The organism is Streptomyces sp. NPDC005402, assembly GCF_040606575.1.
In the GTDB taxonomy this organism is placed as follows: Bacteria; Actinomycetota; Actinomycetes; order Streptomycetales; family Streptomycetaceae; genus Streptomyces.
Map to the genome: position 1 here is coordinate 1 of NZ_JBEXFB010000036.1, position 57,671 is coordinate 57,671.

48 protein-coding genes and 9 pseudogenes (1 of these 57 running past the window's edge) are annotated in these 57,671 nt (G+C 67.2%); 21 read left to right on the forward strand and 36 right to left on the reverse strand.

What is annotated here, in order from left to right; all coding sequences use genetic code 11:
- Positions 1 to 119: 119 nt before the first annotated feature.
- Positions 120 to 1,358 carry an IS701 family transposase gene (locus ABZT02_RS41380; protein ID WP_356027681.1) on the reverse strand — a complete coding sequence of 413 codons (1,239 nt, stop codon included), beginning with the start codon at positions 1,356 to 1,358 and terminating at the stop codon, positions 120 to 122.
- Between the two features lie 214 nt (positions 1,359 to 1,572).
- Positions 1,573 to 1,986, reverse strand: coding sequence for a hypothetical protein (locus ABZT02_RS41385; RefSeq protein ID WP_356027559.1), 414 nt, complete (start codon positions 1,984 to 1,986; stop codon positions 1,573 to 1,575).
- Positions 1,987 to 3,203: 1,217 nt separating this feature from the next.
- Between ABZT02_RS41385 and ABZT02_RS41390 the strand changes: the two genes are divergently transcribed.
- Positions 3,204 to 4,760 (forward strand): pentapeptide repeat-containing protein, encoded by a 1,557-nt coding sequence (locus ABZT02_RS41390; protein ID WP_356027561.1) that lies wholly within the window; start codon positions 3,204 to 3,206, stop codon positions 4,758 to 4,760.
- 112 nt (positions 4,761 to 4,872) lie between these two features.
- Here the strand turns inward: ABZT02_RS41390 and ABZT02_RS41395 are convergent, their stop codons facing one another.
- The 6 genes and pseudogenes from ABZT02_RS41395 to ABZT02_RS41420 form a co-directional block, all read right to left on the reverse strand.
- Positions 4,873 to 5,586 (reverse strand): TIGR02391 family protein, encoded by a 714-nt coding sequence (locus ABZT02_RS41395; protein WP_356027563.1) that lies wholly within the window; start codon positions 5,584 to 5,586, stop codon positions 4,873 to 4,875.
- A 115-nt stretch (positions 5,587 to 5,701) separates the two neighbouring features.
- Positions 5,702 to 6,258, reverse strand: a pseudogene (locus ABZT02_RS41400) (XRE family transcriptional regulator).
- Between the two features lie 12 nt (positions 6,259 to 6,270).
- A pseudogene (locus ABZT02_RS41405) lies at positions 6,271 to 6,549 on the reverse strand (transcriptional regulator); the annotation flags it as partial.
- A gap of 656 nt (positions 6,550 to 7,205) precedes the next feature.
- Positions 7,206 to 7,850, reverse strand: a complete 645-nt coding sequence (locus ABZT02_RS41410) for a hypothetical protein (RefSeq protein WP_356027566.1) — start codon at positions 7,848 to 7,850, stop codon at positions 7,206 to 7,208.
- A gap of 639 nt (positions 7,851 to 8,489) precedes the next feature.
- On the reverse strand, positions 8,490 to 8,675 hold the full coding sequence (locus ABZT02_RS41415) for a hypothetical protein (protein WP_356027569.1): 186 nt from the start codon (positions 8,673 to 8,675) through the stop codon (positions 8,490 to 8,492).
- Positions 8,672 to 8,965 (reverse strand): hypothetical protein, encoded by a 294-nt coding sequence (locus ABZT02_RS41420; RefSeq protein WP_356027571.1) that lies wholly within the window; start codon positions 8,963 to 8,965, stop codon positions 8,672 to 8,674. The genes ABZT02_RS41415 and ABZT02_RS41420 overlap by 4 nt, the downstream gene beginning before the upstream one ends.
- 233 nt (positions 8,966 to 9,198) lie before the next feature.
- Between ABZT02_RS41420 and ABZT02_RS41425 the strand changes: the two genes are divergently transcribed.
- The gene (locus ABZT02_RS41425; protein WP_356027573.1) at positions 9,199 to 9,453 is read left to right on the forward strand and encodes an ATP-binding protein; all 255 of its coding nucleotides are present in this window, start codon (positions 9,199 to 9,201) and stop codon (positions 9,451 to 9,453) included.
- A gap of 12 nt (positions 9,454 to 9,465) precedes the next feature.
- Here ABZT02_RS41425 and ABZT02_RS41430 read toward each other — a convergent pair.
- The 3 genes and pseudogenes from ABZT02_RS41430 to ABZT02_RS41440 all read right to left on the reverse strand — a co-directional run bounded on the left by ABZT02_RS41430 (position 9,466) and on the right by ABZT02_RS41440 (position 11,401).
- Positions 9,466 to 9,952, reverse strand: a pseudogene (locus ABZT02_RS41430) (hypothetical protein).
- 258 nt (positions 9,953 to 10,210) lie between these two features.
- Positions 10,211 to 10,933: a hypothetical protein gene (locus ABZT02_RS41435; RefSeq protein WP_356027576.1), complete on the reverse strand. Its 723-nt coding sequence runs from the start codon at positions 10,931 to 10,933 to the stop codon at positions 10,211 to 10,213.
- 3 nt (positions 10,934 to 10,936) lie between these two features.
- Positions 10,937 to 11,401, reverse strand: coding sequence for a hypothetical protein (locus tag ABZT02_RS41440; protein WP_356027578.1), 465 nt, complete (start codon positions 11,399 to 11,401; stop codon positions 10,937 to 10,939).
- 26 nt (positions 11,402 to 11,427) lie between these two features.
- Here ABZT02_RS41440 and ABZT02_RS41445 point away from each other — a divergent pair, with 26 nt between their 5' ends.
- Positions 11,428 to 11,580, forward strand: coding sequence for a hypothetical protein (locus ABZT02_RS41445; RefSeq protein ID WP_356027581.1), 153 nt, complete (start codon positions 11,428 to 11,430; stop codon positions 11,578 to 11,580).
- Positions 11,574 to 11,954: a hypothetical protein gene (locus ABZT02_RS41450; protein ID WP_356027583.1), complete on the forward strand. Its 381-nt coding sequence runs from the start codon at positions 11,574 to 11,576 to the stop codon at positions 11,952 to 11,954. Before ABZT02_RS41445 ends, ABZT02_RS41450 begins: the two co-directional genes overlap by 7 nt.
- A 441-nt stretch (positions 11,955 to 12,395) precedes the next feature.
- On the opposite strand, the gene ABZT02_RS41455 is transcribed toward ABZT02_RS41450, so the two are convergent.
- On the reverse strand, positions 12,396 to 12,608 hold the full coding sequence (locus tag ABZT02_RS41455) for a hypothetical protein (protein ID WP_356027586.1): 213 nt from the start codon (positions 12,606 to 12,608) through the stop codon (positions 12,396 to 12,398).
- A 21-nt stretch (positions 12,609 to 12,629) separates the two neighbouring features.
- On the opposite strand from ABZT02_RS41455, the gene ABZT02_RS41460 reads away from it, so the two are divergent.
- Positions 12,630 to 13,274, forward strand: coding sequence for a hypothetical protein (locus ABZT02_RS41460; protein WP_356027589.1), 645 nt, complete (start codon positions 12,630 to 12,632; stop codon positions 13,272 to 13,274).
- 303 nt (positions 13,275 to 13,577) lie between these two features.
- Positions 13,578 to 14,300 (forward strand): annotated as a pseudogene (locus ABZT02_RS41465) (site-specific integrase); the annotation flags it as partial.
- A gap of 141 nt (positions 14,301 to 14,441) precedes the next feature.
- On the opposite strand, the gene ABZT02_RS41470 reads toward ABZT02_RS41465, so the two are convergent.
- The 5 genes from ABZT02_RS41470 to ABZT02_RS41490 all read right to left on the reverse strand — a co-directional run bounded on the left by ABZT02_RS41470 (position 14,442) and on the right by ABZT02_RS41490 (position 26,291).
- Positions 14,442 to 14,765 (reverse strand): hypothetical protein, encoded by a 324-nt coding sequence (locus tag ABZT02_RS41470; RefSeq protein WP_356027591.1) that lies wholly within the window; start codon positions 14,763 to 14,765, stop codon positions 14,442 to 14,444.
- 16 nt (positions 14,766 to 14,781) lie between these two features.
- Positions 14,782 to 21,279: a polymorphic toxin-type HINT domain-containing protein gene (locus tag ABZT02_RS41475; protein ID WP_356027594.1), complete on the reverse strand. Its 6,498-nt coding sequence runs from the start codon at positions 21,277 to 21,279 to the stop codon at positions 14,782 to 14,784.
- A gap of 510 nt (positions 21,280 to 21,789) precedes the next feature.
- The gene (locus ABZT02_RS41480; protein ID WP_356027596.1) at positions 21,790 to 22,782 is read right to left on the reverse strand and encodes a LamG-like jellyroll fold domain-containing protein; all 993 of its coding nucleotides are present in this window, start codon (positions 22,780 to 22,782) and stop codon (positions 21,790 to 21,792) included.
- Positions 22,694 to 25,495: a hypothetical protein gene (locus ABZT02_RS41485; protein WP_356027598.1), complete on the reverse strand. Its 2,802-nt coding sequence runs from the start codon at positions 25,493 to 25,495 to the stop codon at positions 22,694 to 22,696. Before ABZT02_RS41485 ends, ABZT02_RS41480 begins: the two co-directional genes overlap by 89 nt.
- Before the next feature lie 592 nt (positions 25,496 to 26,087).
- A complete protein-coding gene (locus tag ABZT02_RS41490; protein WP_356027601.1) occupies positions 26,088 to 26,291 on the reverse strand; it encodes a hypothetical protein in 204 nt (67 codons plus the stop codon).
- Between the two features lie 234 nt (positions 26,292 to 26,525).
- On the opposite strand from ABZT02_RS41490, the gene ABZT02_RS41495 reads away from it, so the two are divergent.
- The 3 genes from ABZT02_RS41495 (at position 26,526) to ABZT02_RS41505 (ending at position 29,249) form a co-directional block, all read left to right on the forward strand.
- Entirely contained in the window at positions 26,526 to 27,104 is a 579-nt protein-coding gene (locus ABZT02_RS41495; RefSeq protein WP_356027604.1) for a hypothetical protein, read from the forward strand.
- 359 nt (positions 27,105 to 27,463) lie between these two features.
- Positions 27,464 to 27,850, forward strand: coding sequence for a hypothetical protein (locus ABZT02_RS41500; RefSeq protein ID WP_356027606.1), 387 nt, complete (start codon positions 27,464 to 27,466; stop codon positions 27,848 to 27,850).
- A gap of 187 nt (positions 27,851 to 28,037) precedes the next feature.
- The gene (locus ABZT02_RS41505) at positions 28,038 to 29,249 is read left to right on the forward strand and encodes an IS701 family transposase (protein ID WP_356027683.1); all 1,212 of its coding nucleotides are present in this window, start codon (positions 28,038 to 28,040) and stop codon (positions 29,247 to 29,249) included.
- Between the two features lie 205 nt (positions 29,250 to 29,454).
- On the opposite strand, the pseudogene ABZT02_RS41510 reads toward ABZT02_RS41505, so the two are convergent.
- Positions 29,455 to 30,072, reverse strand: a pseudogene (locus ABZT02_RS41510) (transposase family protein); the annotation flags it as partial.
- A 237-nt stretch (positions 30,073 to 30,309) separates the two neighbouring features.
- On the opposite strand from ABZT02_RS41510, the gene ABZT02_RS41515 reads away from it, so the two are divergent.
- A complete protein-coding gene (locus ABZT02_RS41515; protein ID WP_356027608.1) occupies positions 30,310 to 30,924 on the forward strand; it encodes a hypothetical protein in 615 nt (204 codons plus the stop codon).
- 58 nt (positions 30,925 to 30,982) lie between these two features.
- On the opposite strand, the gene ABZT02_RS41520 is transcribed toward ABZT02_RS41515, so the two are convergent.
- Complete coding sequence (locus ABZT02_RS41520) at positions 30,983 to 32,338, reverse strand: NucA/NucB deoxyribonuclease domain-containing protein (RefSeq protein WP_356027611.1); 1,356 nt, start codon at positions 32,336 to 32,338, stop codon at positions 30,983 to 30,985.
- 637 nt (positions 32,339 to 32,975) lie between these two features.
- Between ABZT02_RS41520 and ABZT02_RS41525 the strand changes: the two are divergent.
- A pseudogene (locus tag ABZT02_RS41525) lies at positions 32,976 to 33,461 on the forward strand (IS5 family transposase); the annotation flags it as partial.
- 31 nt (positions 33,462 to 33,492) lie between these two features.
- Here ABZT02_RS41525 and ABZT02_RS41530 read toward each other — a convergent pair.
- Complete coding sequence (locus ABZT02_RS41530) at positions 33,493 to 35,133, reverse strand: caspase family protein (RefSeq protein WP_356027613.1); 1,641 nt, start codon at positions 35,131 to 35,133, stop codon at positions 33,493 to 33,495.
- Between the two features lie 62 nt (positions 35,134 to 35,195).
- Between ABZT02_RS41530 and ABZT02_RS41535 the strand changes: the two genes are divergently transcribed.
- Positions 35,196 to 35,603, forward strand: coding sequence for a hypothetical protein (locus ABZT02_RS41535; RefSeq protein ID WP_356027616.1), 408 nt, complete (start codon positions 35,196 to 35,198; stop codon positions 35,601 to 35,603).
- Positions 35,604 to 35,888: 285 nt separating this feature from the next.
- On the opposite strand, the gene ABZT02_RS41540 is transcribed toward ABZT02_RS41535, so the two are convergent.
- Entirely contained in the window at positions 35,889 to 36,992 is a 1,104-nt protein-coding gene (locus tag ABZT02_RS41540) for an SAM-dependent methyltransferase (RefSeq protein ID WP_356027619.1), read from the reverse strand.
- A 192-nt stretch (positions 36,993 to 37,184) separates the two neighbouring features.
- On the opposite strand from ABZT02_RS41540, the gene ABZT02_RS41545 reads away from it, so the two are divergent.
- Entirely contained in the window at positions 37,185 to 37,490 is a 306-nt protein-coding gene (locus tag ABZT02_RS41545) for a dTMP kinase (protein ID WP_356027621.1), read from the forward strand.
- Between the two features lie 528 nt (positions 37,491 to 38,018).
- On the opposite strand, the gene ABZT02_RS41550 is transcribed toward ABZT02_RS41545, so the two are convergent.
- Positions 38,019 to 38,213 carry a hypothetical protein gene (locus ABZT02_RS41550; RefSeq protein ID WP_356027623.1) on the reverse strand — a complete coding sequence of 65 codons (195 nt, stop codon included), beginning with the start codon at positions 38,211 to 38,213 and terminating at the stop codon, positions 38,019 to 38,021.
- Positions 38,214 to 39,185: 972 nt separating this feature from the next.
- Here ABZT02_RS41550 and ABZT02_RS41555 point away from each other — a divergent pair.
- The 6 genes and pseudogenes from ABZT02_RS41555 (at position 39,186) to ABZT02_RS41580 (ending at position 43,503) form a co-directional block, all read left to right on the forward strand.
- Complete coding sequence (locus ABZT02_RS41555; protein ID WP_356027625.1) at positions 39,186 to 39,890, forward strand: carbohydrate ABC transporter permease; 705 nt, start codon at positions 39,186 to 39,188, stop codon at positions 39,888 to 39,890.
- 82 nt (positions 39,891 to 39,972) lie between these two features.
- Positions 39,973 to 41,007, forward strand: a pseudogene (locus tag ABZT02_RS41560) (glycoside hydrolase family 3 N-terminal domain-containing protein); the annotation flags it as partial.
- A 386-nt stretch (positions 41,008 to 41,393) separates the two neighbouring features.
- Complete coding sequence (locus tag ABZT02_RS41565; protein ID WP_356027686.1) at positions 41,394 to 41,975, forward strand: glycoside hydrolase family 3 C-terminal domain-containing protein; 582 nt, start codon at positions 41,394 to 41,396, stop codon at positions 41,973 to 41,975.
- Positions 41,873 to 42,430 (forward strand): annotated as a pseudogene (locus tag ABZT02_RS41570) (transposase); the annotation flags it as partial. The gene ABZT02_RS41565 and the pseudogene ABZT02_RS41570, both read left to right, overlap by 103 nt.
- Positions 42,431 to 42,581: 151 nt before the next feature.
- Entirely contained in the window at positions 42,582 to 43,103 is a 522-nt protein-coding gene (locus ABZT02_RS41575; RefSeq protein ID WP_356027627.1) for a hypothetical protein, read from the forward strand.
- Positions 43,075 to 43,503 carry an ester cyclase gene (locus ABZT02_RS41580; RefSeq protein WP_356027630.1) on the forward strand — a complete coding sequence of 143 codons (429 nt, stop codon included), beginning with the start codon at positions 43,075 to 43,077 and terminating at the stop codon, positions 43,501 to 43,503. Before ABZT02_RS41575 ends, ABZT02_RS41580 begins: the two co-directional genes overlap by 29 nt.
- 82 nt (positions 43,504 to 43,585) lie before the next feature.
- Here ABZT02_RS41580 and ABZT02_RS41585 read toward each other — a convergent pair whose 3' ends face one another.
- From ABZT02_RS41585 to ABZT02_RS41620, 8 genes and pseudogenes are all read right to left on the reverse strand, one after another.
- On the reverse strand, positions 43,586 to 44,026 hold the full coding sequence (locus ABZT02_RS41585) for a hypothetical protein (protein ID WP_356027632.1): 441 nt from the start codon (positions 44,024 to 44,026) through the stop codon (positions 43,586 to 43,588).
- 77 nt (positions 44,027 to 44,103) lie between these two features.
- Positions 44,104 to 44,328, reverse strand: a complete 225-nt coding sequence (locus ABZT02_RS41590) for a transposase (RefSeq protein ID WP_356027635.1) — start codon at positions 44,326 to 44,328, stop codon at positions 44,104 to 44,106.
- Between the two features lie 255 nt (positions 44,329 to 44,583).
- On the reverse strand, positions 44,584 to 45,081 hold the full coding sequence (locus ABZT02_RS41595; protein WP_356027638.1) for a hypothetical protein: 498 nt from the start codon (positions 45,079 to 45,081) through the stop codon (positions 44,584 to 44,586).
- Positions 45,082 to 45,092: 11 nt separating this feature from the next.
- A complete protein-coding gene (locus ABZT02_RS41600) occupies positions 45,093 to 46,310 on the reverse strand; it encodes an RHS repeat-associated core domain-containing protein (RefSeq protein ID WP_356027641.1) in 1,218 nt (405 codons plus the stop codon).
- Positions 46,307 to 46,750, reverse strand: a complete 444-nt coding sequence (locus ABZT02_RS41605; protein ID WP_356027643.1) for a hypothetical protein — start codon at positions 46,748 to 46,750, stop codon at positions 46,307 to 46,309. The genes ABZT02_RS41600 and ABZT02_RS41605 overlap by 4 nt, the downstream gene beginning before the upstream one ends.
- A 290-nt stretch (positions 46,751 to 47,040) precedes the next feature.
- Positions 47,041 to 47,512 (reverse strand): annotated as a pseudogene (locus ABZT02_RS41610) (transposase); the annotation flags it as partial.
- Between the two features lie 202 nt (positions 47,513 to 47,714).
- Positions 47,715 to 48,410 (reverse strand): hypothetical protein, encoded by a 696-nt coding sequence (locus tag ABZT02_RS41615; RefSeq protein WP_356027646.1) that lies wholly within the window; start codon positions 48,408 to 48,410, stop codon positions 47,715 to 47,717.
- Between the two features lie 11 nt (positions 48,411 to 48,421).
- Positions 48,422 to 51,706: a CHAT domain-containing protein gene (locus tag ABZT02_RS41620; protein ID WP_356027648.1), complete on the reverse strand. Its 3,285-nt coding sequence runs from the start codon at positions 51,704 to 51,706 to the stop codon at positions 48,422 to 48,424.
- A 433-nt stretch (positions 51,707 to 52,139) separates the two neighbouring features.
- Here ABZT02_RS41620 and ABZT02_RS41625 point away from each other — a divergent pair, with 433 nt between their 5' ends.
- Positions 52,140 to 52,310, forward strand: coding sequence for a hypothetical protein (locus tag ABZT02_RS41625; RefSeq protein ID WP_356027651.1), 171 nt, complete (start codon positions 52,140 to 52,142; stop codon positions 52,308 to 52,310).
- A 9-nt stretch (positions 52,311 to 52,319) separates the two neighbouring features.
- Here the strand turns inward: ABZT02_RS41625 and ABZT02_RS41630 are convergent, their stop codons facing one another.
- Positions 52,320 to 52,667: a hypothetical protein gene (locus tag ABZT02_RS41630; RefSeq protein ID WP_356027653.1), complete on the reverse strand. Its 348-nt coding sequence runs from the start codon at positions 52,665 to 52,667 to the stop codon at positions 52,320 to 52,322.
- Between the two features lie 44 nt (positions 52,668 to 52,711).
- On the opposite strand from ABZT02_RS41630, the gene ABZT02_RS41635 reads away from it, so the two are divergent.
- Positions 52,712 to 53,080 carry a hypothetical protein gene (locus ABZT02_RS41635; RefSeq protein WP_356027656.1) on the forward strand — a complete coding sequence of 123 codons (369 nt, stop codon included), beginning with the start codon at positions 52,712 to 52,714 and terminating at the stop codon, positions 53,078 to 53,080.
- Between the two features lie 30 nt (positions 53,081 to 53,110).
- Here ABZT02_RS41635 and ABZT02_RS41640 read toward each other — a convergent pair whose 3' ends face one another.
- The 5 genes from ABZT02_RS41640 to ABZT02_RS41660 all read right to left on the reverse strand — a co-directional run.
- On the reverse strand, positions 53,111 to 54,136 hold the full coding sequence (locus ABZT02_RS41640) for a hypothetical protein (RefSeq protein ID WP_356027658.1): 1,026 nt from the start codon (positions 54,134 to 54,136) through the stop codon (positions 53,111 to 53,113).
- Between the two features lie 23 nt (positions 54,137 to 54,159).
- The gene (locus tag ABZT02_RS41645; RefSeq protein WP_356027661.1) at positions 54,160 to 55,722 is read right to left on the reverse strand and encodes a DNA/RNA non-specific endonuclease; all 1,563 of its coding nucleotides are present in this window, start codon (positions 55,720 to 55,722) and stop codon (positions 54,160 to 54,162) included.
- 266 nt (positions 55,723 to 55,988) lie between these two features.
- Positions 55,989 to 56,672, reverse strand: coding sequence for a sensor domain-containing protein (locus ABZT02_RS41650; RefSeq protein ID WP_356027663.1), 684 nt, complete (start codon positions 56,670 to 56,672; stop codon positions 55,989 to 55,991).
- A 413-nt stretch (positions 56,673 to 57,085) separates the two neighbouring features.
- Positions 57,086 to 57,658, reverse strand: coding sequence for a hypothetical protein (locus ABZT02_RS41655; RefSeq protein WP_356027666.1), 573 nt, complete (start codon positions 57,656 to 57,658; stop codon positions 57,086 to 57,088).
- Positions 57,658 to 57,671 carry the final stretch of a hypothetical protein gene (locus tag ABZT02_RS41660; protein ID WP_356027668.1) on the reverse strand. 205 nt of this gene lie beyond the right edge of the window, so 14 of the gene's 219 nt are visible here — the last part of the coding sequence; its start codon lies beyond the right edge, outside the window; it ends in the stop codon at positions 57,658 to 57,660. Before ABZT02_RS41660 ends, ABZT02_RS41655 begins: the two co-directional genes overlap by 1 nt.

A 57,671-nucleotide genomic window follows, 5' to 3' on the forward strand; every position in this document is an offset into this window, starting at 1 on the left:
CAACGCCGCCCGTAATCGGTTCACTTCATGCGTGTCCACACTTTCAACATGCTCTTGATCAGCACAAACGTATAGACCTAACGAAGCACTACTAGTACTCCAGCTGTAGATCGTGATCTTCATGTCTGTGATGCGGCTTGTCGCCGGAGGTGGCTGGTTCGTGATCGCTCCTGATGGCGGCGCCTCCAGTCGGACCAGCTCAGTCGGTGAGCCATGCCGTGCAGCGGCTGGACAGCGACCGTGATGAACAGGCGTTGGATCTCGTTGCAGGACAGCGGAATCAGCCCGTACGGGGCGAGGTTGTGGTCGTGTTCGTCGGCACGGACGACCGCGAGGAAGGCGTGGGCGAGCATGGCGAGGGTGACCCAGCGGGCCCAGGAAGGGTAGCGGCGAACCTGGTGCTCATCGAGTCCCGCCAGCCCCTTCTCGGCCTGGAAGGTCTCCTCCACCTGCCACCTGGAGCTGGCGACCCTGACCAGGGCTGCCAGGGGCGTCGGTTCGGCGGAATGACAGCGATAGTAGGCGAGTTCGCCGGTGGTGCGGTTGCGGCGGATCAGGAGCTGGCGCCTGCCCGGCGCCGCCTCGGCGAGATCGATGACGGCCCAGTCGTAGAACCGCTGTCCCTTCGCGCCGCGCCCGGCCGAGAGCTTCTGCCAGGCCCGCGTCGGCACCTTCGCAGCCAGGGTATCGGCGCGGAACGCGCCCGCACGGGTGGTCATTTCAGCCGAACAGGCCACCGCGAGGACATAGCCGATGCCGCGTTCCTCCAGAGCCGAGCGCAGTTTCGGGTTGCCGCCGTAGACCTCATCACCCGTGACCCAGCCCACGCGGTGTCCGGCGCCCCAGAACCGTTCGATCATCGTGCGGGCCAGTTCCGGCTTGGTCGCGAAGGCGGTGTCCTCGCCGAGCCCCGCTGCCCGGCAGCGGTCCGGGTCGCACGTCCAGGAGCGCGGAATGTACAGCTCCCGGTCCACCGCCGCGTGCCCCCGGGCGCCAGCGTAGACAAGGTAGACGGCCACCTGGGAGTTCTCGATCCGTCCAGCCGTGCCGGTGTACTGGCGCTGGACCCCCACGGTATGGGTGCCCTTCTTCATGTCGCCGGTCTCGTCGACGACCAGCACCGCGGCCTCGTCGTGGAGGTGCTCGACGACATATTCGCGTACGTCATCGCGGACGGCATCGGCATCCCAGACTGCCCGGCACAGCAGATGCTGCATGCCGTGCGGGCTGGCCTCCCCGGCCCACTCGGCGATCGTCCAGCAGTTCTTGCGCGGCAGGTCCGACAGCAGACCCAGCACGAACCGCCCGGCACGCAGGCGGGGTTCGTACCGGGTGAATCGGCCCGCGATCCGGCCCATGGCCACCTCGAACGCCTCCCGCCATCGAGCGGGATCTATGCTGTGACCTGCGGCCACCGTCTCATCGTCAGTCCACACAACTCACGATGATCAACGGTGGCCGCACCCGTCTCCGCGCCGGCCCCACTGTGACTGAGTGCCTTAGCTAGTTGGCCAGTCTGGCATCACAGTTGGCCACTACCTGCTGCGTAGATGCGACTTCGGCGCTTGGGAGCTACGGGCGGGCGTCGAGCCGGTGCTGCAGCTTCCCGTCCGGACCGAAGACATCCATCAGATAGCCGTGTCTCAGGGAAAGCCCCTCCTCGCGCTGCAGGAATCCAGTGATCGAGTCCTTGAGCTCATCGAAGGGCTCGGCGTCGTCGTCCGGGTTGTGCGTCCACACAGTCAGCAGAGGGACGCCGTTGGGGCGGGAGCTCCGCTGAATCCCGTATACGTCTTTCACCCCGCCCGACCGGCGGTAGCGTTCGGCCAACTGGGCCGCGACCTCAGGCGCGACGGTCGAGGTGGCTGTGGGACGGGGACCGGCGGAGGAGCGATCAGGACTCGGGGCGCTGCCCGCGGTACAGCCGGACAGCAGGGCGACAGACCCGATGCAGGCCAGTGCCGCCAAGCGAATGACTCGGTTCATCACACCATTCTCGCCGTCTCGCGAACGGGCGAACCGACATGGGCGAACGCCGTGCTCAGAATGGCCAACTGAAACGCTCAGTGGCCAACTGGGGCGCGCAGTTACACCCACCAGCAAGATCACGATCTACAGCTGGAGTACTAGGAAGCTATTTGAGGGACCCCTACGTGGGCTAGCGGCCGTGTAGAAGCCAGGCCAGGACCGCGGTGACGATGGCGGAAACCGTTGTCAGCGAGGCCTGCCAGATCCAGCGCTTCACGCGGCCGTAAGTCTTGGTAGACGTCAGCCACGAGAGCCAGGACCTGAAGCGCTCGGCTCGGCATTGCCAAACCTCCCGCTCCCTGGACCGCAACGACTCAACGAAGCGGTCCACCAAACGCGCAAAGCGCATCCCATATCCCCTCTCATGCACTACGAGCCGTCTCCAGCACGGAGACGCCGCCACGAGTGACTCGGTCATCCGAACTCGTGGTGCACGAGGTGGGTATGGAACCCGCTCGAAGTATGTCCGATGCGTGTATGGCTGTCAGGCAGAACAGTGGAAATGCGCCCTGACGTATACGCGAGCGCGCCCGTAGCAACTGGCCCAGGGCGCACCAGTGTTCGGAGACGTCTACAGGCCGAACTCCTGGTGCTCCATGTCGGCGCGGCGGCCGTTGCTCTGGGAGTACGACGTCGGCGGTTACTGGACTTGAATGCGTGATGTCGGTCAGCCGTCCATGATCAGGAGGGTTCCCCCGACGGACGCAGGTCGTCCCAGTCCGGAACCAAGAGCAGCCGTCCAGCTGTCGGCCCATACGGATTTTCGGTGAGCGGCCCCGCGGCGCCCTCGGCAACTATCAGCCGCACCGGATCGTCTTCCGGGTATGGCCCAGCCGAACCCCACCCCGTCCCCGACTCCGCCCAATTGGCCGCACTGCGGCGAGGGCCCCACCCCGGAGCGGCTGTTCGGATGCCCCGGCATCCACGTACCCGGCCACACGGCCTGCCTCGCCCACCTGGACGCCCCTGACCGCGACGCCTACCTAGCCGGTCTGACCCCGGGTGCCGACCTCGACCACCGCGGCACCCCCTTTACTCCATCCCTCCTCACTGGTCTCCGCCAGGCACTCCGCGACCCCGCAACCGGGCACCCCCGCCTCGGCAGAGCCAGGTTCGAGTCGGCGACGTTCGAGAGCCCCGCCAACTTCGGGTCGGCCACCTTCGAGGGCCACGCCTTGTTCGCGTCGGCGACCTTCTCGGGCCCTGCCATGTTCGGGTCGGCGACGTTCAAGAGCGCCGCGCATTTCAGGTGGGCGACCTTCGAAGGTCCCGCCTGGTTCGGGGCGGCAACCTTCAAGGTTGCCGCCCATTTCGAGGCGGCGACGTTTGAACGCGACGCTGGTTTCCAGTCGGCGACGTTTGAGCACGCCGCCAGTTTCCGATCGGCGACCTTCAAGGGCGACGCCAGGTTCCAGGCGGCCTTCACGGGCCTTGCCATCTTCGACTCCGCGACGTTCGAGCGTGACGCCAGTTACTGGTCGGCGACGTTCAAGGACGACGCCAGGTTCGCGTCGGCGATCTTCAAGGGCCCCGCCACCTTCCGGTCGGCGACGTTCGAGCGCGACGCCTGGTTCGAATCGGCAACGATCTTCAAGAGCGATGCCAGGTTCGAGTCAGCGACCTTCAAGACGACATACAAATTCGGGCCGTTGGTGTGTGCGGGGCGCACCAGGCTGTCCGGCGCGTTGTTCGGCGGCCCGGTCACCCTTTCGATCGCTACGCGCCGTCTGGAGTGCCGTCGGACCCGCTGGTCGTCAACGGCCGAGGTGCGCTTGCGTTACGCCGCAGTGGACTTCTCCCACGCGGTCTTCGAATATCCCCTCACCATCGCCGCGGAGCCGGAGCCGTTCGTACTCGACGATGCCCAGCTGGCGGAGGCGCCGCTGGCCGGAGCGCCCGACGCCGCGGTGAGGATGGCCTCGCTGTGCGGGGTTGACGCGGCCCACCTGGTGCTGGCCGACGTCGACCTGTCGGGATGCCTGTTCAACGGGACCGTGCACCTGGATCAGGTGCGCCTGGAGGGCACCTGTTCCTTCGACTCTGTGCCGCCCGGTACGCATTGGCGGGCTGGGCGGCCGGTGCGGTTCACCGAGCGGTGCGTACTCGCCGAGGAGCACCACTGGCGGGCGCGACAGCCGGGCGTGGTCCGAGGCTGGAACGTGGCGGTGTGCGGAGCTGGGCAGGCGGGGCCGGCGCAGCTGGCGCCGATGTACCGGGCCTTGCGTAAGGCCTTCGAGGACAGCAAGAACGAACCGGGCGCGGCGGACTTCTACTACGGCGAGATGGAGATGCGCCGCCACGACCGTACCGGCACCAGCCGGGCCGAACGCGGCCTTCTGTACGCCTACTGGATGCTGTCCGGCTACGGCCTGCGCGCCTCCCGGGCGTTGGGCTGGCTCGCCGCGGCCATGCTCGTCACCATCATGCTGCTGATGGGTTTCGGCCTGCCCAAAGATGACCCGAAGCAGGAGGCGACCGGCACCGTGCCGCCCGGCGGCGGAAGAGTGACCTTCGAGATCGGCAGGGAGGATCCGCGCAACCCCAGCGGGAACCGGTTCACCGGCGAGCGCTTCGAGAAGGCCCTCAACGTCACGCTCAACTCGGTGGTGTTCCGCTCCGCCGACCAGGACCTGACCACCGCCGGCACCTACATCGAGATGGCCTCCCGCCTGGCCGAACCCGTCCTCCTCGGCCTCGCGGTCCTCGCTGTCCGCAACCGTGTCAAACGCTGACGCGTGAGGTCTCCGGAGTCCTTTAGCAAGGCCACCTACGCTCCCCCAAGAGCGCCTGCTTCTGCACTCCCCAGGCCACAACCGGCGGAGCATGAGTAGTGCTGGCCGGAGTCTAGGCAGCGCGCTCCACAGTGCACTGCTCGATCCAGCGGGCCAGGACGCTCAAGGTCGCCAGGTGCTCCAGCGCCTCCTGTTCGGTCCAGGTCACCGCATCCTCGTGAGCGGCGACGTTCCGCAGGGCGAGGAAGGCGCCGGCCGCGAGGTACTTGGCGCCGTCCTGGCGGGCGCGCCAGGTAGGGGTGATGCGGTCGCCGTCGAACCGCAGGCGAGGTTTCCCCGCGGCGGGGTCCTTCATGTCGAAGGCCTGCATGCACAGGTCCATCTCGCCGATGTCGTGGCGTCCCAGCTTCTGCTGGAGTCGGCGGTTCACGGTGCGGGCAGCGGCCAGGACGGCGTCCTGCCGGGCTTCTGCGCCCCACAGCGGGGCAGCCGGCTCCCACACCCAGGGGTGGAACTGGTCGGCGGGCAGAGTGGGTGCATCCGGTACGAGCCGGGCAGCCCATTCGTCCATGTCGGCCAGAATGCCCAGGCCCCGGTGAACCTCATCGCGGGCCATGTCTTCGCCCGCCGTCTGGTCCAGGTTGATCTTCTCAGCAAGCTGAGGATCCAGGAGCCGCAGGATCTGCTTGACCGTGGGCTCCGCGCGGCCCAGTTGCTCATACTGCGCCGGATCACCTATGTAGTCGCCCGGCGGTGTACTGCGTTCATAGCGCAGGGCCAGATCGGCAAACGCCTCAAGCCGCTGTCGCATCCAGTCTCGATCCACGGCCGCATCCTAGGAGCGGGCTCTGACAGTCCATGCCTCACCGGCTCGGCACAGCCAGGAGCAGCAGCAAGGGCCCGAACCCAGAAGGCGGTTCGGGCCCTTGCTGCGGGGCGATCTACAGGTCGAACTCGAGGTGCTCGATGTCCGTGAACCGGACCTCCTCCAGGGAGCCGGCGCGGGGCCGCCGTCCTGGAAGTACACCTCCTTGAGCGCTTCGGCCGCGATCTCCTGGAGGCGGGCGTCGCTGGCGCCGGCCTCCTGGGCCTCGAGGAGGCGGGCGGCGTAGCGGGGCGGCAGGGCGACGGTCAGGTGCCGGATACGGTCCTGGTCCGTCGACACGATCGGCGCGGTGTAGCCCATACGGGCGCGGGTGTCGACGACGATGCCGCCCGTGGTCGCCGCCCTCTGCCGGGCCTTGGCCCGGATCTGCGGCTGCCAGCGCTTCTTCACCTCGCGCTCCAGGCGCGCGGCGAGGTCCGGGCGGCGCTTCTTGATCTGGTCCTTCACGTACCGCTCGACGGTGCGCTGCGAGATCCGCAGCATCTGGGCGACCGCCTTCGTGGTCTTGAGCTGCTTGACCAGGTACCGCATCTGCGGGCCCGCGTTCTTGGGCGCCGGGCGGGTGAACGCCTTCTGCACCGCGGCGTCCAGGCCGTCCCCGAACAGGCTCATCGTCGCCTTCTCCTACTCTCCGTTGTCGACGTCGGTGACGGTGCCGTCCTTGATGTACCGGGCGAGGTTGAGCTCGGGGGCGTTGAACCGCTCGCGGACTTCTTCGCCCCACAGGACGTCCTGGGTGCCTTCGTGCTTGACCAGGCCCGGGTTGATGCCGAGCTTGAAGCCGCCCGGCAGCGGCTTGCCGTCCTTGTACGGCAGGAAGTTCAGCGGCGACGTGCCGTTGGCCGCGCAGACGACGCAGTCGGACAGGACGGCGATCGGGTACTGGCCGGTGAAACTGGCGTGCCCCTGGCCCCCCCGACCGCCGCCCGACCTTCAGCGAAGCGCTCACCGGCGCTGATGCAGCCATCCTCGTAACCGAGTGGGCCCGATGGCCACCGCCCAGACCCGCAAGGCCGCCTGACCCGCTCGAGCCGGCAGACACAGTCCGCCTACTCGCCCCTCCAGAGCTCCGACCAGGGCGGAGCACTTTCCGGGTCCCGGCACGGGCCTCCAGCATCTGCAAGAGACCACCCTGGCCGTGGCCGGGGAAGGCACAGGATCCAAGCGCGCCGAGGCCAAAGGCCTCGGCATCCGCCTGGCCCGGACGAATTCGCCGCCCTGGTCGCCGACTTCGCCGACTGACCACTGCCAAGGCTGTGCTCCAGCTCACCGCGCGCCCAAGACAACGAGCGGGAACACCGCATGACGGTTGCCCGTTCATCTGTATGTGGCTGGCGGAGGGGACAGTGTCCCCGGGCCTCACCTTGCGCCCATGGGGACGATCGTTCGGCTGAAGCCCCATGGAGCACCCCGCCGAGAGGCGACCGCCCTCCGCACGCCACCACCTATGGCCCCGGCTGGTCTCCCCCGTCCAGCCGGGGCCCTCGCGTACCGGCGACCGTCACAGAGGCGTTGGGGACATTCCGGCGTACGACCCGCACTGCCCTCCAGCCGCCTCTTCAGCCGAGGTGAAGGGTGGTCAGGGCCGTGGTCCAGTCGGTGACGATGGCCTGCTGCGCGGCCGCGAGCGGGATCTGGCCCTTGCAGACCGCGGTGTGCAGCTTCATCTCCACCGGGTCCTTCTTGTTGTTCACCCCGGCACCCCTACCGTGGCCGGGGTCGGCCGGCTCCACCCACAGGTTCCGCGAGTCGTTGGGGTCTCCGCCCAACTGCAGGCTGATCAGGTGGTCGTACTCCGCATCGCCCATGCTGCCGGTGTATCCGTAGGAGGCGGCGTTGAGCCCGTCACATACGCGGAGGGACGCACGCCGGAGGTGTAGCCGCCCCTTGTGGCAGATCGTCGACTTCAGGTTCGCCTGCGTGACCGCCGGAGAGATGGCGCCCGGCGTGCAGGCGGGGTCCTCGAGGGGCTCGCCGTGCTCCAAGCGGTAGTGGCACGAGCCGGCGGCCGGCTGCTGCTGCACCGTGTAGTGCTTCTGCGGGCCCGCGCCCACCGCGATCGCCCGCCCTGAACCGGCAGGCGCCCCGGGCGCAGGGTTCTGGGTCCCGGACGGTGTCGGTGTGCCGAGTTCGACGGACGAACAGCCCGTCATCAGCAGGCAGGTGAGCAGGACGGGGGGTACGGCACGGAGGACAGGAGGCATGACGATCCTTCAGAGGCAGGCGACGGCTGAGCAGATGCTCCCCCATCACCACCTGGGTCTGACCCGCCGGGGGTACGGCGCACGGGTGCACGCCCGCCTCCACGTCCGGCGAAGCCACACGTGAGCCACCTAGTTCGAAGATCGTTCGAGCTGGTATGCGGCTCCGCCACACTGTCTCGGCGCTGATGACGACGTCAACGGCGCGAGCCCATCCCTGCGGCTCGTCAACCGAGACCCGAACCCGGCGCCTGCCCGGCTTCCCGAGCAGGGAAGTGGTGAATCGGCTTTCGCCGACGACATCCCCCACTACGAGCCGACCGTCACTCAGCAGAAGATGCCCGTCGAACACGGTAATCAGAGGCTCTCTGTCAGATCCGTGTTCATCCCCGTCACCGTGATCCTTGAAGACTCGAACCTTGACCAGCACAACCTGGGCCTGCACTCGCACGATGACGTGCGTGTCGCACGCAGCGGCAGGAGCGCCGTCGAGGGCCAGCGTCGTGGGGATCCACTCGGTCGAACCGAGCGCCATCAGCGGGTGATTCACATACAGGTCTACGCCTGCGATCTGCACAGCCTGACTCCCAGTCCATCCGTGACGTTCAGCGGAGGATAGAACCAGGCACTGAGACGGCAAGCTCAACGGCCGTCGCAGGGGTCGTCGCCCGCAGACATCGGCTTGGTGTCGGCCGCCAGGCAGGAGGAGTACACCCGCGGGGGCGTGGGCTGCGGCTCCGGTTCCGTCGCGGCGCTCACGGCGATGATCGCCACTGCACCGACGCCGATCAGCCCCGCTATCGCGGCGAGGCCTGTACGGCGGCTCACCGGTCGCCGCTGAAGTGGTCGAGGATTTCATCGCTGCAGTCGTCCGCGCCAACCTGGGTTCGCGTGAAGGCCAGCACGCCGTCGTCGTCGTTGCCTTCCGCCTTGGCTTTGGCCAGCTGCGTCTCGATGTCCGCGATGGTCTCGGCGCACTCGGCACTGACGGGCTTCTCGGGCTGCGGGTCAGGCGCCGGGGAGGCGTTCAGTGCGACGGTGGCGGCGATACCGGCCGCACACAGCACCGCCCATGCGCCAACCCACGTGCGGCGACTCATCCGTAACGGCTTGAGCATCTGGGCATCCTACGAGCGCCACGCGGGCTGTCGCCAAGTGGACCGTCGTCTCAGCGGTCGGTCACCCAGCGCGCGTCCGCAGGCCAGACCCCCGTGCTGACGATGTGCTTGACGAGTCTGAACTCCTCGCCGAGGCGAACGGTGTCCTGATCCGAGTACTCGTCGTGCTGCCGGTTGGAGAGACGAACCCGTCGCTGAATCCCGCGCAACGCCTCAACCTGCCACTAGGGTGCATGGACGGACGACTCACGGCGGCAACGACGGATGGTATGGCCGACCTCTACGAACTCGTCTCCGAACGGCAGGGCCGGCCCCTGATCATCACCAGCAACCGGACGCCCAGCGACCGGTATCCCCTCTTCCCAAACCCGGTCGTCGCCGAGTCGCTGCTGGACCGGCTGATCAACGCCAGTCACCAGGTCATCATGAACGGCCCCAGCTACCGCCCCAACAAGCGACCGAAGAACCCCACCGCCGACAGGACCTGATCCGCGGATCCATTAGCCATGCAGCCAGACCCGCAGCGGACCGACCGCCTCGAAGCCATGGCGGACGGCGGCATCCAGGTCCGCGCCGTGCTCATAGCCAACCACTGGCAGCGTCGGGAACAGCCGGTGCACTGCGTCCAGCACCACCGGCCAGGCCCGGTCAGCGCCGCCCTCCACCGCGAAGACATTGGAGATTCCGACCACATGGTCGTTGCGGCTCGCCACCGCCCCAGCGGCCACCAGGCCGTCAGCGGAGCGTCCGACGAGCACGGACGTGGCCGGGTCATCGAGCAATTTGGGCCGGAAGAGGTCCGCGTTACCGTCCCCGTCATCCCACCAGCGTCACCGCGTCGGGGTAGTACAACGGCGGCCGGGACGGGACGGCCCAAGCCTGCAACCCGAACTCGCCCGCCAAACCGTGCGATCGGCTCATCGACGCGCACCACTCGGCGTTGTTGCGGGCCGCGGCCCGGATCACGAACTGCTTCATCGCCGTCACGAGTGCGCATCATGGCCTGTCCCGGCCCGGTCCGTCGAACAGTTTCCGTCAGCCACAGGACAGCACGCCCCACACACCCGTCCAGCTCCTGGGGGAATTACGTGACCGCAGCCCTGGGGAAATGCGGGCTCTGGCGCTGATCTTGTGACGCTGCGTCGGCCTGACGGCCTTGGTAGTGCTGGCCGAAGTGGTCGGGTACCTCTAGCTGGACGACGGGCTGATCGCCCTGCAGGCCATGCATCAGCCGCTCACCCAAGGTCAGCGTGCCCGGGCGAGGTCCAGCAGGTGGTGCATGACCGCCACCGGCAGTGCCGGATTGCCTGCGGCAGCCGCAGCATGTGCCGGCAGGGTGAGCCGCCGGAGCAGTTCGTTGGTGGGCAGTCTGGGGTCGCGGACCGCCCAGTGGCCCACCTCGGGGTCGTCGGCCAGCCGCAGCACCAGCTCCGGCCCGGCCTCCAGGTCGTCCAACGAGGCGTGCCGCAGCCGTGGGTTGGGGTCGTCGGCGAACCGGGCCAAGCCGGGCCGGGAGAAGTTGCGGTGGTAGCGGTACCCCGACCAGTACCGGTCCTGCACGGTGGCATACAGCTCCACCAGCAGCTCGTGCGGCGCGTCCTCGCACGACTCGCCCAATCTGCGCCGCACCCGCTCGTCCTCGTCCGCGGCAAGTAGGGCCGCCACGTCCGGCGCCAGGTGCGGCTGAGCCGCGAGCACCCGCCGAAGCCCCACGTGCGCCGACCTCGCGATCCGGCGGGCCGCCTCCGGGTCCGTCGCCTGCCGTGCGATCCAGGGTGGCGGAGACCAGAAGTCCTGCCACACCGTGCAAGGGATGGCCGTGCGCTGTTCCTCCGTCAGCTTCTCCCGCATCGACACCGCGAGCCGGACGTCGTTCTCGGGATCCTCCGCCAGTCGCAGGGCCAGGACGGTCGGTACCGCGGGATCAGCGGCGGCCTTCATCCGCACCGCCGGATCCGGGTGCGCCACCCGCTACTCCGCCGTCAGCACGGACGGCGGCTCCCGCACCGCGACGGGCGGCTTCTCACTCCAGCTGACGATCCGCCGGATCTTCGGGTCCGGGTCCTGCGCAAGGATCTCCAGCACCCCGGCAGGGATACGGCGCTTGTACTCGAAAAGCATCACTGCGCATACGAACCGGACCCGGGGCTCCGGATCCCGCGCGAGCCGGGCCAGAACGTCGCCGTCGGCCGTCGCGTTCTCCGTCACGTCCAGCCGGTGCTGGACCTGCGGCGAAGCCACCAGCAGCTCCGTCGCTGCGGCATCCAAGGTCCTGTACCGGAGCCAGCGGCCCGGTATCGGCAGCTCGTCGAACTCCAACAGCCGGGCCAGCGCCTCCACCGGCAGCACCTGATTGCTCGCCAGCCCCTGGAGCCAGCCGTCCACCACATCGCCATCCGCAGCTGCCCGCGCCAGCGCCCCACCCAGTCCGTCCATCCCGCCATTCTCGCTGTCGAGACGCCGTGGGCTCGCCTCTGGCCAGCGCCGACGACCCAGCGCAGGGGCACGAGGACGACAGCATCGACGACCTCGACGACCTCCCCGACGACGACACTCTCGCCGCGGCCACCGGATTCGGGCTCTACGACGCACACGAGGAAGCCGACAAGTGGTAACCCCCCGCCCGCGCACCGACCACGCCACCCGTGCCGGCGACACCAGCCCGAACGACCCCCGGGCCCACAACGGCGCCACCGGCGCAGACGGCGGTGCGGCCGAGCCGTCCTGGCCCCTGACCACCTGGCAGGGCTGGCACCAATTCGTCACCACCGAACCTGTCACCCCGCACCAGCCCGGCCAGCCACCCCGCAGCCTGGAGCAACGCCTCGCCTACCACTCCGCGTTCGTCACCATCCGCACCCCCGCCATCAGCCAACTCGCCACCCAGGTCCGCACCCTGATGATCCTCGGCCGCCACCAACAGGCCACCGCACGGCCCTCGCTGATCGTCCCGGACCCGCCGCAGCCGGCAAAACGACCGCCCTCCTGAACGTCGGCCGCACCTGCCACCTCACCCACACCCGCAAAAACCCCACACCGCCCGGATCAGCACACGCCGCGGTACCCTTCGCGTACGTCCTCGTCCCGCCCGGCGCCACCGCGAAAGCACTCATCACCGAATTCGCCAGCTACCTCGGCATCCCCACCACCACCCGCATGACCCAGACCCAGATCACCGACGCCGTCTGCCACACCCCAGCCAAGCCGGTGTCCAACTCGTCCTCATCGACGAAATCCACCGCCTCAACCCCCGCACCACCACCGGCGCCCAGGCCGCCGACCTCTTGAAAGACCTCACCGAACGCCTGCCCGCCACGTTCGTCTACGCCGGCATCGCACCGACACACCTCTCTTCTCCGGCACCCGCGGCGCTCAGCTCGCCGGACGCGCCACCCTCATCACCTGCGGCCCCCTCCCCGCCCGCCACGGATCACGTGAACCCTTCCGCGACGTCATCACCGACATCGAAAACAACCTCGACCTCACCCACCACAAAAACGGCACCCTCCCCCGCCACGCCACCTACCTCCACCAGCGCACCGCCGGCCGCATCGGATCCCTCACCCGACTCATCCGCCAAGCCGCCATCACCGCCATCTGCGACGGCACCGAAAAAGACCCGGCCCACTTCCTCGACGGCCACCTCGCCGACTGGGCCGGCCCGGTGATCGTCTACCGCGCCGTGGGCAAGTACACCGGCGACCAGCTGGACCGCTGGTGGTCGCAAGCCGACCGCGACCGGGTGCTGACCGTCTTGGTCGGCGCGGCCTCCCGGCACCAGGTGGTCCGGACGAGCCTTCCCGAGGCCTACCGCCGGCATGCCGGGTTCTCCCTCCCGCCGCGGATGGGCGGCGTGGTCATCGCCGAACGGCACGCCGCCTCGGGGACGGAGCACGCACGCATGCTGCGTAAGCAGGACGCCGGCTGCGAGTTCTTCGTCTCCCAGGTCTGCTACGACCTGGACCACACCCGCAACATGCTCTCCGACAACACCCACGGCTGCCGCGACCAGGGCCTGGACCCGAAGCCGGTGGTGCTGACCCTGGCCCCGTGCGGGTCGGTGAAGACCCTGGAGTTCATGACCTGGCTCGGCATCGAGGTCCCGCGACGGCTCCAGGCCGAGATCACCCGCGGCGACCCCCTCGCCGCGTCGTACGAGCAGTGCCTCCTCAACGCCCGGGCCCTGATCGCGTACTGCCGCCGCCTCGGCCTGCCTTTCGGGATCAACGTCGAGAGCCTCACCAACCGCAAACTGGAGATCGACGCCTCCATCGACCTCGTCCGGGAGATCCGCGGCCTGCTGGGCTGAATCATCGTCAGGTCGGCAAGCGGTCGCCGCCGTTCACGCCATCGAGATCGCCTGGCGCTCAGGATGAGAAACGCTCACTCGACACCATCCGCCTCGACCACCTCGCCGAAACCCACCACCGCCCCCGCACACAAGGTCGCCAACCCCACCACCCCGGCCAGCACAAACAGCCCTGACCAGCGCAAACACCAGCCGAGCCTTTTCACGCCAGAGCTACCTACGACAAACCAAGTCAGGCTCAGCCCACAACACACAACCCCAGCTCACACACCCCGACCTCCCCGATGGAACCGGTCACTAGACCACTCCGTGCTCAAGTCCGCCCTGGAGCACGCCATCCGCGAAGAGGAGATCCCGCGCAACGTCGCCCGCAACGTCCGCACCGGCACACCTCGCCCCCAGCGCTTCGAACCCCTCACCGCCGACGAAGCCCGCCATCTCCTCGCGGCTACGCGCGGACACCGGCTGCACGCGCTGTTCGAACTCGCCCTCCACACCGGACTCCGCAAGGGCGAACTCCTCGGCCTGCGCTGGGAAGACCTCGACCTCGACGCGGGCACCGCGGCTATCCGCCGAACTCTGCAACGTACCAGCACGGGTGGACTCACCGCGCTGCCCACAAAGACCCGAGCCTCCGAACGCCGCATCGTCCTCCCCGCCCGCTGTCTCCAGTCGCTCAAGCGACACCAGGAAGAGCAGCAGCACGAGCGTGACACCGCAGGGACCACATGGCAGCACAACGGGTACGTGTTCACCACACCGCAGGGCCGAGCAATCGACCCGACCAACCTCACCCGGACCTTCACCACCCTCCTCCGCAAGGCCGGCCTCCGCCGCATCCGCTTCCACGACCTCAGGCACTACACTGCGACCCTGCTCCTGGAACAGGGCGTCGAACTCGTCGTCATCAAGGAACTCCTCGCCCACGCCCACATCGGCGTCACCGCCACCGTCTACGCCCACGTCCGACTCCGCCTCCAGCGCGACGCCATCGACCTCCTCGGCCGCGCCCTCGACCACCCCTGACGCACGCACGGCAACGGCGGCGGACACCTGGTGTCCGCCGCCGTTGCCGTCATCTACTGCCGTCAAGCTGCAAAACAGCTCCTGTAGGAGACATCGACAGGGGCCCCATCTTTGCGCTTTTCTGCGTCGCGAATCGGAAACCTAAATTGGCTCGCCCGCCACTCCACTGAATCCGACGAGGCCGTTCCTCTTCGCCATGTCGAGAATCTCAGGAAGATAGTCCAGTTGGCGAACCGAGAGGGTCAGGAGGACGTACTTTCCCGCGTCATCCGGTTCCTCTTCCAGGTCGAATCGAGACGGCTCCAGAACGTCTTCCATATCTGACCACCTGGTCAGCAACTCCTCCCGGAACCGCAGGACGTCAGGGCTCACGACAAGGTCGCTGGTGTCGCCCTCAGCAAGGCTGTCGAAGACTTCCTCAGGGTTCCCGGCAGAGCGCTTCCAGAAGCCGAAGTCGCTGCTCACAAGCCATCCTCTCAGGTTAGGGGTTGCAGATTGGACATGCTGTACCGCGCCGGACGACCGAGGTTTCAAACCCGTACGTCTTCGCTAGCCATTCGTCCTTCCTTCGCTGACCCCTGGTGTAATTCGATTTATTCACCTTCACCTCGTAAAGGTGAAGGTTTCCGTCCGGGTTCCGGACCGCGATATCTACTTGACGCCTGCCGTAAGGAGTCCACAACTCAAGTCCATTCCCGTAGCTCTCGCTGTAGATATCAGACTTGTTGTAGAACTTCTCAAACGTCTCCGTCATTTCATCGACACCGGCAGCGCCACGGGCTTTGTCGTGCGGGCGAATGCCGCAGTTGCTGTTGTGAACGAGTACCGGCGTTGCCCCCGCCAGCACATAGTACGTGTGCAGCCCCTCGATCGTGAGGTTGTACGTCCTGGCGTGATGTGCGAACGCCCTGTTGCCCGTGACGATGGTGGTTCGGCGGTCGTCGGTGAGGAGGGTCATGCCGGGTGCGAGCTCGTGGGCCTCCACCCACCGCTGTTCCGACGGTGACCAGAAGGGGTGCTCGTAGGTAGCGGTGAGCTTCTCGATTCCCTGGTCGGTCGTGATGGACAGCTCGTTGAACTTCTTGTCGTTCTCGGTGCTGATGAGGTGCGTTACTTCACCGGACTTTGTTTCGCCGGTCTCGGGGTCGGTGGCCCATACTTCGTCGCCGACCTTGACGTCCTCGATGTCCTTCGTCGTGCCATCCGCCATGAGGACATCCGTCCCGGCTAGGAAGCACTGGCAACCCGAGTTCTTTTTCGGGGATGGAAGCCGCCCGAGCCCGGACGAGCCGCTCGATATGCCACCCTCACTGATTCCTGCGACCACGTTTTCGGCGAAGTAATTGAAGAAGAATTTCTTTTCCGATGGGCATCCCGTTTTGTTGCAGGAGTCCAACAGAGCTACGCTTATGTCATGCTTGGCGAGAGGTTCGTCTGGGTGGTCGAGGTGCAAGCTGAGACCGTAGTAGGACAGTTCGTCCAACCGGGCGTAGAAGAGGCTGGCGAACTCGGCGGTCCCGTGCCACTCGGCGGGAATGTGAACGCCGGGGAGAAGGGTTATGTACCCGTCGCCGTTTGCGTCCTCATTTCTTGGCCCCTCTTCCGCCCAAGTGACGTTCGTGTTCGGGAAGTCTCTGTCTTTGGATCCAGGATTCTTGACGCCGTCGCCGTTGGTGTCGTTCTGGGGGCACTCAACGTCGAAGCCCCTGTCTTTGCCGCACGTGATGAACATGCCGCTGGGGTCCGCATGAGTGACCGGGTTTTGCATGCCGTAGCTGTAGCCGTTCAGCGTCTGGTGCAGGTCCAGTTGGAGCAGGGGGTCGACGCTGATGAACTGTCCGGTGCTGGGGTCGTATTCACGCGCTCCGATGTGGGTCAGTCCGGTGCCGGCGTCGGTGCTCATGCCGAGGAAGCCCTTGTCGTCGGGCCATACGCCGGTCGTCGCGCCGCGGCCCGTGCCAAAGGGTGTGCTGTAGCGCTTGGTCAGAGCTTGGGTGGTGTCGCTGGTGACGGATACGGTGCTGGTGTTGTGCTGGTCGCCAGCTAGGAAGCTGAGCTTCTCGGTGCCGGTTTCGTTGGTGCGCAGGGCGATGGTGGCGCCGGCCGCTTGGTAGTAGCGGTTGGCCCACTTCTTGCCGGTCTTGAGGTGGACTTCGGTGTTGCCGAGGTAGAGGACGGTCTCGCCGCTGGAGGCATTGTCGCGTCGGATGAGCAACTCGCCGTCGGCGTCGTAGAGATAGTTCGTGGCGGTGGCCGACGCGTCGTCGGTCAAGCGGCTGAGTCTGCCTTCCTGGTTCCAGGCCAGGGTTTGGGCGGTGGTGGACCCGGCGTTCTTGACGCGTGTCGTCGTGTTGCCGGTGTCGTCGTAGATGTACTGCTTGGCGACTCCGGTGCAGGAGCCGGTGGTCGTGGTGGCGGTCAGGGCGTGCGTGCGGGCGGAGTCGTAGCAGTACGTGCTGGTGACAGGGGTGGCGGTGTTCTTCTTCTCGGTCTTGCGCTGACCGGAAGCGGTGTAGGTGTAGCTGGTCCAGTACGGGGCCGGCCCGCCGAGATTCGTCGTGGTCCGGCCTGAGGTCGAGCAGTCGGCTGTTTTGGGAGTCCAAGCTTCGCTGAGACGGCCGTAAGTGTCGTAGGTGAAGCACTGGTTGTCGGCACCGGTTCCGATGTCAGCGCTGTCGGAGATGCCCGTGACGTTGCCGGCGAGATCGTAGCTGTAGGTGAGGTCCTGGACGGCGCCCCGGGTCTGATCGTCGGCTGCGGCTTTCAGCAGGCGACGCGTGCCCTTCTCGTAGGTGTTGGTGAGGAAGACGCGCTTGACGCCCTCGATGTCGGACGTCCCCAGCTGGAGTTGGCCGACCTGACCGAGCGCCGTGTAGTCGGCGGCGAGCAGATAGCTGGACTTGCCAGATAGCCCGGTCTGCAGGCCGGCACTGTTGTAGACGTTGGTGAGCGATTCGGAGGGGAGACCGGCGGCGGCGGGCTCTTTGAAGCTCGAGACCGAGCCGTCCACGTAGTAATCCGTCTCGGAGGTAACTGGATTGAGCACCGCCCCGGACTTCACCAGAGGGTCGTCGGACGGCAGGGTGAGGCTGGTGGCAGTGGGCCGGTAGCGGTTGTCGTACGCCGTGACTTCCTTGGTGTACGTCTTGCCGTTGTCGTACCGGATGGACGCAGTGGGCTGCCCCTTGAGGACGGTGTCGTAGGTCCATGCGGACAGCCTGTTGGCGTCGGTTCGGCTGGTGTGCCACAGGCCGGTCTTGCGGCCCAGTTCGTCGTAGGAGTAGAGGAGCGTGCGGTCCTCGTCGTCCGTGGTGCTGTCGACCTGGTCCAGCTCCGTATACCTGGTGATCGTGGTGCCCTTGTCCGGGTCCACGGTCTTCACGGGGCGGCCGAACAGGTCGTAGGTGTAGGACCAGGCCGCGTTGTCGGGGCCGGTGACGGTGCTGGGCTTTCCGTCTCGGGTCGGCGTGTGGCGGACGCTTGTGTAGGACGTGCCGGAAGTGGAGCCGTAGGCGGTGTCGTTGGGCTGTGTGCCCGCGTAGGTGCGGGTTTCGGTGGTGCGGCCGAGGGCGTCGGTGATGGTCCGGGTGGCGTTGCCTCCGGCGGGGGCGGAGGTGGCGGTCGAGTCGCCGGTGTACGACGTGGTGGTCTCCCACTTCTTCACGCCGTCGACGAGGAAGGTCGCCGTGGTGGGCCGTGCGGCGCCATCGAACTGGGTCTGGGTCTGCGCTCCGCCCCCGTACGGTGCCTGTGCGTAGGTGCCACTGGGGCTGTTGGCACTGTCGTAGATGTCGGCGTAGGTCTCGTAGGCCAGGCCTCGGCTGTTATAGCGGGTGTCGGTCAGGACGCGTCCGCCCAGGGCCGATGGTGACTGGACCTGCAAGGCACGCAGCTGCGAGTCGAAGAGGGTGAATGTGGTGTCGTACGTGGTGCCGTTCGCTTTGAGCGTGGCCACCGACGACCAGGGCGCTTTGTTCCGGGCGATGCTGTAACCGAATTTGGCGCTGGGAGAGTCGGCAGTCTTGGAACGGCCGGGCAGCCAGGTCGCGGTGAGGCGACCGAGGGCGTCATAGGAGTGCTCGGTGCGCTTGAGGTTGGCGTCCTGGGTGTAGTTGACCGTGCCGCGGGACGGGTTGTAGCTGGTGCTTGTCTGGTGGGCCTGACCGTTGGAGGCGAGCTTGGGCGCGGTGACGACCTGAGTGGCCAGCGGGCCTGCGGCTGCCGGGTAATAGGCGGTCGTGGTGGTACGGCCCTTGGCGTCCGTGGTGGTGAGGGGGCGGCCCAGTTTCGCGGCGGCGGTGTCGTAGGTGGTGGTGGTGACGGTCTGCCAGCCGGTGGCGGCCGGAGGGTTGCGGTCACTGGTGCCGGATGCGGCAGGGTAGGCCTTGGCCCGGCCGGTCCAGGTCGGCAGGCCAAGTGTGGGGGTCTGGCCGGCCGTCCATCCGGTGGCGCCGGCGGTGTCGTAGACGACGGCGGCGTCGGACAGGACGTCACCGCGGGTGTCGGCGTTGACGGGCAGGCTGAGGGCGTCGTCCGTCTTGGCGCAGGATTTGGCGACGGTACGAGTGCGTGAGACCAGGTCGGTGAGGCCCTTGGTGTCGTTGCGGGCGTACCAGGTGCGGGTGCAGGTCTCGTCATCGGAGACGGCCCGGTCGCCCTCGTCCTCGACCTTCGTCGTCATGCCGTACTTGGTGTCGTAGGTGTACGAGGTGCCGGTGGAGCGCCACTTCTTCGCTGCCGTCAGGTAGGTGTGGCTTGAGGTGCGAGCCGTTCGGACGAAGTGGGCGGTGATGTCGGCGTACGACTTCTTCTGGCTGACCGTCTGCTGCGACCAGAAGTCGTGGACGGTGCTGGTGATCGCGGTGGCGCCGTTGTACGAGATCTCCTGCCGCAGCCGGCCGGAGTAGCGGTCGTCGTCGACGACGTCGGTGACGTCGAGGTCGTCCGTGGTCACCGCCGCGTCGTTGCTCAGGTCGATGCCCTTGACCGTCGCAGTGCGGCTGGTGCCGTCCTTGCGCTTGTCGCCGTTCATCCCCTGCATGAACAGCTTCACGTTCTTCGAGCGGGTGGTACCAGGGTCGCCGGCGTAGGAGGTGACCTTCTGGTATCCCCGCCAGACGGACCAGGTGCGTTCCTTGTTCTTGGTGAACGGGTCGTCGTTGTAGTGCCAGGCAGGGCCGGAGTAGTCGTACGAGAGCTGAGTGCCTGGGTTGCCGGCGGCGGGGTCGTTGGTGGTGATGGAGGTGACCCGGTACTTGTGGAACCAGTCCAGCTGGGTGTCGCCGCCGTTGATCGCCCAGTAGACCGGGTAGCAGGACAGACTGTTGTTGTCCTCCGCTGCCGGCATGTTGCTGCCGCGGACGCACTCCGGTTCCGAGAAGGTCACGGAGGTGATCGCGCCGGTCTCGGTCGTGATCGTGCCGATACGGGGACGGGTCAGGGGCAAGATGTTGGCGCCGCCCGGCTGGGTACCTCCCTCCACCCGGTTGGGCCGCTGCTGGTAGATGAACTCGATCGGCGGCGTCGCTACGGCGGTGCCGTCCTTGCCGGTACGGGTCAGCGAGACGAGGCTGAGGGACTGGTCGGAGCTGTTGTCGATGTCCTGCCCGTCCCAGAAATCCTGGCCCAGAGCGTAGGAGTCGACCGGCATGAAGGCGTCCGGCTCTGCCGCCCGGGACCAGTAGTAGGTGTCGATGGCCGTCAGACGCTTGCGGGTGAAGAACGTCGGTCCAGTGGCCTGGCAGTCGGTTTCACTTGCTGAGCAGATGGTGTCGAAGGGGACGTCCGGCCAGTCGTCGGCGGTGTCGGCGGTCAGCGACGAGCAACTGGTGGCGAAGCAGCGCTCTTTGTAGGAGAAGGCGACCTTGTCCGAGGCCGGTGCCGTGAACAGTGTGTCGGCACGCTGGCCGTAGCGGATCTCGTCGAGGTATCCGCCGCGCGTGTAGGGCTTCGGTGCCGCTGTGTCGCCGTTCTTGGCGTAGTGGTTGTCCTCCGCGGTGTACCAGTACGTGGAGGCGTTGCCGTGGACGTCCTGGACCAGATCGAGGTTCCAGTGCCATGCCTGGACGGTGGAACGGGTTTTGAACTCGCTGCCCTTGTCGTAGCCCGGCTCTCCGCTGTCGTCACCGAAGACGGGAACGGTCCACGCCGACTTCGTCCGCTCGGTGCCAGCGCCGAGCAACTTGTTCAGGCCGAAGGTGTACGTGGTGCCGTTGCTGGTGGTCAGCTCCCAGTACTCGCCGTCCTCGTCGTTGTTGTCCGCGCCCTTGCGGCGGACCACCTTGGAGGCGTCGTCGTCCTTGAGATGCCACTCGTCCTTGGTGTTGGTGTCGTCCTTGACGAGTTCGGTGGCCTGGCCGTTCAGCACAAGCGAGGCGTTGTCGTACTTCCAGCACAGATCGCTCTTGTCGATCTGGCCGTCGTCTTCGCACGAGCCGTAGGTGCGCTCGATGTACGACGAGGTGATGTCGAAGCCCTCACCGATCAGGCTTCCCTGGTTGTTGGTGTTCGCGGTCCGTCCGTCGATGCGGCCGGAGTCGTAGGACAACGCCAGGGACGGAGAAGGCCCCGCCGCCGCCGGCGGGGTGGTGATCGGGTACGACCATGTGAACGAGCCGGAGGAGTTGCCTGCCTGCCAGGTCGAGGACGCCGCCAGCGGGCTCGCCTTGAAGTCCCCCGCTCCCGTGGCGGAGTCGGCCGCCGTCGTCGCCATGAGGGCCATGACTGTGGGCGCGTTCTGCGAAGTGCCGGAGATCGGAAGGCGGGCGGTGAGGGTCTCGGCCTTCACGTTGTTGGTGGAGGCCAATTCGTCTCTAGGGGTACGGCAGTCCTTCTTGCCGGGTGTGGTCAGTGCGCAGGCCGGCAGGGTGACCAGACTTATTCGCGAGGACCAGTTCCCGCCGACGGCAGAGGCGAAGGAGCTGTAGTCGACGGTGACTTGAGCGTCCCCGGCCTTTTGCGCCTCGACCGTGAACAGCACGCCGGTCACCCCGGCCTGGCGGGCCGCCCGCTGATCCAGAACGACTACCTCGGCGTCGCCCCCGGCTCTCGCTCGCCCCGATGAGCCATTAGTTTTGACAGACCCCACCGTGACGACGGCACCGGCTTTCCCGGCGCCTGACAGGGACTGCTCGGTCGTGGAGGGCTTGGGCCAGCTGCTGCGGCGCTCAGCACGCGCCGAGTCGAACAGGCGCTGGTTGGCTTTGCGTTGCCGAGCCACCATGCTGCGAGCCGCTGCAGCCTTGGGTGAGGTCACCTCCACCACCCGCGTGGGCTTGACCTGGGGCACATCCGGTCGGCCCGGCAACTCGGCAGCCACAGCAAGCGGGGTGAGAGGCGCAGGTACCGACATGACGGCGGCGAGCAGCACGGTCAGCGCCGTGCGCCGGCCACGAAGGCGGAGACGGAACAGAGCAGAGGACACAGCAAGCACTCCATGGGAAAGGGACGGCCGGTGCGCGTGGGGGCGAGCAAGACGGTGAAGGCAGGGTCAGAAACCGACGACGGTCTCCACCTGGTCGACGTCCTTCACCGCGCCCGCCCACAGGCAGATACCGGTGATCCGGCCGGACAAGTAGTGACTCCAGGCACTGTTCGTCCAGCCCTTGCCCGCAGCGAACTCACCGCTGCCGACCGAGGCCGTGTAGGCCTGGGGGGGACTTTGGGCATCACTGCCGACGTAGAGGGTGATGGTGCGCGTCTGTGCGTCGTAGGCCCCCACGAGAGCGACCTCGGAGTTCAGGACGGCATCTTCCTTGCTGGACACGGATGTGCCGGAGCCGTCCGTCGTCAGGCGTCCGAAGTGCCAGCGGGCCGTCGGCTCGGTTTTGGTGACCGGATTGCCCTCGTCGTCGTATACCGGGTTGCCCTCGTCATCGACCACTGGTTCGGAGACCATTCCGGTCTTCTCCACCCAAAGGCTCCAGGACGAGCCGTTCGCCGTCCGTTGTCCGAGCACCTGAGCCCGGTAGCCGTCGGGCTTACCGAGCAAATCCTTCGTTGAGACAGCCACCTTTGTCGCCGCGGTGAACGAGCCGGTGTCAGCCACGACGGGACGGGAGAGGGTCGCCGCCCCCGTGCCATCGAGGACGAGTGCCTCACCATCCAGCGAAGCACCGGAGGACAGGCTGAGCGTATTGCCGTACCCGCTCAGGTCTGACAGGGACGTGCCATCGGCGCCATCAGGGGCGTAGTGGGCCACCAGTTCCATGAGCGCCTTGTTGTCGGCGTCCTTGAGACCCGCCTCCTTCGCGAGCTGGCCCTCGTTCTTGACCTCCTGCCATACCTTCACCTCGTCGATGTCGCCGGAGAAGTACTCGGCGAAGGCGCCCTTCGACTTCACCCGGCCGATCTGGAGGGCGCCATCTGCCGACCAGCCGCCTGTGGTGAGGGCGTCACTGCCCTGCTTGATGCCGTTGACGTACAGCGTGAGGGACTTCCCGCCGGCACTCGTGTCGACGACGGCCGCCAGGTGCGTCCACACCTTGGTCTGCGGTGCTTCCAGGGAATCGACGCGCTGGTTGTCCAGCGCCGGCCGTGGAGGTGTCGGCGTCCGCCATGCGCAGGCACCAACGGTTGGTTCCCGCGCAGTATCCGAGGAAGAAGGGGCTGCTGTTGACACCGTTCTGGCCCAGCACGGTCTGCGTGGTCCCGGTGGCTCCGAGCCGCACCCATGCGGCCACCGTGTACGACGCCTGGGTCTCCAGCAGCTTCCCGGACGTTGCAGCGTAGCCCTGGCCGCCCAGGTTCAACGCCTTGTCCTCGCCTGTCGCCCCGTTCTCCGTGACGACCCCACGGCGACCGGTGTTCACTCGTGTGCCTGCGCTGATCGTCGCGTCGTCACGGTAGACCGCAGCGGACGCGGAGACATCCACGGCGGCACCGGACGCCTCGTTGAACGTCCACCAACCGATCGGGCCATCGCTCTCACCGACCAGGAAACGCACGGCGTTCTCGCCGCCGGGCCGGTTGGCCGCATCCCGCGCCTGAACGGTCAAAGTGACGGTGCCCGAGTCGACCGGGCTGATCGACTCAGTGCGCGTTGGTCCGTTCTGCCAGGCACGCCACGTGCTGTCCGTGGACAACTTGTACCGGTAGGCCGCGTTCACGTCACCCGACGTCGGCCCGAACGTGACCTTTCCCGCGACATTCGGCTTGCCCGCAACGGTGCAGGAACCCGGCAGACACGGACTGTAGACGGAATCGAATTTGATGGTCGGCGGCTTGGGCGCCGTGCTGTCCACTGTGAAGTAGCAGTACTTCGTCCAGCCGCTGCTCAGCTTGGAAGCCCCCTTGTTGTAGTACGTGCTGGTCGCGGCTCGGTAGCGGTACTGCTTTTTGTCCGCCAGTGTGGCGTCCCAGATCTTGTTCTGGGCGGCCCCGTCCCGCGTGTAGCCGGTGGGCGGACTCTCCGAACCGGTGGTCGGTTCCTTGGCATCCGACCAGGTGCCGTCGGCGTTCTTCACGTCCACGTCGAAGTAGACACGCAGCGACTGGTCGGCCTCCCCACCCGATGCCGTCTGCGCGGTGGCCGCGAGACTCGGTGTCGGGTCCGTCCACATGGTCGGCGCGGACTCGTTCGTCGAGCAGATCTCAGCTGTTCCGGTGTCCAGCCCGTACGCGGTCGGAGTGGCCGGCTTGCCGACGTAAGTAACCCTGATCGTTGCGTCGTCGTCGAACCGCTTCCAAGCGATCGGGTCCGACTCGTCCTTCGCCATCAGCATCAGCGTGAGGGTGGAGAATTTGCCGTCCGCGAACGCCTTGACGGTCGGGGTGAGATTCTCGTCCGGCTCGTCCTTGGTGTTGTCCGCGAAGATGATCGGCGCTCGCGGTTGTGGAGGGGTGCAATTCCCGCCGCGGCCTGCGGACACATTCCGGTCGCCCATCTGGTCCCAGGAGTTGTCGGACTTCGGTCCACGGGGGCCTGGCCACTTGGAGGATGAGGAGATGCCGTTGGTGCGTTCCAGGTCCACCCAGCGCGGGTCGCACGAGAACGACCACGTCTCGGTGATCTCGAACTGCGCGGACAGAACGTGCTTGCCCTTCAGCTTGCCCGGCGCGAACTCGAAGTACATGCGGTTGGTGTATGCGCTGCCGGTGGTGCAGGAATAGACGTAGCCGCCGATCACTGCTGAGCCGCAGCGGCCCACGCTCATCCCGTTGTCGCCGCCGGAGAAGTTGTAGAACACGTCGCCGTCGGAGGACAGAACGGTGCGCTCGGATTCGCCCAGGTCAACGGAAGGATCGATGTAGAGCGGTAGTTCGGCTGCGGTCGTACTGGCGATCAATCCAGTGTCCGGGGTGACGACCACCGAGGAAGCGGTGACATCGACGTCCATGACTGCTGTTTCGTCCCCCATGCCGGGGCCGGTCAGCGGATCGCCTTCGTCGATCGGACCGGCGGGGCGTTCTTCCCCGGCGGACGAAGCCTGAATCGGCGTCACTGATGCGCTCTGCGGGCTGGTTCCCTCTTCCTGCGTGGCGACCGTTGGGGCCCCTGCGGAGTTCCACATGCGCGCCGATGGTGAGCGGAACACGACCTGGCCGTTGCCATCCGTCGCTTCCATGCTGCCAGCGGCACCCTCACGCATTTTCAGGCCGTAGGCGGCCATTGAGTACTCAAGCGAGGCCAGCTCAGGGCTCTTCGCTGCCTCCAGGGTCTCAACCTTCAGAACCTGCCGGAATCCCTCCACCGTGGCCGTCAGGATCAGGTTCACATCTGGGAGCACGTTCTCGTAGACGGCCCGCTGCCCCTCCAAACGGGGCTCGGGCAGCGGCCCCGGCCACCCCAGAGTGACCGACTGGCCGTCTTTGCCGATGGTCACAAGGTCTTCGCCGTCACCGCCGGGAGAAAAGGACAGGTCGACCGCGGCAGCTTTGGGCCCTACAGACCCGTCGGCGTGCTTCACCAGCGTCGCGTCTGGCTCCGCCCACCCACCCCCGGGTTTTTCCACCCGCACCGGAACGATCGACTTGTCCAACCTGAACGTTTCACCATCGGGGTTGGCGAAGACCGTCTCCCGCTCGGTCCGTTCACCAACCACCTCGACCGGCTCACCGGACTCCTTCGCGTCCAGCTGTGCCTGCTCGGTCGCCGACAGGACGCTGCGCTCGACCGCTGCAGCCGGCGGGGCGGCAAGGGACGGCGCCAGGCCGGGGGTTGTCACCAGCACGGCGAGCGCCGTCAGCGAGACCATCCTGGCGCGTCTCCGTCTGACGGCATGCGGCCGCCACAGTCCCCCGTTGCCCATTCCCCACCCCTTGTTCACACGCTTCACACAGGTGGGCAAATCAGATGCCATGAACTGGTAAGTGTCAGGTAAATAGCGGTAGCTGAAAACCCATCACCAGACCCCCTGGCGGGATCCGACGATCATTCATGTAACGGGACAAAAATGAGCTCTACCTACGGGCGCCATGCCTGCCGTCAAGACGGAGAAGGGCACATTTTGAGACGTAGTTCAGCACGTTTTCGTGCATGAGCAGGCCACGGCCCTTCGTGCGCCGTGAAATCCGCCCGGTGCGGGAGGACGGCACTCACGAAGTGCTCGGCGAGCCGAGGACGGACGGGAGCAGCACTTCGAGCGGGCTGGCCGCTGGCCAGCATGGGGCGTGCCCCCTGCCGGGGGCCGCGTGCAGGTGAGGGCCGGGTCCCTTTCGGGGACCCTCGCCGGACGGGTGCGCGCCCGGGGCCCGTTGGCCCCGAAGTGGGTGGGCCCCCGGCACCGTCCTTCCGGTGCGAGGCCCATGTGTGTTGCCGGCGCCGGCTGTGGTTTCGGGCGTCGGGGGTCAGGTGCGCCGGCGCGGCACACGCGTCCGGTGCACGAGCGGGATGCCGAGGCGGGCGGCCACTGTTTTTCCCAAGGCGGAGATGACGTGGCCGGGGGTGGCGTCACGCAGCGAGATCACCCCGTACTGGACCCACTCGCCCCGCTTCGACGTGCTGGTGTTGATGTGCTGGCCGAGCCGGGTTGCGGCGGCCCCTCGGTTCAAGGGCCGGTTGGGGGCGGTCCTCCCGCAGTTCCAGGCGTTGCCGTTGGGGTTGACCGCGATGTAGATGGCCTTGTCCTCGTACCCGGAGTCCCGCGCCCGCGTGCGTGCGCAACAAGGCCGACCTCCTGACCGCGCTCGCCGAGGCCTAGGGGAAGGACGGCGCCCCGCCCCTGCGGACCCTTGGGGCGCTTGTTCGCGCGGTAGCTAGGGCCGTTCACGCCCAGGATCATGTCCATGGCAGGATGTGGTGCTGCCCGGCTCCCGGCGCCGGGCCATTCCTTGGGGGAAGCCTTCAACGCATTCCGGCATGCCCGTACCGCGGTGGCCGCGGCGGCCGTACTGCTCGCCACGGCCTGCCAGGAGAGCACGGACCCGGCTGCCGCATCGCAGTCGCGCACCGCGGCCTCCGCCACCGCCGAACTCTCGACCTCGCCGTCCCCGGCAGCAAAGACCCGGGACGAGGTGATCAGCGATTTCCGCTACGCCACCAGGTCCTTCGACCTGGGGTTGACCGTGGTCAAAGACCCCATGAACCGTGAATGCGTGGCGCATTCCACCGCCTTCTCCCGGACCGAGCCCGGCGAGAATGACCTGCTGCGCGTGGTCAGCCACCTCAAGGAGCGCGGATGGCGCCTGCGCGGCGAGGTAGATGCCGGCGGCGCCACCTTCCTGGAGTCGGGCGGCTGGGAGGCCGTAACAGGCGTCGGCCCCCTCTCGGGCGAGACGGCAGATCAGCACTCTTCGGCCGCCGGCGCCCTGGCGCTGAGCGCCACGTCGACCTGCACCAAGCCGCCGAGTCCCTCCCCGCGTTAGGGAACCCGCCCTGGCCGTGAGCGGGAGGACGCCAGCGGAGCAGGAGAGCACCGACGACCTCCTGCGGCTGGCCGCCGATTACGGCGAGTTGCACACGTGGGTTATTTGAGGCGAGTTGCTGGATATCGTCAGCAGGCTGTGTTTGTAGGCTTGGACCCCGACGGTACGCCGACGTCCCCATGAAAACGGTGAACTCCCATTTGAACCGTGCGCGCTGACGACGAGGACGAGCACCTGCAAAGACTCCTGGTCCATGTTCTCGCCATACTCGCAAAAGGGCGCAGGGCAGTACGGATGAATGTGCTGAGCTGGATTTTCGTCCGTGGGCTCGTCAGCAGTAGACGTGGGACGATCGTGCAGTGCAGAGTCCAGTTCTCTCGTTCCGTCGGCGCCTGTTGATGGAGGCGCTGACCGTCTTGGCGGCTGACGCCCAAATCCAGGTGCTCTGGCTGGTCGAGCATGCGGTGATGACGGACGAGATCGCTCTGGGCTTCGATCACGCCTTCCGCATGGCCGATGCACTGGTGGCCGAGGGCCAGCTCGCTCACGCTGTCGTTGCTGACTTGCAGGAGATCGACGTGATCCTGAGCGGGATGAGCGGTGGCGAGAACGCTGATCGGTGGACAAGTAATGCCCTGTCCACCGATGAGGGATGGGCTCTGGCCCGGCGGCTGGCCCGCCGGGTCCTCGTGGCGGAACTGGGAGCATGGCAGCAGCCCCTTCCGGAAGTCTCTGTCATCCGGTGACGGCTCCCCTGCTCGCGCTGGTCACACCACCTGGGTGTCCCGCTCAATGGCGGCCGACCGGTTCTTGAACCAGTAGCTAGTAGGGCTTGGTCAGGTCGGTTGTGGTGGTGCGTGTCCTGCGGGCCCGGTGTGGCGTTGAGGGTGTGTGACTCCGGACGAGATTGCTGTGGTGCGTGGTGAGTTGGAGATGTTCGCGGCGGAGGTGTTCGAGCCGTTTACGCGCAAGGATCAGCGCCGGTGGGGGCAGGTTTATCTGCGGGGGCTGCTGACCGACGGGCATCGCAAGTCGGTCGAGCCGATGGCCGCCCGGCTCGGGGAGGACGGCAACCGTCAGGCACTGGCCAACTTCATCACCACCAGCCCCTGGGACCCGGCCCACATCCGGGCCCGGCTCGCCTGGCGGATGGAGGAGGTGATCGGGCCGGACGCCCTGGTCTTCGACGACACTGGCTTCCTCAAGGACGGGACTGCCTCGGCGTGTGTGTCGCGGCAATACACCGGCACCGCGAGCAAGGTCACCAACTGCCAGGTCGGCGTCTCGCTCCACCTCGCGTCCGAACACACCTCGGCGGCGGTCAACTGGCGGCTGTTTCTGCCCCAGACCTGGGATCCCGCCTCACCGAAGGCCGATGCGGACAAGATCGCCCGTCGCACCGTCTGCGGCATCCCGGACGACGTCGGGCATGTGGAGAAGTGGCAGCTGGCCCTGGATATGCTCGATGAGACCCGCTCCTGGGGACTCGACGTGCCACTGGCCATCGCGGACGCCGGCTACGGCGACGCCGCCGCCTTCCGGCACGGACTGCAGGAGCGTGGCCTCAACTACGTGGTGGGGATCTCCACCACGCTCTCCGCCCAGCCCGCCGACGCGGTGCCGGTGGCCGAGCCGTACTGCGGAAATGGGCGCCCGCCGGTGGCGAAGTATTCCGACAAGGCGCGGTCGGTGAAGGAGTTGGTCATCGCGGCGGGACGGAAGGCGGCCCGGCCGGTGCAGTGGCGGGAGGGTTCCCGGCCCGGCAGCAGTCGCTCGGGCCGCAAGCGGATGCACTCCCGCTTCGTGGCCTTGCGCATCCGGCCTGCCGGACGTGAGGTCCGCCAGCACGCCGACGGCCCGGAACTGCCCGTGTGCTGGCTGCTGGCCGAATGGCCCGCCGACGAGAGCGAGCCGGTGCAGTTCTGGCTCTCCGACCTGCCTTTGACCACACTGGTCCGCCTCGCCAAACTCCGCTGGCGCATCGAGCACGACTACCGCGAGATGAAACAGGCCCTGGGACTTGCCCACTTCGAGGGCCGGACCTGGAACGGATGGCACCACCACGTCACCCTCGTTTCCGTCGCGCACGCCTTCTGCACCCTGCAACGACTGGCCCGGGCCCCAAAAGACGCGGCGCCGGCCTGAGCCTCTACCAGGTCGTCCGCGAGCTGCAGACACTCCTCGCCCTCTGGACCGGTGCCTGCCCCACCTGCCACCGCAACATACCCACACCAATCCCAACCTGACCAAGCCCTACTAGGGCCGTTGATCGAGATCCGTCGCAGTGATCGAAGAGCCGGTTCGAGGAATCGCGGGGGCCAGCACTTCCTCACCGAAGACCAGGCCCCTGCCGGAAGCAGACGGCGATGCCTTCGTTGCGGGCGGCCGTGGCGTCGTGCATACGCCCAGGCCGCAGGGCATCGGTCCATAACGTGCGGCCTCGCCAGTCGGCGATCACGGTGGCCTTCATCGTGTTCTGCTTCTTCTTGCCCGAGACGAACGCGCGTCGGCCGCCGCGGCCGGCCGGTGGCCGGCGGACCTGGATCTCGGTGGCGTCCAAACGCAGCTCGACGCTTTCGGCCTGGGCGTAGGCAAACACATCCGTCAGCGTCCGAAGCCGCAGGCCGGGACGGTCGGGAACTGCGCACCCCCGCTCCGCCAGGAGCGTGCGGACCTCTCCGATCGCCCGGGTGACGGTGGAACGGTCGACACCGAACAGCAGTCCCAGCACCGAGTGCGGCAGATCGTGCCGCAGATGGATCAGCGTGGCCACCAGCCGGTCGACGAACATCAGCTGATGGCTGGCGCCGGCACCCGCGGCCCGCTTCCTGGCCCCACCCCGAGCCGCATGGCGACGACCTTCGACCCCGGCCTGCCACGGCTCCGCCAACTCCTCGACCAGACGCGCAAGATGACGCCGAGAGATCCCCGTGAACAGCCGATGCGCCAGCACCGCCCGATTGACCATCATCGCCACAGCGGGATCATGCCATTCACCTGGCACGACACCTCACCCGCTATCACGCACCAACTCGTAAGGGCCGTCTAGGGTGGTGTGGCTTCTCAGGCCGCCAGGATTGGCCACGATCATCGGTGCAGAGCGACACACGAGCGAACGGTGCTCCCCCTACGCGAAGCGGCCAACGACTCAAACGTGGCCGACTGGGTTGCTGCGTGGCTGCTCCCTTCCTGGCATGCTCGGGGCATGCCAGAGATCAGCCAGGTGGGAGCAGTCAATATCGAGCACGGCCACTTTCCCGTTGGTGAGATGTGGGAACCGGGCTTCGAACGCAGGGAGGACGAGCCGGACTTCCAGACGGATGCCCCCGTCATCGTCGTTCCTGGTCAGGTCATCGTGACGTCCCGGGTCCAGGAGCACGCTGCACCGGTGGTGGTAGCGGTCAGGGACCAGGAGGATGACGCGCCAGGTCCCGGCTGGACTCTGGTGGCATCCGTGGACTACCGGCCGGTCTATACGGGACGGATGGCAGTTTTGGACTCCCTCAACGGACCTGCCGGGCCTGCGGCGGGATCCCTTGAGGTGTTCGGCCAGCGCGCCGAACCCGGTGAGCCTTTCGTGCAGTTGGATCCCGCCCGTACCTACCGAGCGCAGGTGTGGGCGCAGGGCCGAAGTGACTCCCGTGAGCGGTTCGACGCCGCTATCCGGCGCGAGGAACAGGGTGGCCAGGACGGGTTCGAAACCTATCTGATCGCGTTCATCCCGTCAGGCATGCAGGAGCCACCCGTTCCTGCCGCAGGAGAGAGCCGACGAGATCGCCTCGCCCGCCAGCACGGACGGCCCCCGCTCAACATGCGCTGATCAACTGGCAGACCCAGAAGGGGAGCAACCTGTGGCCGCTCCCCCATGGGTGTGCCGGTTACTGCACGAAGATGCCGTACGCGTTGTTGTGCAGGATCCGGTCACTGCCGTACCAGTCGGCCAGCTCAGTGCCCGCCTTGCTGTTCTCCGCGCCCGGCACATAGCGGACGGAGAAGTTGCCGTCCCCGAAGCCGGCGCCTTCCTTGGTGGAGGCGAAGGGGAATTCATCGCACTGGTAACTGTCGTTGGGACGGCTCAGGCCCCGGCACGCAGCGTCCTTGGCGTTGCGGTTCTTCCGCGTCACCTCAGCTGCGGCAGCATCGTAGTTGGTCCAGTTGCGGTGCAGGGGACGCGGGTTTGCGTTCCAGACGTCGCCGGGAATCACCTTGCCGGCCTTGACCGGGTACGTGGTCAGGGGCTTGTACAGCGCGTCGTAGATGTGGTTGGCGACTCCTGCGGTGTCGCTCTGGGCCCGGTCGTAGGAGAACGACGGGGTGACACGGTCGAAGACTGCTCCCGCGTCGTAGTACTTGCTGCCGAGAGATTTGGACGAGTCGAACCGCAACCCGCCTTCGGGCCCGCTGCTCCATGGTGTGGTGGCGCCCCCGCCGGTAACCTTCCACTGGTGGTTGTACACGCAGGTGGCGATGTCGTCCGGGCCTGTGCCGCTTCCCCTGCCGGAGACCAGACCGTAGGCGATGTACTCATCACGCCAGTCAGCCACAGTCGTGGTGAACGGATTCGAGGAGACGTCGGCCACCCTGCAGGAGCTCGAGGAGGGCCAGGCCCCCTGGCCGATGTAGAAGCTCATCATCGCGGCGTCGTTGAACTTGCCGGAGGCCACGACCTGGTCGGTGTGGACTTCGATGGTCGCGTCCCGCAGTTCGCCGGAGCCGGTGCCGATCTCGGTCTCGCGGAACCGGACCATGCCCTCGACCGCACCCTCGCCGCTGAGCTTGACGGCGGTGTTGTAACCCCAGCGGCAGAAGCTGAAGTGATTGATGATCTTGCCGGCGGCGTCGTGCGCGTCGGACATCGCCCGACACTGTTCCTTGGTGAGGGCTGCGGCGGCGCGTATCCGTTTCTCCGCGGCCGCGTCACCAGGCTCGGCGACGTAGGTCTCGCCGCTTTCCTGAGCGATCCGTTGCTCGTTGGCCTCGCTGGACGGTTCCAGGGGCGTCGGGGCCTCGCTGGTCTGCGGTGTTTCAGCGGAGATGGCCGAGCGCTGCCGGGTGAGGTCCTGCCGGTAGTCAGTGCCTAACGGCAGATCGATGGGCTTGCTGGACCGCAGCCAGACGATCTGGCCTTCGCTGCTTTCCGTGGTGCCGGCGGCAAGGGCACTGGTTCCGGTGAGCATCGTGGTGAGGCTGGCGATGCCGAGAGCGAGGGCGGTTAAGCGTCTCTTCGCGTACAATGCGGGTTTCCTCCCAAATGATTGGATGGGAGGACCAGCCCATCAGGACTAGAACAAGTGAGCTATGACCAACACCATGGTTTACACAGGAGCCCCACAGGTTCGGTCAACTCCACTGGAAGCAAAGGCACTTGGATGACAACATTTCCACCCTGCAAGGGGTTCGACCCAAGAGGTCGCAACTGGCGTTTCCTCCTGGTCGCAAGCCACAACAGCCGCTCTTCACCGCGGCGCAGACGAGAAGAAGCCGCTCTCGATGGCAGAAAAGCAGTATCCCGACGGGGAAGATCAGTCACCCACATCGGGCGCAAAGTCGCTTCGAACGCCTCATGCGCATGCATCACTTCAGCGTCGCGGTGATCGGATGCGGCGTCTCCCCCTCTGACAGGGCGGGTTGCCGAAGCAGCGGGCGCGGGCAGGCCCCGGCAGTAGGGGCTCCGTCGCGCTGGTCGGGGGCGCAGCAACAGCGCGAAATGCCCGCGCCCCCTCCCCTAGCCGAGCCCGTGGTCGGCTCTCGTACCCTTCCTGCCCTTGATTACTGGCGCAGCGTGTACGACTCCACGATCGTGCGAGCCCATCAGCATGCGGCCGGAGCCCGCAAAAAGGGGCCCCGATCGGCGAACCCGATGACCACGCCATCGGACGGTCCCGCGGTGGACTGACCACGAAGATCCACCTCGCAGCCGATGCCCGCTGCCAACCCCTCGCGTTCGTTCTCACCGCGGGACAGGCCGGCGATGCACCGGCCTTCACCGACGTCATGGCCCGCCTGCGCGTTCCCCGACGACGTGGTCGTCCACGCACCAGGCCGGACGTGGTCCTGGTGGACAAGGCCTACTCGTCCCATGCGATCCGCGACCACCTGCGCAAGCGCGGCATTCGGGCGGTGATCCCCGTCCCGGCGGATCAGCGTGGCCACCGGCTGCGGCGGGGCAGTCGGGGCGGCAGGCCACCAGCCTTCGACCGCGAGACTTACAAACCGTCGAGCGGTGCATCAACCGCCTGAAGCAGTGGCGAGGCATCGCTACCCGCTACGAGAAGACCGCGACCATCTACCTGGCCGGACATCACATCGCTGGCATCTTCCTCTGGTCCACCCGATGATCCAAACGAAAGCCCGTAGGTGTACTGGGCTCTGCCGTTCTCACGCTTCGTCACGTGTTGCGGCGGTCGACGATGCGCAGCGGTCGCTGAACTGCGTCCGCGAAGGCGCCGGGAAGCGTGAGCAGTGCGCGACAAGCCAGAGAGGGAACCCCCTGAGCCGGCCGAGTGCCGTCACCGAGGGCGGCACTCATCAGAGCAAGACCAGCGCCGTACAGGGCCAAGGCAGGGAGGTCGCCATGGATTGCGTAGCTCATCACGGCTGGCAGCAGCGTGAGCGCGCTGACGGCTCCGAGCACCCAGTCGGTGGCGCGACGGAACCAGAGCCACAGCATGGCGGCACAAATGATCCATTGGACGACTGGCAGGCCGTCAAACTTATCGAACCCCAGATCCTCCGGTGAAGTGAATGTTCCGAGCAATGACACCACGGCACCGGCGAGGAACATTGCGTCGTGGAGCCGGCGGGCGATCGATGCGAAGAAGAGGAAGCCCATGGTGCTCTGCAGCATGGTCTGTTCCCAGTACCTCAGGTGCATGGCCAACGCGGAGACGAGCCACAGGAGGCCGAATGCGAGCCCGAGGGTGAAGCGCAGGCCCTTGAGCGTTCGACGCAACCACGAGGAATCGGAGGTGAAAGATTCACCTGTGGAGACTGCTGCGAGCAGGAGCGCTGCAAGACCGCAGATCTGGAAGAAGGGTTCTTCGTCCTCGTACGGAGTCAAATCGCCATATGTAAACGGGTCGTTGATCCAGGCCCTCCATGCGAGCCAGGAGAACAACCCCACCAGCAAACTCGAGACCAGGGTCATTCTCCAAGGGCGCCGGTCGCCCAATGACGGACCGTCCGCCTGAGGGCTGGTGGGGATGATGCCGGGAAACCGTTGGGAAAGGATCTTCGACAGTTGTGACGGCTGCTCCACTTGCGAATCGGGTTGCCCCGGGCTGTGTGCCGCGCCCGCCTCGCCTGCGTGACGAATGGGGCGTTTGGCGATGATTTCGTCCCCCACTCCCTTGAGTGAGGACTGCGGCTTCGGCACGCCTTCCGGAATGATGTCCAGAGCGTGGCTGTACACGTCCCTCACAGCGACTGAGTTGGCGTGCGGGGACCGCGGCGTCGCCTCTCTCAATGCTTCAACGAGGGCACGGGTGAAAGGACTTGGGCTGCCGTGCTTCTCCGCGTCGCGTGCTGGTTCGGTGGCGCCGGATGCCGTGATGACGAAACGGCCTTTGCCGTTGCCGTCGAGCATCCTGGGCGTGACATTCGCGGCGTCTCCCTTAAAGGCTCCGGAATGGCAGCAGTCGAGGATGACGATGCGACTGCGTGCTGGAGAACTATCCAGCATGTCCGTGAGATCCTCACCCGAGAAGCTGGTCGATCTCAGTTCGTGGAGTGCGGTGTTGCGGGCACAGAGGTGAACGTTCGCTCGCCCCTTCTTCCCATGTCCGCTGTAGTAGAACAGCAGCACGTCGTCAGGGCTGCAGCCACCGAAGAACCTCTCGGTAGTTCGGGAGATCTCATCCTTGTCCGCATCGAACAGCACTTCGACGTTCTCGGGTGTGAAGACTCCGGTCTCGGAGTCCGTGAGAGCAGACCACATCGCCAGCCCGTCCCGTACCGGCCCGTTCAGCTTCGGTAAGCGCGTCGGTTCGAGTGGAAAGACTGCATTGCATACCAGCAAGGCTCGGTACATGGCACTCCCGCCCCCTATGATCGGCTCAGCGTACTCGCTGGCGAGGGGGAGAGGGGCGCGTGATGTCGAGCATTGAGCTGGTTGTCCAGTTGGCCGTGGAGGGGGTCGATCCCGATCATCCGTTGGTCGAACAGGCTCAGGCCGAGTTCCGGGAAGACGCCGACGACGTAGCCGGTCTCCTTGTCGAGGAGCGCGTCGCTCCGGTCGCAGGAGACAAGGGTGCGCTGACCGAGCTGGCACTACTCTTCACGTCATCCCGTGTCGGCTCCGCCGTAGTCAACCTGATCAAGGTGTGGCTGGAGCGGGATCAGAAGCGATCGGTCGAAGTAACGGTGACCAAGCCGGGTGAGCAGCCTTTCAACGTGCGGGCTTCCGGTGAGAAGATCTCGCTCAGTGTCCTCGAGGAGAGCTTGAAGGCTGCGGTGCAGGCAGCAGCACTACCGACGTCTCCCGGAGATAGCGGGGACTGAGCAGGCGGGCGGGACCGCGGCCCGGACACCTTCCGCATCAAGATCTGGAAGACGTGCGGCGGACAGGTAGTCCACGACAGCAGTGCCGCAACGATGGTCCACGGCATCGGCACAATCGGAGTCCGACACCAGTAGGGCAGCAGTGAGCGGTTAGGGTCATGGGCGGTCCTGTGGCCCTGTGGCAGGGGTCCCGTTCCGTGGCGGCGCGACCCCACACCACAGACCAAACACCAGATTCCGGGATCAAACAACGGGCGAAAACGACCTCTGATCCTGGCCATGCGGCTACGCAGCTGAGGGGCACCAGCGCGCGTAAGCGTTGCCACCCGATTCGAGCACTGAGGCCTCGCCTAGGAACCGTGCAAGGTCGTCGCGATCGCGCAGCTTCGTTTCTCCTGCCTGGCTCCCCCTGCTGGCATGCACAGTCGTGGGCGCTGGCTCGCCTGCGAGCTGAGCGCCCGATCGGGAGAGGATCAGATAGCTGCCGGAGGGCATGGCTTGCAGAAGACGGTGCATGCTGTCGACGGCCTCATTCGTGACTCCTAGCAGGGGTGCGACATCGAGCATGGTGATCGCGATGGGTTCGCTGAAGTCCAAGGTGTGCGCGGCGCCCCAGAGGATCTCGGCCGGGTCGCGCACGTCTGCGTCGATGTACTCTACAAGGTCGGCGTCTTCGGTGGGAGGTTGAGGCTCGTCTACGGCGTGCGCGGCGTAGACGAAGCGGCAGGCCACTGCGGTGGGCGAGCCGGCCGCCGACGAGGTGTCGTGGCCGGCCGGTGAATCGGTGTCCATGTCCAGGAACTGTCGTATGCCGGCATGAGCGAGGCGGGAGTGCACCGCGCTCGTGCGGTGGCGTCGGGAGTGCTGTACCCACCATCCGACGGGATCCGTACGTCGATCGGGGCCAGCGGGGCGCGCAGCGTGAGGAGGCGGTGCCTGCGGGTGGGGCAGCGGGTTTTTCGCGCGCGCCAGCATGTCGAGCAAGACCATGATCAGCATGCGGTCGTTGCTGCGTGCCCGCTCGAGCTTCGCCAGCCGCTCCAGTGCGTTGATCAGGCGCTCGTAAAGCCCCGGCGCGGCAGTTGCCGCCTGCCCGGCATCATGGGCGGGCTGCGGCGCGGGCTTTGCAGGGGCAGGAAGCCGCGCAGCGTGAAGAAGTCGACGCCCCTCGGCCAGGAGACGCTGGCGGAGGCGGGGCTCGGCCACGGTTGCGCGGATCAGGTCGTCGACCACGTCAGCCGGTGGCACACTACCGCTGACGTAGTGGCTGATCTGTGCCTTGCTGCGGTGGATCGACTGCCCGAGCTCTGCGAGCGTCATCCCGCTGGCCGAGATCCGGGCTCTGAGGAACTCCGCCAGTTCCCGCGCCTGCTCCGACTCGGCGCGCACCGGCTTCCACGGTCGGCCCCGACGGGCCCGTGGCCGGTCGTCCATTGTTCATCCGTCTCTGATCAAATGCTTGGTTGTCCGGATCGTACCTGCGGTGATCCTCTGACGACTGGAGAACAATTCAGCTGCCCTGCAGTGTGTGCAGCCCGGCACGTGACAGGCCGTGCCGTACTCGATTCACCAGGGGGCACCATGAACTCCGCGATCCTCAAAGATGTCGGCCGTATACAGCGTGTTCTGCTCGTCCTCATCCTGCTGCCGAGCTTGATGTTGCTGACGGCCGCCGCGGTGCCGGCGGTGGCGCTGCTGCCGTTCACCCGGCACGGCGGCGAACGGGCCGTCGGCATCATCACGACCCTTGCCGCCTTCGTCCACGACGTCCTCGTCGAAAGCAGAGACCACCGGCCCGACCACCCGAGACGACGCCGCCCCGCCAGCCCTCTTGTATCTGCGCGCCTGCTTCGCGCCAATTGCGGCCATTCGACTCACACGTGGTGACCTACGGGGCAGCGTCCGAGGCGGGAAAGCGTCGACCGATTTCTCCAGTAGTCGGGCGTAGTCGGCGTGCTGCGGCGGCCACAGCGCAGCCGAGCGCGATGGGGCACAGAGCCAGCTCCGCCGGTTGCTGATGACGTCCAGAGGTTGCAAGAGCCGTGGCAGGGCGCATGCGAACCTGGCCCGCCGCAGCCGGACAGCAAAGGCTCTGAGTACGCGAAGGTGTCCTGCTGCGCGGCCGACGTGACGACGAGCAAGGTGGAGGTCCGCGGCGCGGTCGCGCCCGTGGGAGACGCGTGGGAGACGGTGATGGGCAACATGGCATCCCAAGAACGGGCTGGGGCGGTCGCCGACCAGGCGCCCGACGCCGCCGGCGACCTGCGGCCCGTCCCGCCGGACGCCAGGACGGTCGGAGGGGCGCCGATCCGTCGGACGCGTATGAGAAGTCCTGGGGATGGGCCGGGCGCGCCCGGGTGCCCCGCGGCCCACACCGCAACGGGCGCCCCGGCGTGGTTGCGGCCGGTGTCCGCGTCAGAGGGCAAGGCGTCGGGGAAGCTGTGGGACGACGGTGCCCTCGATGCCCAGCACGTCTTCGGCGATCTCGACGGGCACCGACCCGCGCTCCTGGCCGTCCACGGTGCCGTCGACGACGGCACCGCCTACCGGGCGGAGCTGTCGGCCCACGTCGACCAGCCGGTCCTGTCCGACGACTTGATCCTCCAGCACATCCTCCAGCTGCCGGACTCTTGGTGGGCCGACCTCGCCGGGACGCTGGAGAGGGTGTCGGTGGTCGCCACCGAGCGCGTCGCCGTACGGCAGCAGTACATGGACCGGGCCATCCCCGAGTTCCTCGGCATCCCCGCCCCGGCCGTCGGGAGTCTTCGAGTTGGGCGGCCTGTAGCCCTTCGCGCCGGTGAGGTTCGCGCCGTCCAGGTTCGAGCCCCGTTCACGTCTACGACAACCACAAGTCCCACCGCAAGCGCCTCTGCCTGCCCATCGCGCGGCCACCGCAGCCCTGATCACCAAACAGCAGGACACGGTACGCGCACGGTTCCCCGACACCCCGGCCGGCGACCTCGTTCTGCTGCCCACCCAGATGCGCAACCCGTACGGCGCCAAGTCCGTCGGCGAGGACTTGATCTCCGGCTGGCGCCGCGACTGGGTGGCAGGCTGCCCGACTTCCACATCCCGTCACCGTCGAGACCGCCGGCCGCCGAACGACGCAGAGGATTTCGTTCGCCAAGGGCCGTATCTTCCTGTACGCCTACCGGCACAGCTACGCCCAGCGCTACGCCGACGCCGGCGTCGCCCCCGACGTCCTCAAAGAGCCAATGGACCACCGTCAGCTCAGCACGACACAGGGCTACTACCGGGTCGGTGAGAAGCGGCGGCGCGAGGCGGTCGACCCGGTCACCGCGATGCAGTTCGATCGGCACGGCACCAGGATCTGGCGCCAGGCCCAGCTCCTGATGGATTCCGGGCGCACCCGCCGCTCCGTCGATGAGGTCGCCGTGCCCTACGGGTTGTGTGTACGGTTCCGCTGCGTCGGGTGCAGCCATTTCCGCACCGGCGTCTCGTACCTCCCCGACCTGGAGACCTACCTCGCGGACCTCCTGCGGAGCCGCGAACGCCTCGCCGTGTTCGCCGCGCACTCCTGGGCCACCAGCGAGGCGATGCCGTCCGACGAGGAGAATACCCGTGTCCGGCACTCCGCTGGCGCCTCCCGCACATCCGACCCTGGACAATTACCAGAGCGTCCTCGACGGCGGCTTCACCACCTACCTGCTCAACAGTGTGGTGGTCACGGTGGCGGCGGTCGCGATCACCGTGGTCGTCGCGCTGATGGCGGCCTTCTCCATCGTCCGTTACACCAATCCCTGGTCGCGGCTGTCCTTCCGCCTCTATCTCCTGGGCCTGGCGATCCCCCTCCAAGCGGTGATCATCCCGGTGTACCTGCTGATCATCCGCATGCACATGTACGACAGCCTGATCGCGATCGTGCTGCCCTCGGCGGCGTTCGCGCTGCCGGTGACGGTGATGATCCTGGTCAGCTTCCTGCGGGACGTCCCGCGTTCGCTGTTCGAGGCGATGGTCGTGGACGGCGCCGGCGACTGGCGGATGCTGTTCTCGCTCGCCGCGCCGATGGCCCGCCCCGCGCTGGTGACGGTCGCGGTCTACGACGGCCTCCAGGTCTGGAACGGCTTCCTCTTCCCGCTCATCCTCACCCAGAGCGGCGACAAGGCCGTCCTGCCGCTCGCCCTGACCCTCTTCCGCGGCCAGTTCGGCATCAACGTGCCCGCGACCATGGCGGCGGTCGTCCTGTCCACCCTTCCCATGCTGGTCGTGTTCGTCCTCGCCAGGCGGCAGCTGGTCGCCGGACTGACCGCCGGATTCTCCAAGTAACCCCCGCTAGGGAGTCGGCCGGGGCGAAAGAGCCGCCTGCCGCCCTCGGCATGCCCGTGCAACACCCCCTGAGGAGTCGTGCATGACGACCACCACGCCGGACCACGCCGATCTCTCCCCGGCGGACGACGACCGTCCCTGGGCCGACCCCGCCCGCCCGGTCGACGAACGCGTCGAGGCGCTGCTGACAAGGCTCACCCTGGAGGAGAAGGTCGCCCAGCTCAGCAGCACCCGGGAGGACGTCGAACCGGCCGGCCCGGAAGTCGCCCCCGGCACCAGCCTGTTCGGGCGCGTCGGCGACCTCGACGAGACCGCCCGGCACGGCCTCGGCCAGCTCACCCGCCCCTACGGCACCGTCCCCCGCCCCGCCCTGGAACACGCCCGCCTGCTGGCCGCACGCCAGCGCCAGATCATGGCCCAGAGCCGCTTCGCCATCCCGGCGATGACCCACGACGAGTGCCTCACCGGCTTCACCGCCTACGGCGCCACCATCTACCCCACCTCCCTCGCCATGGCGGCCACCTTCGACCCCGCCCTGATCCGCCGGGTCGGCGCGGCCATCGGCGCCGACATGGCCGCCGCAGGCGTCCACCAGGGCCTCGCCCCGGTGGTCGACGTCATCCGCGACTACCGTTGGGGCCGCTGCGAGGAGACCTACGGCGAAGACCCGTACCTGGTCGGCGAGATGGGCGAGGCGTACGTCCTCGGGCTGCAGGGCGTCGGGGTGTACGCCACCCTCAAGCACTTCGCCGGCTACTCCGCCTCCATGGGCGGCCGCAACCACGCCCCGGTCGGCAGCGGCCCCCGCGAGCTCACCGACGTCATCCTGCCGCCCTTCGAGCGGGCCGTGGCCGCCGGAGTGGGCTCGGTCATGAACTCGTACGCCGAGATCGACGGCGAGGCCCCCGCCGCGAGCCGCAGGCTGCTGACCGGTGTGCTGCGCGAGCAGTGGGGCTTTGCGGGCACCGTCGTCTCCGACTACTGGTCGCTGCCGTTCCTGGTGAACGCGCACCGGGTGGCCGCCGATCTGCCGGCCGCCGGGGCGCTGGCACTGGGGGCCGGCCTGGACGTCGAACTGCCGGACCAGCGCGGCTTCGGCGCCGCACTCGTCGCCGCCGTCCGCGACGGAGCGGCCGAGGAGGCCGACGTCGACCGGGCCGTGCGGCGGGTGCTGCGGCAGAAGGTCGCCCTCGGGCTTCTCGACCCCGACTGGGACCCGGAGCCGCCCGCCCTGTGCGAGGGTCGGCTCGACCTGGACAAGCCGCAGAACCGGCACCTCGTGCACGCCGTGGCCCAGTCCAGTGCAGTGCTGCTGCACAACGCCGGGGGCCTTCCGCTGCCCTCCGCCGGCCGGATCGCGCTGATCGGCCCGTGCGCCGACGACGTGCGCACGATGTTCGGCTGCTACAGCTTCCCCAACCACGTCACTCCGAGCGCGACGACCTCGGCAACGGAGTGGAGGCGGTGTCGCTGCGTGCGGCGCTCGCCGCCGAACTTCCGGATGTGGAGTGGCTGTTCGCGCAGGGGTGCCCAATACGGGACGTGGAGCGGGGCGGCATTCCGGCCGCGGTGGAGGCGAGTTCCGCGGCCGACCTCACCGTCCTGGCCGTCGGCGACAAGCCCGGCATGTTCGGCATCGGCACCTCGGGCGAGGGCTGCGACGTCGAGGACCTGCGGCTGCCGGGCGTGCAGGAGGAGCTGGTCGAGGCAGTCCTCGCGACGGGCCGACCTGTCGTCCTCGTCGTCGTCAGCGGTCGCCCGTACGCCGTGGGGCGGTTCGCGGCCGGTACGGCGGTCATGGCTCAGGTCTTCCTGCCCGGCGAGGAAGGGGGCCGAGCGGTCGCCGAACTCCTCTCCGGCCGGGCGAACTTCAGCGGCCGACTGCCGGTGCAGATCCCGAACTCGCCCGCCGGACAGCCGTACACCTACCTCCACCCGCCCCTGGGCGACCGGCAGAGCTGGCTGTCCAACCTGGACCCGACCTGTTCGGGCTGTCGAAGTCCGCGGCAGACCGGATCATCGACCACCTTGGCCCGGCGTTCTCGCTCCAACCCTGCAGACGATTCCGAAAGGACACCGTGCTGATCGTGGACGCCACCCTGGTCCCCACCCGCGACCACACCGTGGCCGAGCAATCGAAGAACTACCGGTACTCCACCAACCACCAGGTCGTCATCGACGCCGACACCCGGCTCGTCGTCGCCGTCGGCCGGCCGGTCACCGGAAACCGCAACGACTGCAAGGCATGGGAGCTGTCCGGCGCGAAAGACGCCGTAGGCCACACCACGGTGATCGCGGACGGAAGCTACCGCGGCACCGGTCTGGTCATCCCGCACCGTCGCGAACGCGGCCAGAGCGAACTCCCGGACTGGAAAGAAGAACACAACCGCTCGCACCGCAAGGTCCGCGCCCGCGTCGAGCATGTCTTCGCCCGCATGAAGACCTGGCAGATCCTCCGCGACTGCCGTCTGAAAGGCGACGGCGTCCACCACGCCATGCTCGGCATCGCCCGCCTGCACAACCTCACACTGGTCGACTGAAAGGCAACAGCACTGGTCAACCGGCACGCAATAGCTCATTTACGGGACAACGCTTAGCGGCGCAGCCGCTCAATATGTCCTCGCCCCGGCCGAGATCCTCGCGGCGGCACCGAAGGGCATCCCGCCGGCCGATATAGCCGCGCTGCCGCTGGTGGGACTGACCGCGCACCAGGCGCTGTTCGACTACAGCAAGCTGACCGCCGGGCAGCGCGTGCTGATCAGTCTGCGCATCTCGCCGGGCAACCCCTACAGCGACATCGCCGAGCGCGATACCCGCGACCTGTACCCGGCACTCGTCACGGCACTGGCACCGCTGAGCCTCGCCTACCTCCACCTGATCCACGGCGGCGACGAGGAGTTGCTGCGGCGACTGCGGCAGCAGTCGCCGACGGCCCTGTTCCTCAACCGTGCGGGCGCCGACATCGACACGCGCGTCGCCGACCTCGACGCCGGCCTGGCGGACGTCATCACGGTCGGCACGACGGCACTGGCGAACCCCGACCTCCCAACCCGCCTCCGCTCGGGCGCACCGCTGAACCAGGCCGACCCGGCCACGTTCTACGGCGGCGACCACCGCGGTTACACCGACTACCCCACCCTCGCCGCGGCGACCGCCAGCGGTGCCAACACCATGAGGAGACCGCGTGACCACCTCCGGACCCCAGCTTGCTGAGCTCTTCGTCGAGATGACCAACACCCACAACCCGGACCTGGTGGACCGATTCGTCGCCAGGGACTACATCAACCACAACGACTTCGTCGCCGACGGACGCGAGGCCAACCGCCAGTTCTGGGCCGCGTTCTTCACCGGCCTGCCCGACGTGAAAGTCACGATGGAAGACCTGATCGTCTCCGGTGACCGCGTCGTCGGCCGCTTCGTCTACCGCGGCACCCACACCGGGGACCTGCTGGGCATCCCCGCCAGCGGCCAACGCGTCGAGATGCGCAGCATCGACATCTGGCGCGTCGATGACGGCATGTTCGTCGAGCACTGGGACGAGCTGAACCTGATGCAGATGTTTCAGCAGATCGGCGTCCTGCCGCCGCTCGACGGCCCGGAGGCGAAGGCATGACACTTCTCTCGCAACTCGCCGCATTGCTGGCGATCCTGAGCACGGGGATCGTCTACGGCACCGACGTGTTCTGCGCGCTGGTTCAGCGCGACGCACTCGAGCGCGTCGATGACACTTCTCTTACCTCCGCGACGTCGCAGCCGCCGCCGCGTCCGTGCTCGCCGCGGTGGCCGGATGACCCGCTGGATCGGCGACCGCAGCAGCGGCCTTCCTGCTGCTGGTGGTCTGGGTGCTGCTCTTCCTGGTTGACCCGGTGGATGAACGCTTCCCGCGTCTCCCCAAAGGCCATGGCGCGCTGGTGGCTCTCTGCGCTCCCGCCGAGGCGGCCGTGGTAGTCGCCGAGGATGTGGGCGGCAAAATCGTGCACGGTCCAGCCCGGGACCGCAGCTCTGCTCCACTCATTGCGCCGCAGACGGCGTAGCAGGTCGAGGAGCGACGCCAGCTCTGGCCCGAACAGCGGGCGAGCGTCAATCGGGTTGCCCAGCCAGGAAGGGTCGGATTTGCCGTTGGGCTGGAGACTCATGGTCAAAGCCTGGCAGCCGGCAGGCTCGGTCTGCCATCGAATACCCACTCACCTCACGGACAGGAGGGGCATGTCGGTCAGCCACCCATCATCAGGCCAGTGCCGGCCAGACAGCCGTCGACCAGATTGGGCCGGTACTGGATCTGCTTGAGGCTGCGCTTCACAGCCCGGGTGATCTGGGCGAGGTCAGCTGCGGCGAGGTTGCCGAGGTCGCGTTTGACCAGCGACCAAATGTCCTCCTGAGGGTTCAAGTCGGGTGCATAGGCGGGCAGCTGGAAGACGGTGAGCCAGGCCTCGTTCACGAACCGACGGCTTTGGAATCGCCTTCGTCATGGACCAGCCGTATCAAGGTCGCCCCAAGTCCCAGAACGTCCCAGGCATCGGATACCGACTCCCTCGGTGCTCGGGTCATTGGGCCGAGGACTACTGACCCGAGCACCGGCGGATACTCCAAACTTACCGGCCCTTTGATCGAGCCCGGCCCTGCGGTGGCTGTGCGTGGTGAACGCAAGCCGACCACAGAGCTGGCGAATTTCAACAGGTAGTGGAGGCCCGCGCTACTTGGCGAATTTACATTGCCAGGATTCCCCAAGGAAGCGCACCACATCCTGATCGTATTTCCGGGGATCCCAGCCGTCGATCATGAATAGGGCCGACACTAGGTCCGAGTCTGCGCTATTCGGTGCCACACATGCGGACCTGTCTCCTTTATTTCTGGCTCGACTGTGGGCAAGGTCTACCGCCTTGCCCGAATTTACGACAACCAGGCGGTAGGAAACATTCAGTTCGATCTCGTTTTTCGCGATGTCATCGGGGCCTTGATCAGCCGCACCCGGAGTTGCGACTATTTCCCTGAATGGATTTCTCACATCCTCCTTTGCCTCGCCTAGGAGGTTTCCGTAGCGCTCCATCAGGGTCCGAACGCTTTCCGCTTCTGTTGCAAGTGCGCCTGGGTCGTCGGAGCCGTAGCTAGCCGTCAGGGCGTGTCGCTGAACGGCCTGCGCGATTTCGTCAGCCAGTGACAGTAGATTCTGTTCACCGTCAGCACTAATCATTCTTTGGTCCTTTACGGCTTTATCTTCAGTATCCACCGGTAGTGGAATGTGTGCATCAGTTCCCCCCACTTATTGTAGTAATCTACGTGTACATGGTCTCCGGCACTGCAGACTCCTCGGTACCGGCACCGTCCGCCGCCTTTCGCAGCTGCTCGCGCGTCTCGCTCCGCTTCTGCTCGTGTCCGGTAATTGCGGCCCGCGTTGGTCTTATTGTGCTTTATCTTCCTGGCGTATATGGCGGCTACGGAACTACCGGAGTATGACTTACACCAATCCAGCCAGGTGCAGTTGAAGTTGAGAGCGCGATGATAAAGGCGCCGCCAACCCCACTGTCCGTTCAGGTCGTAGCAGCTGATGGGGTCGGAGGTGCAGTAATCGTAGGCGTTGGCGTTGCCGCCGGGAATCGGGTCCGTGGACAGGAACCGTCCGATGGTGGGGTCGTAGAGGCGGACGCCCATGAGGGTTACGCCGGTGATCGTTTCGCCGGAGCGCTGCTTGCCACCGAGCCAGCCGTAGCGGGTGGCGGCGGTGCTGTCCTCCGGGTTGCCGTACTCGTCGTAAGACTGTGCGGTCGGCGCTACGGAGGGGTCCAGGGGGAGCTGGACGGTGACGTCGCCGTGGATGTCGGTCAGCTGGAGCACCGTGCTGCCTGTGGCGCTGGTGGTGGCTCCTAGGTTCCCGCCGATGTCCTGGACGTTGCGGGTGATCGCCGAGGTGTTCTCCTGGACCCAGTCGGGGCTGTCGCTGTCGGAGCCGTAGTGGTCGGTCTTCGACCCGGTCTGCGTCCAGGTGCCGTCTGTGCTCTGGGATTCTGAGTCCTTGTTGGGAGTCAGCACCAGAGTCTGGGAGCCGTCGGAGGCGGTCTCGACCTTCGTGGCGACCTGCTCCTGGTGCGCGGACTCACCCGAGGCCGGGTCCTTGCTGGCGTCCCACATCATCGGGGCCGGTGCCTCAGCGACCAGGTCATCGGCGCTGTTCTTCAGCAGCAGGTGACCGGAATCGGCCTGGGACAGCTTCAGCCCGTCCAGCTTGAGCGGAATCCGGTACGACACCGCATCGCCGTCCGGCTGCTGCGTCAGCTTGATGTTCTTCGAGAATCCCTGGGCGAGCGCGGTCACGGACAGGGTCTGGCCGCTGCCGAGGTCGTAGGAGGCGGTGCTGTCCTTTACCTCGGGGGTTGGCAGCTTGTCCTGCCAGCCCAGCCCGAAGGACTCCTTGCCCTTCGTCACCGATGCCAGATCCGTGTCGCCCCGTCCGAGACCGCGATGTCCGCGGTTGCGGCCTGGGGCGTCAAGTCCGCGCCGGTGTCGGACAGTGAGGTGTTGATGTTCTTCCAGGTGCCGTCCTGCTTCACCCGGACCGGACCCGCATACGCCTCGGTCTCCAGCTCCCCACTGGGCAGGGCATACGTCGTCGAGTCAGTCGTCCGGGCCGACAGCACCTCGGTCTTCCGGTTCTGCAGACGGGCCATCAGCACTGCCGAGGTCTCGTCCTGCGCCTCGGCAGGACCTGAGGCGTTACTCGTGTCAGATGATGCAGAAGCGGCCGACGCATTCGTCGTGGTGTCGGCGAACGCAAGTCCACTGCTCTCGGCTACCACGGCCGTCTCGGCGGCCATGAGCATCACGACGCCGATGGCTATCTGCCGCAGCCGTCGTGCTTGCTGCACGCGGCCTCTTCTTGGCTTGCGATGGGTCACAGGTCTGTGACGCACAGTCAGTTCCCTCCCTGATGCTCCGCACTGTGGAGCTCAACGAAACGAACTGATCTTCACCGAAGGTCCGCGGCGCGCTCCCGGAATCACAAAGGACACTCAATCCAAGCCCGGGGAGTGATCAAGCAGCAGCAAAGATTACTCCATGCCGCAGCAGTCCGATTGACAAGTAAATGGGCACCTTTGTATGACTCGCCCACGTGCACGATAGATAGGCAGGGCGGTGTGCGGACCCCCAGGCCACTTTAAGGTTTTCCTAAGAAATGAAAGAAGAAGTGAATCAATCGGTATGAACCCGGCATGATCTCGCGCCAGGAGATGGTGTTCTCTCTGGTGAGGCGGCGGGCCATGAGGTCGGTCATGGCGAGGTGGATCATGGCTTCGGAGCGGGCAGGGAGGGTCTCGTAGTCGCGGGCCAGGCGGCGGTGGAGCATCAGCCAGCCATAGGTCCGCTCGACCGGCCGCCGCTTCGGGATCGGGGCGAATCCCCTGGCCCCAGGGGTGCGTTGGACGATTTCGAGGTTGATGCCGAGAGCTGCAGCGTGCTCGACGAAGTGCTTGCGGTAGCCGCCGTCGACCAGACCTTGCGCAGGGTGGGGTGGTCGGTGGCGGCGCCTGCTCCGGGAGGGGTCGGCCAGCGGTGGAATCCTGGACGCCGGCAGCGGTGACCAGCACCGCGAGCAGGCCGAGGGTGTCGGTGATGATGCTGCGGAGGCGGCGACGTCAGGCCGGCTTCGCCGGGCAGTTGCTCGCCGAGGACCACTATGACGTCGCCAGACACTCTGCGCCAGTTGGAGGCCGTTGGAGTGGGCCAGGCCCTCGATGCCCACCCCGCACCGGCACGGTCACCAGACCCAACGGCAGCGCAACGGCGATGCACGAGTCCGTCAGTAGCGCTCCGCTGCGGGGCCGAGCGACGCTACGGGTTGTCGGTGAGCGATCCCCGCCCTTCCAGCCGCACTTTCCGGCGGCCGACGAGCGGTACGACGCCGAGGGCTCCCTGGACCGAGACGCCCGCCCGCAAGGTGGTGTGCAGGCGGGCAGCGGTGACCCCGTCCGGAAGGCCGACCAGCAGGCGCAGGACGCGGTCGACGTGCAGGGGCGCTTCACCGACCTGCATGAAGTCCCACCAGGCCGCTGAGAACATGGGCCCGGACGACGTCAGCCGGGGTAAGTACACGTCCTGTTCCCTGGCCCGTTCGACGCTGACCTCGGGCCCCAGGGGGACGGCCTCGATCTCCAGGGACAGGCCACCGCTGTACCGGGTGGTCACCTTCACCGGTTCGGTGGCGACCTCGTCCTTCGGACTGAGGTCGAGGACCTTCCCGTTGCTTTCGGAGACGTCCACGCTCACTCTGACCCACCGGAGGCGGCACTCGGGGTGCCGGTGAGCGACGCATCGCAGCGGGATGTCGACCGTACTTCCCTGACCGGACGCGAGCGGATGCCACGCGTCAGGGCCTGCCCGTAGGGCGAACCTGTTCTCCCGTGCCATCAGTCGGACCGTTCGGTCCAGGGTGACCGGTTCGGCGCGTTCCTCCAGGGCTGCTTCGTCAATGTCCATCACGAAGTCGGCGGTGTGCTCGCCCGCCGCCGCGTCCTGACCGTTGTGCAACTGATCCTCCCTCATAGCCAGTCGCCGATGGCGACGAAGGCGCCCCAGTGGTAGAAGTGCCGGCGTGCTGTACCGGCCACTGCTCGGGCCGCGCGATGCAACGCGTCAACGGCGCTGTGCCCGTTGGCCAGTTCCCGGTGGAATTTTTCGAGCAGGGCGGCCGCGGACGTGTCCGCCACCTTCCACTGGCTCACCACGACCGACCTGGTCCCACCGAGGAACAACGCGCGCGGAAGTCCCACCGGCTCGTCACCGCTGCGGTGTTCGTTGACCCCGGTTTCGCAGCCGCTGAGCACCACCAGACCGGCTTCGAGACGGCGGCCGACAAGGTCGGAGGCGCGCAGCACCCCATCCGCCATCTCCATGCCGCGTTCAAAGCCGTCCCCGGTCGACAGGCGGCCATGGCCCGCGAGATGCACGAGGGCGCAGGTCTCCAGTGCCTCAAGGACCCGGGCCCTTGTCACCTCCTCACTCAGTTTCTCCTCGACCGCGAGGAGACGGGCCACAGACCCTGCCTCCTCCGCCGACCTCGGCAGATTGGCTTGCGAGTCGCCGAACACCGCGCGCGCTCCTGTCCGTGCCTGATGCGCTCTGCCCTCGCGACTCATGAGGTCGACCAGCACCGCGGTGCTCGGGCTGTAGCACACCGGATTGCGCAACAGCAGCGGCTCACCCGCGACGGGCAGGGTGTGCAGCGGCAGGTCGTGGAGGATGCCGTGCGGCACGAGGTAGACAATGTCACCGGGCCTGGTCCAGTCCGCCAGCGGGGCGACGAGCGGCGCGAAGGAGTGCCAGTCGCGTTCTCCCCCGTCGGCGAGATCCTGCATCATCAGCCGCACCCCGCCGGGCCGGCGGAAGTACTGAGCGGCGTAACGGGACAGGCGTGCGTGATCGACCGCGACGGGCTTCACCTGTGGTGTGGGCCAGTCGGCGCGCAGTGCGAACAGCAGCGTCTCACGAGGAGTGCACCGGTACTCGGCAACGACGATCCGACGTCCGCCAGTGTGCCGCTGGTCGCTGTCCAGCGCCGCGCGCAGTTCCTCGTAGTCCGGAGGCTCGACGGACCTGGCGCGTGCGTAGCCGGCCATCGGACCGTCGCGCATCGACTCAAGCAGTACGGCGATTTCCTCACGCAGCGCCAGTTCCTCCGAGTCGGTCAAGGCGGAGCGGTTTTGAAGCGCTCGTTCACGGGCGAGTTCGGGCGCCTCCCGTAGGACCGACTCGGCGAGTTCGAGCTCGCCCAGACCGTCGAGCAGCGCCCGGCCTTTGGTCCGTTCGAGCCATCGCAACGCCCCGGCCGCGTCGGATCTGCGGTACCAGCTCAGTTCGAAACCGAGGCGGTAGACCTCGGACGTGTCACCGGCCAGCGCTATGCGTACGTGCTGGGCGCGCAGCGCGGTCATGTCCGCCGTCGCCGAGGCGGCACGGAGCCGGTCCAGTTCCCGGGCCGCCTCGTCGAGAAGTGTGCCCGCGCGGACCCAGTGGCTGTCGCGGTCCCGGTTCGTGCGCGCATAACGGTCTCCGGTCTCCAGCGCACAGATGCCACGGTGGAACAGCACCCGCCATATCTCCGGGCGCATACCTGCAGCGGCAAGCAGACGCTGCACCTCGCCCAGACGGCTCTCGGCATCTTCGTACAGCGCTGCCCCACCTCCCTGTCGGGCTCGGTCGATCAACACCAGCGCCTGGTAGCTGAGGGTGAAGGCGAGTTGCGGACGCAGCCCGAGGGCCCGGGACAACTCCTCGGCGCGGCCGAGGGACTCGCCGCACTCCTCCCAATCTGCGGCGAAGAAGGCCGCCTGGCCACGCTGCTGATGGACCGACACCAGGTGGACGCGCGCCTCCAGGGTTCGTACAGACTCCAGTAGCCGTGTCGCCCGGTCGAACAGTCCGGCCACGTCGTCATGTGCGCCGGCCACCGCGCGGCCGTCGCGCCGACGAGCCAGCACGATCACCCATGCCTGGAACGAAAGGCATCGCGCCTCGTCCACAGGAAGACCCAGCTGACGGGCCACGGCAGCACCGTGCTCCAACTGCGCGCAGGCCGCGGGGCTGTCGGACTCCGCGAGGAGACCCGCCAGCGACAGCGCGACCTCGGGCAGCAGACCCGCGGGCGCCGGACGGTCCCGCAGTTCATGTTCGACGTCTCGCAGCAGTTGCATGGCCTCCTCGGTCAGGCCCATCGCCGACAGCACCGAGGCTCGCACGACGGCCTGGCCGGCGAACTCGCCTGTCCCCGACCGGCTCGGCCGCAGGGTGAGCGTGTCGGCCAGGCCACGGTTTCCGCCGCGAAAGGCGATGTCCGCGTCGCTGATCGCTCTCGCATCGTCGGCGAGCGGATGCCCGATACGTTCGGCCAGAGCCGCAGCCCTGCGGTCGGCGACCGCCCGCGCTGCCGCATCGCCGTGATGGACGTGCCACATGGACAGCGCCTGCCAGGCAGTCACCTCCTGACCTGGTACGTCAGCCCGCCGGAAGCCTTCTGCCGCTTGCTCGGTGAGTGCCACGCCGTCGGGCGCCCCGTACTCCAGGCACAGGTGCCCGAGAGCCAGATGTGCCCGCGGTTCCGCTAGACAGCCGCCGGCGGTGGAGATCCGGTCCGCCGCGCTCTCCAGCGCGGCGAGCAGCGGCCCGGCCTCTCGCCCCTCGGGCTCTTGCCACTCGGTCTGGAACCAGCGACCGAGATCGAGTTCCGCGAGGACGAATGCCGTTTCAGCGGCCGACAGAGCGTCGTGTCGCCGTTCCGCCGACTCCAAGAGGGCCAGTAGAAGCTCACGGGCCCGAGCAGGGTCGGCTCCCGGAGCGCGGCGCAGGAACGAAGCAGCCCGCCGGATCGCCCGGTCGGCGTCCTGGTACAGCCCCGCACGACGGTAGGCGGCCGCCGAGGCCTCCCACTGATCGGAAACGACGGCACGCTGGGCGGGGTCCTGGCCCGACAGCACGAACCGCAGGGCCGAGCCTTGTGCCCTGAGGTCCCGGGCCAGCGCGGCGGGCGCCGGGGCTGCATCGGCAGCGACTCGTTCGCAATGCCTGATGAACTCATTCAGCGGCCCGGGAGCCAGCTCCGATCCCCGAGCAAAGACCCTGACGAACCGACTCCACAGACCGGCAATACCGTCAGTGGCGAAACGACCGTCGGCGGCTTCCGCCAAGGCGTCGGCCACTTTGACGAGGCCCTGCTCCAGGCGGCATCGGAGCAAGAGCGTCCACGTCTCCTCGTCCCAGCCGTGTGGGCCAGGCCGTCGCGCACTCCATGCGACGGCCTCCACGAGTTCCGCATACCGCTGCTGGTCCAACAGGAGTCTCGTCGCCGAGGCATCCACTCGGGCCCCCTGTCACTCCGACCACCCCCACTGATGGCAACGGATATGAGGATGCCCTGTCGACCGCCTGCGAACTCCTGAATGTCCGTTCATTTACGGTTCGCCCACTCCTGCCGCCCGAACGACGTTGCACAGCCGTACCGAGCCGTGCTGTTGATGACCGTTTGCCTGCGCATGAGGTGGCGCCCGGCGCAACGCGAGGGACTACGAACGCCTGATGTCCCACGCCGAAGCCCATATACAGTGGGCGTTCATCACGCTGATGTCCCGCCGTCTGGCCCGACCACACCGGCAGTCGGTCCTACTCAAGGCAGCCGTCTGAAGATCCCCCCGTTGCAGTTCGGCTGCCCGCCCATCGATGCCCACCCGAACGGCAAACGAGATCACTGCTGCCCTTGATGCCCCCATGACCTGCGAAAAGAGGAAGTCTGGCTCCTGGATAGCCCTTTCGGTCGGTGGCGCGGCCGAGGGCTGCCACTTCGACCTGGCGGTGGTGAACGATGGCAAGGCACTGTGCGCGACGGACGACCGGGATGCGCCGTGCGGGTTGGACGTGAAGTTCACCAAGGAGTCGTAGGGGTACAGCTCACTTTTTGAACGCCGCCAAGACCCGTGTGTGAGGCGCCGTTCGGGCCTGCTGGACGATGCGGTCGGCGATGTGGGCGAGCCTGTCGGCGATCGCCTCGACAGCGTGAAACCAGCCTTCGTGGACCTGGTCGCTGCTGCTGGAGGGGGCCTGTAGGTCCAGCTCGATGACTTCGCCCTGAGCGCCTTCCACGGCGCCGGCCTGGATGGCCGCGATGAGGGTGTGCACCTCAGGCGGGCTCGCGCCTGCGGCGCCGAGAAGCTCGGTCACACGCTGCTCGGCCTTCGCGGCCGTCTCTCCGTACACGGCGATCAGCGGTAACTCCCGCCGTTCTGGGTGGTGGCTCAAGATGTGGATTCCCTTGCTGCGGCGGGCGGTTCGGCTGCTGGTGCGTGCTGCTATCGGACTTCGACGTAGTACGAGGCGCCGGTGAACTCCCAGCCGTCGGTGCCTTCGCCGATGACGTCGTCGATGAAGTGGTCCTCGAACTCGTCGTCGGCGAGTTCGCCGGCGAGTCAGAGTTCCTCGATCTCGTCCCGGTGCCCCGGCTGCCGTCGATCCGCAGAGGGTCGGCAGCTGCCGCCCTGCTGGTCCCGCACACCACCACAGTCGACGGCCTCGACGCAGGCAACCCATCAGCCCTGGCGTCTTCTGAAGGCTCATCAGCCGGTTGCTGTGACCTGCGAAGCACTCACATCCCCGTTGAACCGGGCGTCGGACAACCTGCTCGTTCGAATCTGAGTGCCGAAGATCAGCGATGATCCCGGGGCACTTCACATTGAATTGCGAACTTACTGGAGCAGCGTGGCGTGCGGATGTTCCGGCGACGCGGGGCAGGAATAAATCTGCTGGTTGTAGCCGCCGGCGAGGTTGATCCTGGTGGGGTTGGCGAGGGTGGGATACACGGTTGGGGACGCGGCGGCGGCCCGGTCCTCATAGGGGACCCAGCTGGGACCGTCCGGCTGCCACTCATAGGAGGCGACGGTCAGCATCGGCTCCATCCGGCTGCGACAGACGGTGCAGTACCGGGGATGGGGGTCAGTGACACTCCATGGCGCCCATCCTCCGGCCTTCCAACCGGGCGCGAGGGACAACTCGTGGTCGTAGAAGAGCTCTTGCGCTCCATCGTAGAGGCCGCCGGGTCCCGCACCGGCCGTCTGCCGTGTGCTCCACTCGGCCACCCGCCTGCGCAGTTCCTCGTCCAATTCTGCGGCTGCGGGGTACTCGACGATCTGTTCCGAGTCGACGGGGCAGGGCTCGGGCAGATAGTCGCCGTACTGGACCGCGTCCGGCTCCGGAGTTGGCGTGAGAACGTCGGTGACCTCGGTCGAGGACCGCCACAACAGCTCGGTCCTGGGCATGTTCTGCTCGCCGTGGTCGAAGGGGCACCACAGCACCTGGAGGAGGTCCGCTTCCCCCGGCCGGCGCAGGACGGGAACGTCGTGCACGTACAACTGGGCGAGAGCCAGCATGGCGATCGGCCCCGTGGGGGTCGGGTGTCCGGCCTTGATCCGGGCCATCTCGGCCTGCTCCTGCAGGGTGTGCGGGAGACCGGCCCGGGCGGCCTCCTCAAGTCGCCGCAGCTGCCGTACATCGGCCGGGGAGCGTGCTGGCAGCAGGTCCGATGCCCAGTGCGGGCCGTCGCAATGCGGCCACGGCTCGTGTGCCGGCCACAGCAGCGGCCCGCCCACTGAGCTGTCCCGGGGGGACGGCGAACCTGGTCGCGGGTGCAACCGGGTCGCCGTCCGGGCTAGGGGGATGAGTTCGGGGAAGGCGGCGGCGATGTCGGCCGGCCGTGGGGGGGTAGTGCGGGTCACGTCGGCCTCCTGGTGGGCGGATGTCAGTTTCCCAGGTTGCGGCTGCCGCCCTTCGCGGTGTTGAGGAGTGTGATCGGGGGGAAGAGCGGCCATGACGATCCGTTGGGCTTTTGGACGGTGGCGTTCATCGAGACGCCGTCGGGGATGGTGCTGGTTTCGTCCCGGTAGTGCGGCGTCACCTCGTAGTACACCGCGTTTCCGCTTCCCGCCGGGAAGGCACTCACGGCTTCCTGGACGATCGTCTCGTAGGTCCGCATGCTGCCCCGGGTGGTGTTCAACCCAACCTGCCAGCAGGGGAAGAGATTCGCCCAGTCCGCCTGCGTACTGCCCTTTCCTCCGAGTGCCCGTGCGATCAGGTGGCATCGGGAGAGGTTGGCGGTGGGCTCCTGGATACGTGCGTCCTGGAAACCGGTGATGTCGCCGTCGGCATCGGTTCCAGGCGTCAGGGGGCTCGCCAGGCAGGCTTCTGCCTTGCCGGAGCGGGTGCCCGGCGGGCCTGCCGGACTGTTCATCTTATTGCGCGCCGGGACCCCCTGGGCCGTGTTGAGGATCCATCCTCCGCCGCCCCCGGTCCCTTGTGCCGGGCCTGGCTTGTTGGCCAGGCACTCGGCCTTTCCGCCGGAGGACGAAGACGGAGAAGGAGAGGGTGTGCCGCCACCGGACGATGAGGATTCCGGGTCCTCGTAGACGGTGATGAACTGCTTGAAGACGATCTCTCGGCCACCGAAGGTGAAGGTGGTCGTTCTTCCTTGCTTGACGGCGGACTCCAAGGCCGCCTGCGCCGGACTGGCTGCCTGCGAGGTCTGCACCCGCAACGCCGTGTACGTCCCGTCGGAATTGCTGACCAGCCCGTCGTAACCGAAGGCCGGGCTGGTCAGGCGGGCCGCCTGAGACTGCGGGAGCGCGCGGATGGTGGCGGGTGACAGGTACACCGTGCCGGGCTGCCGGTCCACCGTGTCACCGGTTCGCTGCGCGTACGCCTCGAGTGCGGCGTTCTGCGGCAGCCTGGAGGGAGTGTCGCCGCCTTCGGCGCTGTCGTCAGCTTCCTGGGGCTTCGTCTGAGCGGACTGCTGGGGCGGACGGGCCGCGTCACCGCCCTGGTCCATCGCCGCCGCCGGGTCCGGCGGATCCTCAGCGAGGCTCTGGATGGCCTCGGCTATCTCCTGGAGCAACTGCTGGCCTTGGGAGACCAGTTGCTGCTGCCTGCTCTGGAGCGTGCTGGCCTTCGCGTCGTTCGCCTCGGTGGCAGCGGTGAGTTGAGCCTGCCGGGCGCTGAGCTTGGACCGCTCCCTGGTGAGTTGGGACTGCTTGGTCCGCAGGTTGCTCTGTTCGGCGCGGAGTTGGGACTGCTCGCTATTCAGCTGGCTTGCTTCGGCGGAGTACGCGTTGGCTGCGGCGGCCTGTCGGGGCAGTTCGAAGGTGTTCGGCTTTCTGTTGTGGGCATCGATCTTGGCGTTCAGGGCGTCCGCACGCGCATTGAAGGAACCGGTTTCCCTGTCCAGGGCGTCGGACCGGGTCTTGAGCGCCTCGGCGGCCTTGTTGGCGGCGGCGGCGTCCTTGGTGATCCTCTCCGCTTCGGCGATCACGGCCTTCGCCTGTTGCGCGAACTGCGCTTGCTCCCGGTTGAACGCTTCGGCTTCCTCGACAAGGGTTGCCGAGGCAGCCGCGAGGTCCCCTGACGGAGCCAGGCGGGCGACGCTGCCAGGCTGAGCCGGGGCGGCCAGCGTGCCCGTGGCTGCGCCGGCCCGTGTCCCCGCATCGACGGCCGGCACCATTACGGCCACCAGGAGGAGGCAGGCGGCGCGCAGTACAACTCGCTGAAAGCGAGCGGACGGCCGACCGGTACGCGGGGTCATCCGCTCACCTTCCCGGAGAGTGCGTCGGCGAGCTTCGAGGTGACCAGCTGCCCGTCACCGGCCTCGCAGATGGTGACCTGGAGAAGACTCATGCCCTTCAGACGTGCCTGGTGGTAGCAGGCCCACCCTCCCCCGCCGCGCTGTGTCGCCGTCCACGCCACGGCGACCTGGCTCGCCGGATCGGCCGTGTAGTCCCACTTCGAGGTACGGCCGGCCTGGTCGGTGCGCGTCGAGGACGGGCACCGGGTGAGACCGGAGGTGAGGGTCTTGAATGCGGCACCGGCCTTCTCGCGGTCCGGGAACACGCCGATGACCTGGTTCACGGTGTACGCGCCCGTGCCCCCGGTGTCCTGATAGGTCGCTGACACAAACGCGCTCCACGCGTGCCCGTACACAGACTCGGTCGAGGGCCCCACCGCCACGGCGCAGTCTGACGGAGAGACCGTGATCGGGGCGTGCGGCTGGTTCGACCTGGGGCCGGAAACCAAGGTCGTCCTGGCGAGCTTGCTGACACTGTCAGGAGTGAGAAGGTCCGCTTGGATTGTCCCTGTGACCAGGCGCAAAGGAATCGCCTTCTCCTTGGACGGCCAGAGCGCCCACCCGATACCGGCCACGGCCAGACAGGCCACCACACCGAGCGCCACCCACCCCCGGCGCCCCGCGGGCAGGAGTCTCTTCATCGCCCGGGTCGCTCTTGTAAGCCCGTTCTGGGGCGCGGTAGCACCCGCCGCACCGTCCTGACCAAAGGTCGCCGCATCGCCCGAGTTGGGCACGCCTGAATCTCCGGACACCCTCAACCCCCGTGTCTTCGCCCGCACTTGAGCACGCAGGGTAGCGTTTGCGAACCGTTGTCCCTAGGGGACATTCAGTCGTGCTGATACTGATCCCAAGCGGGGGGGCGTGGTGGGCCGCAGATCCCTGACGGGGCGAACGTGCGGCAGACGGCCCGGAGCAACAGGGCTCTGACGGCCTCGCCCACGTACGGACGCAGGCGCGACCGCCCACGGGACCTGCACGGTGGTCGCCCGGGAGTCAACGGGCTTGGACTGAAGTCCGGTCAGAACGACCTCGTGCAGGTGCCGGTTCAGTGCTGCTACCGGACTTCGACGGAGTACGAGGCGCCGGTGAACTCCCAGCCGTCGGTGCCTTCGCCGATGTCCTCGACGATGACGTCGTTGATGAAGTGGTCCTCGAACTCGTCGTCGGTGAGTTCGCCGGCGAGCCAGAGTTCCTCGATCGCGTCCCAGTTGCCCCGGCTGCCGTCGATGCGCAGGGGTGCGGCGTCCGCGGTGCCGCGCGTCCGTACGTCGTTGCCGGTTTTGACGACGCCGCTGATCTCGTACTGGCCGTCTGTGATGTGGTCGGGGAGCGGGTCGGCGGGGACGATGGCGACGTTCTCGTACGCCGTGTGGATGATGTCCAGGTAGCTGCGGCGGACGTTGTACTCCGCGTCGGACAGCCAGTTGACCAGAGTCTTGGTCGTCACGTGGAGGCCGGCGTCGGCCAGAGCCTGCTGCCCGCGGTGGGTCGCGGTGAGCTGACTGAGCTGGGCGTGCCAGTGCTTGGCGTTGTACGACGACAGCCGGTGGCGGGGGGTGACCTGGGAGCGCAGGAGGTCGTTGAGGGCGGCGCCCAGGGAGTCGCCGCGGCCTCTGGGGCCAGCCATCAGTCGTCACCCT

What these genes read in the sequence shown, in the direction of transcription:
- ABZT02_RS41380 (WP_356027681.1), bottom strand. Translation starts at nt 1,358, where the DNA reads ATGGGCCGGATCGCGGGCCGATTCACCCGGTACGAACCCCGCCTGCGT.
- ABZT02_RS41385 (WP_356027559.1), bottom strand. Translation starts at nt 1,986, where the DNA reads ATGAACCGAGTCATTCGCTTGGCGGCACTGGCCTGCATCGGGTCTGTC.
- ABZT02_RS41410 (WP_356027566.1), bottom strand. Translation starts at nt 7,850, where the DNA reads ATGCCTCCTGTCCTCCGTGCCGTACCCCCCGTCCTGCTCACCTGCCTG.
- ABZT02_RS41420 (WP_356027571.1), bottom strand. Translation starts at nt 8,965, where the DNA reads ATGCTCAAGCCGTTACGGATGAGTCGCCGCACGTGGGTTGGCGCATGG.
- ABZT02_RS41425 (WP_356027573.1), top strand. Translation starts at nt 9,199, where the DNA reads ATGGACGGACGACTCACGGCGGCAACGACGGATGGTATGGCCGACCTC.
- ABZT02_RS41440 (WP_356027578.1), bottom strand. Translation starts at nt 11,401, where the DNA reads ATGGACGGACTGGGTGGGGCGCTGGCGCGGGCAGCTGCGGATGGCGAT.
- ABZT02_RS41485 (WP_356027598.1), bottom strand. Translation starts at nt 25,495, where the DNA reads ATGGTCTCGCTGACGGCGCTCGCCGTGCTGGTGACAACCCCCGGCCTG.
- ABZT02_RS41495 (WP_356027604.1), top strand. Translation starts at nt 26,526, where the DNA reads ATGGCAGGATGTGGTGCTGCCCGGCTCCCGGCGCCGGGCCATTCCTTG.
- ABZT02_RS41505 (WP_356027683.1), top strand. Translation starts at nt 28,038, where the DNA reads ATGTTCGCGGCGGAGGTGTTCGAGCCGTTTACGCGCAAGGATCAGCGC.
- ABZT02_RS41515 (WP_356027608.1), top strand. Translation starts at nt 30,310, where the DNA reads ATGCCAGAGATCAGCCAGGTGGGAGCAGTCAATATCGAGCACGGCCAC.
- ABZT02_RS41530 (WP_356027613.1), bottom strand. Translation starts at nt 35,133, where the DNA reads ATGTACCGAGCCTTGCTGGTATGCAATGCAGTCTTTCCACTCGAACCG.
- ABZT02_RS41535 (WP_356027616.1), top strand. Translation starts at nt 35,196, where the DNA reads ATGTCGAGCATTGAGCTGGTTGTCCAGTTGGCCGTGGAGGGGGTCGAT.
- ABZT02_RS41545 (WP_356027621.1), top strand. Translation starts at nt 37,185, where the DNA reads ATGAACTCCGCGATCCTCAAAGATGTCGGCCGTATACAGCGTGTTCTG.
- ABZT02_RS41585 (WP_356027632.1), bottom strand. Translation starts at nt 44,026, where the DNA reads ATGAGTCTCCAGCCCAACGGCAAATCCGACCCTTCCTGGCTGGGCAAC.
- ABZT02_RS41595 (WP_356027638.1), bottom strand. Translation starts at nt 45,081, where the DNA reads ATGATTAGTGCTGACGGTGAACAGAATCTACTGTCACTGGCTGACGAA.
- ABZT02_RS41625 (WP_356027651.1), top strand. Translation starts at nt 52,140, where the DNA reads ATGACCTGCGAAAAGAGGAAGTCTGGCTCCTGGATAGCCCTTTCGGTC.
- ABZT02_RS41650 (WP_356027663.1), bottom strand. Translation starts at nt 56,672, where the DNA reads ATGAAGAGACTCCTGCCCGCGGGGCGCCGGGGGTGGGTGGCGCTCGGT.
- ABZT02_RS41655 (WP_356027666.1), bottom strand. Translation starts at nt 57,658, where the DNA reads ATGGCTGGCCCCAGAGGCCGCGGCGACTCCCTGGGCGCCGCCCTCAAC.